At 72.3% G+C, this 55576-nt stretch carries 52 protein-coding genes and 2 tRNA genes (2 of these 54 cut by a window edge); 29 read left to right on the plus strand and 25 right to left on the minus strand.

What is annotated here, in order from left to right; genetic code table 11:
* A protein-coding gene (locus MQE23_RS06680) for a S8/S53 family peptidase (protein WP_243378548.1) crosses the window boundary here: on the minus strand, nt 1–156 show its 5' end (the start). 1275 nt of this gene lie to the left of the window's left edge; the window shows 156 of its 1431 coding nt (coding positions 1–156); it begins with the start codon at nt 154–156; its stop codon lies off the left edge, out of view.
* Between the two features lie 178 nt (nt 157–334).
* On the opposite strand from MQE23_RS06680, the gene MQE23_RS06685 reads away from it, so the two are divergent.
* The gene (locus tag MQE23_RS06685; protein ID WP_243382526.1) at nt 335–2902 is read left to right on the plus strand and encodes a CHAT domain-containing protein; all 2568 of its coding nucleotides are present in this window, start codon (nt 335–337) and stop codon (nt 2900–2902) included.
* Nucleotides 2903–2945: 43 nt separating this feature from the next.
* Here MQE23_RS06685 and MQE23_RS06690 read toward each other — a convergent pair whose 3' ends face one another.
* A complete protein-coding gene (locus MQE23_RS06690) occupies nt 2946–4670 on the minus strand; it encodes a LuxR family transcriptional regulator (RefSeq protein ID WP_243378549.1) in 1725 nt (574 codons plus the stop codon).
* Nucleotides 4671–4765: 95 nt separating this feature from the next.
* Between MQE23_RS06690 and MQE23_RS06695 the strand changes: the two genes are divergently transcribed.
* Nucleotides 4766–5851: a M12 family metallopeptidase gene (locus tag MQE23_RS06695; protein ID WP_243378550.1), complete on the plus strand. Its 1086-nt coding sequence runs from the start codon at nt 4766–4768 to the stop codon at nt 5849–5851.
* Between the two features lie 407 nt (nt 5852–6258).
* On the opposite strand, the gene MQE23_RS06700 is transcribed toward MQE23_RS06695, so the two are convergent.
* Together MQE23_RS06700 and MQE23_RS06705 are read right to left on the minus strand one after the other, a co-directional pair.
* Nucleotides 6259–6332 (minus strand) — tRNA-Pro (locus tag MQE23_RS06700).
* A gap of 505 nt (nt 6333–6837) precedes the next feature.
* Nucleotides 6838–7836 carry a LacI family DNA-binding transcriptional regulator gene (locus MQE23_RS06705; RefSeq protein WP_243378551.1) on the minus strand — a complete coding sequence of 333 codons (999 nt, stop codon included), beginning with the start codon at nt 7834–7836 and terminating at the stop codon, nt 6838–6840.
* A gap of 111 nt (nt 7837–7947) precedes the next feature.
* Between MQE23_RS06705 and MQE23_RS06710 the strand changes: the two genes are divergently transcribed.
* The gene (locus tag MQE23_RS06710; protein WP_243378552.1) at nt 7948–9111 is read left to right on the plus strand and encodes a Gfo/Idh/MocA family oxidoreductase; all 1164 of its coding nucleotides are present in this window, start codon (nt 7948–7950) and stop codon (nt 9109–9111) included.
* Between the two features lie 40 nt (nt 9112–9151).
* On the opposite strand, the gene MQE23_RS06715 is transcribed toward MQE23_RS06710, so the two are convergent.
* Together MQE23_RS06715 and MQE23_RS06720 are read right to left on the minus strand one after the other, a co-directional pair.
* Entirely contained in the window at nt 9152–9763 is a 612-nt protein-coding gene (locus MQE23_RS06715; RefSeq protein WP_020271616.1) for a TMEM175 family protein, read from the minus strand.
* A gap of 75 nt (nt 9764–9838) precedes the next feature.
* Nucleotides 9839–10873 (minus strand): LacI family DNA-binding transcriptional regulator, encoded by a 1035-nt coding sequence (locus tag MQE23_RS06720; protein ID WP_020271617.1) that lies wholly within the window; start codon nt 10871–10873, stop codon nt 9839–9841.
* 108 nt (nt 10874–10981) lie between these two features.
* Between MQE23_RS06720 and MQE23_RS06725 the strand changes: the two genes are divergently transcribed.
* From MQE23_RS06725 to MQE23_RS06740, 4 genes are all read left to right on the plus strand, one after another.
* Nucleotides 10982–12139, plus strand: coding sequence for a phytanoyl-CoA dioxygenase family protein (locus MQE23_RS06725; protein ID WP_020271618.1), 1158 nt, complete (start codon nt 10982–10984; stop codon nt 12137–12139).
* A gap of 8 nt (nt 12140–12147) precedes the next feature.
* On the plus strand, nt 12148–12924 hold the full coding sequence (locus tag MQE23_RS06730) for an SDR family oxidoreductase (RefSeq protein WP_020271619.1): 777 nt from the start codon (nt 12148–12150) through the stop codon (nt 12922–12924).
* Nucleotides 12925–13043: 119 nt separating this feature from the next.
* Nucleotides 13044–14048: a Gfo/Idh/MocA family oxidoreductase gene (locus tag MQE23_RS06735; RefSeq protein WP_020271620.1), complete on the plus strand. Its 1005-nt coding sequence runs from the start codon at nt 13044–13046 to the stop codon at nt 14046–14048.
* Nucleotides 14045–15061: a Gfo/Idh/MocA family oxidoreductase gene (locus tag MQE23_RS06740; RefSeq protein ID WP_243378553.1), complete on the plus strand. Its 1017-nt coding sequence runs from the start codon at nt 14045–14047 to the stop codon at nt 15059–15061. The genes MQE23_RS06735 and MQE23_RS06740 overlap by 4 nt, the downstream gene beginning before the upstream one ends.
* Before the next feature lie 49 nt (nt 15062–15110).
* Here MQE23_RS06740 and MQE23_RS06745 read toward each other — a convergent pair whose 3' ends face one another.
* From MQE23_RS06745 to MQE23_RS06765, 5 genes are read right to left on the minus strand one after another with little or no spacing between them, the layout of a single operon-like run.
* A complete protein-coding gene (locus MQE23_RS06745) occupies nt 15111–16130 on the minus strand; it encodes a Gfo/Idh/MocA family oxidoreductase (protein WP_243378554.1) in 1020 nt (339 codons plus the stop codon).
* 23 nt (nt 16131–16153) lie between these two features.
* Nucleotides 16154–17056 (minus strand): sugar phosphate isomerase/epimerase, encoded by a 903-nt coding sequence (locus MQE23_RS06750; RefSeq protein ID WP_020271622.1) that lies wholly within the window; start codon nt 17054–17056, stop codon nt 16154–16156.
* A 1-nt stretch (nt 17057) separates the two neighbouring features.
* Nucleotides 17058–17969, minus strand: coding sequence for an ATP-binding cassette domain-containing protein (locus MQE23_RS06755; protein WP_020271623.1), 912 nt, complete (start codon nt 17967–17969; stop codon nt 17058–17060).
* A 5-nt stretch (nt 17970–17974) separates the two neighbouring features.
* Nucleotides 17975–19051, minus strand: a complete 1077-nt coding sequence (locus MQE23_RS06760; RefSeq protein ID WP_037668199.1) for an ABC transporter permease — start codon at nt 19049–19051, stop codon at nt 17975–17977.
* On the minus strand, nt 19051–20070 hold the full coding sequence (locus MQE23_RS06765; protein WP_020271625.1) for a sugar ABC transporter substrate-binding protein: 1020 nt from the start codon (nt 20068–20070) through the stop codon (nt 19051–19053). Before MQE23_RS06765 ends, MQE23_RS06760 begins: the two co-directional genes overlap by 1 nt.
* A 321-nt stretch (nt 20071–20391) precedes the next feature.
* Between MQE23_RS06765 and iolC the strand changes: the two genes are divergently transcribed.
* The 7 genes from iolC to galE all read left to right on the plus strand — a co-directional run bounded on the left by iolC (nt 20392) and on the right by galE (nt 28620).
* Entirely contained in the window at nt 20392–21369 is a 978-nt protein-coding gene (gene iolC, locus MQE23_RS06770; RefSeq protein ID WP_020270718.1) for a 5-dehydro-2-deoxygluconokinase, read from the plus strand.
* A gap of 12 nt (nt 21370–21381) precedes the next feature.
* Nucleotides 21382–22260, plus strand: coding sequence for a hypothetical protein (locus MQE23_RS06775; RefSeq protein ID WP_020270717.1), 879 nt, complete (start codon nt 21382–21384; stop codon nt 22258–22260).
* Between the two features lie 38 nt (nt 22261–22298).
* The gene (gene iolB / locus MQE23_RS06780) at nt 22299–23192 is read left to right on the plus strand and encodes a 5-deoxy-glucuronate isomerase (RefSeq protein ID WP_243378555.1); all 894 of its coding nucleotides are present in this window, start codon (nt 22299–22301) and stop codon (nt 23190–23192) included.
* Nucleotides 23189–25063 (plus strand): 3D-(3,5/4)-trihydroxycyclohexane-1,2-dione acylhydrolase (decyclizing), encoded by a 1875-nt coding sequence (iolD, locus tag MQE23_RS06785; RefSeq protein WP_243378556.1) that lies wholly within the window; start codon nt 23189–23191, stop codon nt 25061–25063. Before iolB ends, iolD begins: the two co-directional genes overlap by 4 nt.
* A gap of 63 nt (nt 25064–25126) precedes the next feature.
* The gene (locus tag MQE23_RS06790; protein WP_243378557.1) at nt 25127–26623 is read left to right on the plus strand and encodes a CoA-acylating methylmalonate-semialdehyde dehydrogenase; all 1497 of its coding nucleotides are present in this window, start codon (nt 25127–25129) and stop codon (nt 26621–26623) included.
* Between the two features lie 21 nt (nt 26624–26644).
* Entirely contained in the window at nt 26645–27430 is a 786-nt protein-coding gene (locus MQE23_RS06795) for a GntR family transcriptional regulator (protein ID WP_020270713.1), read from the plus strand.
* Nucleotides 27431–27519: 89 nt separating this feature from the next.
* The gene (gene galE, locus MQE23_RS06800; protein WP_243378558.1) at nt 27520–28620 is read left to right on the plus strand and encodes a UDP-glucose 4-epimerase GalE; all 1101 of its coding nucleotides are present in this window, start codon (nt 27520–27522) and stop codon (nt 28618–28620) included.
* On the opposite strand, the gene MQE23_RS06805 is transcribed toward galE, so the two are convergent.
* Complete coding sequence (locus MQE23_RS06805) at nt 28568–30433, minus strand: glycoside hydrolase family 15 protein (RefSeq protein ID WP_243378559.1); 1866 nt, start codon at nt 30431–30433, stop codon at nt 28568–28570. The two genes, galE and MQE23_RS06805, sit on opposite strands and share 53 nt — an antisense overlap.
* A gap of 230 nt (nt 30434–30663) precedes the next feature.
* On the opposite strand from MQE23_RS06805, the gene MQE23_RS06810 reads away from it, so the two are divergent.
* Nucleotides 30664–31392: a TetR/AcrR family transcriptional regulator C-terminal domain-containing protein gene (locus MQE23_RS06810; protein WP_020270710.1), complete on the plus strand. Its 729-nt coding sequence runs from the start codon at nt 30664–30666 to the stop codon at nt 31390–31392.
* Here MQE23_RS06810 and MQE23_RS06815 read toward each other — a convergent pair.
* The 3 genes from MQE23_RS06815 to MQE23_RS06825 all read right to left on the minus strand — a co-directional run bounded on the left by MQE23_RS06815 (nt 31358) and on the right by MQE23_RS06825 (nt 33452).
* Nucleotides 31358–32182, minus strand: a complete 825-nt coding sequence (locus MQE23_RS06815; RefSeq protein ID WP_020270709.1) for a DUF427 domain-containing protein — start codon at nt 32180–32182, stop codon at nt 31358–31360. The two genes, MQE23_RS06810 and MQE23_RS06815, sit on opposite strands and share 35 nt — an antisense overlap.
* 56 nt (nt 32183–32238) lie before the next feature.
* Nucleotides 32239–33222, minus strand: coding sequence for an aldo/keto reductase (locus MQE23_RS06820; RefSeq protein ID WP_020270708.1), 984 nt, complete (start codon nt 33220–33222; stop codon nt 32239–32241).
* A gap of 156 nt (nt 33223–33378) precedes the next feature.
* Nucleotides 33379–33452 (minus strand) — tRNA-Pro (locus MQE23_RS06825).
* A 100-nt stretch (nt 33453–33552) separates the two neighbouring features.
* On the opposite strand from MQE23_RS06825, the gene MQE23_RS06830 reads away from it, so the two are divergent.
* From MQE23_RS06830 to MQE23_RS06845, 4 genes are all read left to right on the plus strand, one after another.
* Complete coding sequence (locus MQE23_RS06830; protein WP_243378560.1) at nt 33553–34164, plus strand: DUF309 domain-containing protein; 612 nt, start codon at nt 33553–33555, stop codon at nt 34162–34164.
* A 116-nt stretch (nt 34165–34280) separates the two neighbouring features.
* Complete coding sequence (gene cobF / locus MQE23_RS06835; protein WP_243378561.1) at nt 34281–35054, plus strand: precorrin-6A synthase (deacetylating); 774 nt, start codon at nt 34281–34283, stop codon at nt 35052–35054.
* 81 nt (nt 35055–35135) lie between these two features.
* Nucleotides 35136–37211: an MDR family MFS transporter gene (locus MQE23_RS06840; protein ID WP_020269812.1), complete on the plus strand. Its 2076-nt coding sequence runs from the start codon at nt 35136–35138 to the stop codon at nt 37209–37211.
* Nucleotides 37212–37297: 86 nt separating this feature from the next.
* Nucleotides 37298–38110, plus strand: coding sequence for an HAD-IIA family hydrolase (locus MQE23_RS06845; RefSeq protein WP_243378562.1), 813 nt, complete (start codon nt 37298–37300; stop codon nt 38108–38110).
* A gap of 7 nt (nt 38111–38117) precedes the next feature.
* Here the strand turns inward: MQE23_RS06845 and MQE23_RS06850 are convergent, their stop codons facing one another.
* Nucleotides 38118–38897: a sulfite exporter TauE/SafE family protein gene (locus tag MQE23_RS06850; protein WP_243378563.1), complete on the minus strand. Its 780-nt coding sequence runs from the start codon at nt 38895–38897 to the stop codon at nt 38118–38120.
* Nucleotides 38898–39133: 236 nt separating this feature from the next.
* On the opposite strand from MQE23_RS06850, the gene MQE23_RS06855 reads away from it, so the two are divergent.
* Complete coding sequence (locus tag MQE23_RS06855; RefSeq protein WP_243378564.1) at nt 39134–39727, plus strand: DUF6193 family natural product biosynthesis protein; 594 nt, start codon at nt 39134–39136, stop codon at nt 39725–39727.
* Between the two features lie 14 nt (nt 39728–39741).
* Here MQE23_RS06855 and MQE23_RS06860 read toward each other — a convergent pair whose 3' ends face one another.
* Nucleotides 39742–40929: a thiolase family protein gene (locus tag MQE23_RS06860; RefSeq protein WP_020269816.1), complete on the minus strand. Its 1188-nt coding sequence runs from the start codon at nt 40927–40929 to the stop codon at nt 39742–39744.
* Between the two features lie 183 nt (nt 40930–41112).
* Here MQE23_RS06860 and MQE23_RS06865 point away from each other — a divergent pair, with 183 nt between their 5' ends.
* Genes MQE23_RS06865 through MQE23_RS06880 form a run of 4 tightly spaced genes read left to right on the plus strand, consistent with a single transcriptional unit; the run spans nt 41113 to nt 42878 of the window.
* Nucleotides 41113–41370, plus strand: a complete 258-nt coding sequence (locus tag MQE23_RS06865; protein ID WP_020269817.1) for a WhiB family transcriptional regulator — start codon at nt 41113–41115, stop codon at nt 41368–41370.
* Nucleotides 41367–41849: a DNA starvation/stationary phase protection protein gene (locus tag MQE23_RS06870; protein WP_037666874.1), complete on the plus strand. Its 483-nt coding sequence runs from the start codon at nt 41367–41369 to the stop codon at nt 41847–41849. The genes MQE23_RS06865 and MQE23_RS06870 overlap by 4 nt, the downstream gene beginning before the upstream one ends.
* Before the next feature lie 34 nt (nt 41850–41883).
* Nucleotides 41884–42228: a DUF3140 domain-containing protein gene (locus MQE23_RS06875; RefSeq protein WP_037666875.1), complete on the plus strand. Its 345-nt coding sequence runs from the start codon at nt 41884–41886 to the stop codon at nt 42226–42228.
* Nucleotides 42229–42230: 2 nt separating this feature from the next.
* The gene (locus tag MQE23_RS06880; protein WP_243378565.1) at nt 42231–42878 is read left to right on the plus strand and encodes an endonuclease; all 648 of its coding nucleotides are present in this window, start codon (nt 42231–42233) and stop codon (nt 42876–42878) included.
* A gap of 19 nt (nt 42879–42897) precedes the next feature.
* Here the strand turns inward: MQE23_RS06880 and MQE23_RS06885 are convergent, their stop codons facing one another.
* The 8 genes from MQE23_RS06885 to MQE23_RS06920 all read right to left on the minus strand — a co-directional run bounded on the left by MQE23_RS06885 (nt 42898) and on the right by MQE23_RS06920 (nt 51124).
* Entirely contained in the window at nt 42898–43587 is a 690-nt protein-coding gene (locus MQE23_RS06885; RefSeq protein WP_020269821.1) for an SDR family oxidoreductase, read from the minus strand.
* Entirely contained in the window at nt 43584–44465 is an 882-nt protein-coding gene (locus MQE23_RS06890) for a cupin domain-containing protein (protein ID WP_243378566.1), read from the minus strand. Before MQE23_RS06890 ends, MQE23_RS06885 begins: the two co-directional genes overlap by 4 nt.
* Complete coding sequence (locus tag MQE23_RS06895; protein WP_020269823.1) at nt 44462–45841, minus strand: amidohydrolase family protein; 1380 nt, start codon at nt 45839–45841, stop codon at nt 44462–44464. The genes MQE23_RS06890 and MQE23_RS06895 overlap by 4 nt, the downstream gene beginning before the upstream one ends.
* 53 nt (nt 45842–45894) lie before the next feature.
* A complete protein-coding gene (locus MQE23_RS06900; RefSeq protein WP_020269824.1) occupies nt 45895–46875 on the minus strand; it encodes an alpha-ketoacid dehydrogenase subunit beta in 981 nt (326 codons plus the stop codon).
* Nucleotides 46863–47840 carry a thiamine pyrophosphate-dependent dehydrogenase E1 component subunit alpha gene (locus tag MQE23_RS06905; RefSeq protein ID WP_243378567.1) on the minus strand — a complete coding sequence of 326 codons (978 nt, stop codon included), beginning with the start codon at nt 47838–47840 and terminating at the stop codon, nt 46863–46865. Before MQE23_RS06905 ends, MQE23_RS06900 begins: the two co-directional genes overlap by 13 nt.
* On the minus strand, nt 47840–49189 hold the full coding sequence (locus tag MQE23_RS06910) for a Xaa-Pro peptidase family protein (protein ID WP_243378568.1): 1350 nt from the start codon (nt 49187–49189) through the stop codon (nt 47840–47842). The genes MQE23_RS06905 and MQE23_RS06910 overlap by 1 nt, the downstream gene beginning before the upstream one ends.
* A 52-nt stretch (nt 49190–49241) precedes the next feature.
* On the minus strand, nt 49242–49880 hold the full coding sequence (locus MQE23_RS06915; protein WP_051185508.1) for an XRE family transcriptional regulator: 639 nt from the start codon (nt 49878–49880) through the stop codon (nt 49242–49244).
* A 71-nt stretch (nt 49881–49951) separates the two neighbouring features.
* On the minus strand, nt 49952–51124 hold the full coding sequence (locus MQE23_RS06920) for a sensor histidine kinase (protein ID WP_051185509.1): 1173 nt from the start codon (nt 51122–51124) through the stop codon (nt 49952–49954).
* Between the two features lie 176 nt (nt 51125–51300).
* Here MQE23_RS06920 and MQE23_RS06925 point away from each other — a divergent pair, with 176 nt between their 5' ends.
* The 5 genes from MQE23_RS06925 to MQE23_RS06945 form a co-directional block, all read left to right on the plus strand.
* Complete coding sequence (locus MQE23_RS06925) at nt 51301–52050, plus strand: response regulator transcription factor (protein WP_279345132.1); 750 nt, start codon at nt 51301–51303, stop codon at nt 52048–52050.
* A gap of 107 nt (nt 52051–52157) precedes the next feature.
* Complete coding sequence (locus tag MQE23_RS06930; RefSeq protein ID WP_243378569.1) at nt 52158–52985, plus strand: hypothetical protein; 828 nt, start codon at nt 52158–52160, stop codon at nt 52983–52985.
* A 140-nt stretch (nt 52986–53125) separates the two neighbouring features.
* On the plus strand, nt 53126–53938 hold the full coding sequence (locus tag MQE23_RS06935; RefSeq protein ID WP_020271087.1) for an SAM-dependent methyltransferase: 813 nt from the start codon (nt 53126–53128) through the stop codon (nt 53936–53938).
* Between the two features lie 45 nt (nt 53939–53983).
* The gene (locus MQE23_RS06940; protein ID WP_243378570.1) at nt 53984–55387 is read left to right on the plus strand and encodes a glutamine synthetase family protein; all 1404 of its coding nucleotides are present in this window, start codon (nt 53984–53986) and stop codon (nt 55385–55387) included.
* 1 nt (nt 55388) lies between these two features.
* Nucleotides 55389–55576, plus strand: the 5' end (the start) of a protein-coding gene (locus tag MQE23_RS06945) for an amidohydrolase family protein (RefSeq protein WP_243378571.1). Its footprint extends 952 nt past the window's final position; 188 of the gene's 1140 nt are visible here — the first part of the coding sequence; its start codon is at nt 55389–55391; the stop codon falls past the right edge of the window.

The following is a 55576-nucleotide window of genomic DNA, read 5'->3' on the forward strand; positions in this document are numbered from 1 at the left end:
GTCCTCGACGATCCGGGCCTCCTCGCCGTCGCGGACGAGGACGACGCCCTTCTCGTACATGAACTCGGCCGAGTCGTCCGGTCCCGTCGCCAGGGGGACGTCCGGCATCGAGCGCTGGATCTGGTCGAACTGCTCGTGGAATCGCTGAGGTGCCATGCGGGTCCTCCCACTGGGCGACGGCGTCGGTCGGTGCGGCGAACGGTCGTCGGTGCTCGTCGACAAGAGCCGGCGGGCGGCTTTTTGATACAGCGCCAAACCTGTGTGGTGCGGTTGGGGGGCCACTACCATCCGAGGAGTGACAGCGGGAAGCGACTCGGTGCTGGAACTGCTGCCGATGGTGTTCGCCGACCCGGGCGAGGCTCTCACGAGGGCCCGGGCGCTGCTCGACGCCGATCCCTCCCCGCTGCACGCGTCCGTCGCCCACCAGGTGATCGGCATCTGGCAGCGGGACTTCGGTGATCTGCGGCTCGCGCTGAGCCATCTGCGGCGGGCCCGGGAGTTCGCGGCGCGGGCGGAATCGGCCGACCGGGAGGCGGACGTGCTGGCCACCCTGGGGGTGGCGCTGGTGCACGCGGGCCGTACCCGGGACGGCCTGGCGGCGTTCGAGCGGGGGGTCGCGCGGGGCGGCGGGCACACGCGGGCGCGGGTGCTGTACCGGCGGGCGTACGTGTGGTGGGTGCTCGGTCACCATCGCGAGGCGCTGGAGGACGTACGCCGGGCGGTACCCGTGCTGCGGCAGGCGGAGGACGTGATCTGGACGGCGCGGGCGCTGACCCTGCGGGCGACCGTGCATCTGGCGCTGGGCGCGGTGGAGCGGGCCGAGGCGGACTTCACCGCGGCCGAGGCGCTGTGGGACACCACGGGCCAGGAGCACGACAAGGCCGACGCGGTGGAGAGCCGGGGGCTCGCCGCGTTCCGGTCCGGTGACGTACCGGCGGCGCTGCGGCTGCTCGACGAGGCGGAGGAGCGGTACGCCCGGCTGGGCACGCCGACGTTCATGCTGAACATCCGGCGCTGCGAGGTGCTGATGGCGGCCGGGCTGGCGCCCGAGGCGCTGGCCGAGGCGGACGCGGCGATCGGGAAACTGGACGGGATCGGCGGGCAGTCCACCCGCAAGGCGGAGCTGCTGCTGGCCGCCGCGCGGGCCGCCCGGCTGGCCGGGGACCCGCACACCGCGATCGCCCGTGCCGCCCTCGCGGTACGGCTGTTCGCCGGGCAGCGGCGCACCTGGTGGGAGACCCACGCCCGGTTGGTGCTGATCGAGGCACGGCACGCCGCAGGACGCAGTTCGGGGCGGCTGGTCGCCGACGCGGCCGCGGTTGCGGAGAAGCTGGCCGCCTTCGGCGCGCCGGCCGCGCCGGAGGCGTCGCTGCTGGCGGGCCGGATCGCGCTGGGCCTGGGCTGGACGGCGGACGCGGAGCGGCACTTGGCCGTCGCCGCCCGCAGCAGACAGGGTGGCCCGCCGCTGGCGCGGATGACGGGCTGGGCGGCGCAGGCGCTGCGGGCCCGGGCCGCCGGGTCCACCCGGGGCGTCCTGGAGGCGTGCCGGCGCGGCCTGGACGTGCTCGACGACCACCGGATGACGCTGGGCGCCTCGGAGCTGCGGGCCCGCGCCACCGAACAGGGCGCGGAACTGGCCGCGTTGGCTGGGCGGGCCAGTCTGGTCTCCGGCGGGCCGCGGCGGCTGCTGGTGTGGAGCGAGCGCTGGCGGGCCACCGTGCTGTCCACCCCGCCGACCCGGCCGCCCGCCGACCCGGAACTGCTCAGCGGCATGACCGCTTTCCGCGAGATCGCCTCCCGCGCGGACGCCGCCCGGATGGAGGGCCGGCCGGTTCCGGCACTGGAGCGTGAACAGCGGCGCCTGGAGCGGCAGATCCGCTCCCGGACCCTGCACATGCGCGGCGAGGCGCCCGGGGGCGGCGACCGTTTCGACGTCGGCCGGCTGCTGGAGCGGCTGGGCGACGAGGTACGGCTGGTGGAACTCGCCGTGCTGGACGGGCGGGTGCAGGTGCTGCTGTGCGGGCAGGGGCGGGTGCGCAGGTTCGAGGCCGGGCTGCTGGCCGACGCGGAGACCGAGGCCGAGCACGTGCAGGCGGGGCTGCGGCGGCTGGCGCACCCCGGGGCCGAGGGGCGGCTTGCGGTGGTGGAGGCCGCGGGGCGGCGGCTGGAGGAGCTGTTGCTCGGACCGGCCGCGGCGCATCTGGGCGGCGGTCCCGTGGTGATCGTGCCGCCGGGGCGGCTGCACCGGGTGCCGTGGGCGCTGTTGCCGTCGCTGCGGGAACGGGTGCTCAGTGTGTCGCCGTCGGCGGGCAGTTGGCTGCGCGCCCGGGAGACGGCGCCGCCGCCGGACGGCCGCCATGTACTGGTACGCGGCCCGGGCCTGGCCACGGGCGGCGCCGAGGTGCCCGAACTGGCCGGCCGGTACGCCTGCGCGACGGTCCTGGAGGAGGACGAGGCGCGGGTGCCGCGCGTGCTGGAGGAGCTGGACGGGGCCGCGCTGGCGCACATCGCCGCGCACGGCACGTTCCGCGCGGACAGCCCGCTGTTCTCCTCACTGCGGATGGCCGACGGCCCGATCGTCGTGCACGACTTCGAGCGTCTGGCCCGCAGCCCCTACCGGATCATCCTGTCCTGCTGCGACACCGCTCTCCTCGCCTCCGTCGGCGCCGACGAACTGCTCGGCCTGGTCACCGCGCTGCTGCCGCTCGGCACGGCCGGGGTGGTGGCGTGCAGCGCGCCCGTCAACGACGCCGCGGTGGTGCCGCTGATGCTCGCGCTGCACAAGGGTCTCGGGGCCGGCCTGTCCCTGGCGGAGGCGCTGCGCGACGCCCGGGCCGCCCTGCCGGGCGACGCGCTGCACCAGGCCACGGGGTGGGCGTTCTCGGCGTTCGGGGCGGCCTGACCCGTCCCCTGTTCGGGTCAGACCGCCGGTCTGGGGGTGGCGCTCAGGCCGGCTGCGCGTGAGGGACTTCCGTCAGCCAGGGCAACGCGCCGCGGTCGCTCGCGCCGAGCCGGGCGTAGGCGCTGTACAGGTGGTTGCCGACGGTCCGGATGGACAGGGTGAGGCGTTCGGCGATCTGCCGGTTGCTCAGGCCGGCCGCCGCGAGCGTGACGATCTGCCGTTGCCGGGCGGTGAGTTCGCCGAGGACCAGCCCGGACAGGGCCGGTGTGCGGGCGCCCTGGCAGCGCCGGGCCAGGGCGACGGCCCGGGTGCGGGAGTGCCGGGCGGCGCTCGGATCGCGGTGGGCGCGCGCGGCCTGGGCGTGCGCCTCCGCGGCGAACAGCGCGAAGCCGCGCCGCTCCAGCTCCTCGGCCACCTCGTCCAGCGCCGGGCCGTCGGCCCGGGTGAGCGCGTCGGCGTGCCGGGCGAACACACCGGTCAGCCGGTCGATGACCTTCTCGGGGGCGCCGAGCCGGACGGCGTCGTAGGGGTGGGCGAGGGCGTCGAGGTCCAGGTCCCCGCCGCTGTCCACCGGTGCGCAGGCGCAGGCGAGTTCCGCCCGGCACGAAGCATCCCCGGGATCGCCCCGCAGGCCCTCCCTCGCCCAGGCAGCCGCCTCCCTCAGCTCCCCCCGCAGCCGGGCGAACCGGGCACGTACGGCGGCGTACCGGCCGGGCAGCGGGCCGCCCTCGGCGACCAGCCACTCCCCCACCGGCGTGGGCATCGCCCGTACGTCGTCCTGGTCGATCCGGCGGGCCAGTGCGGCCGACTCGGCGTCGAGGGCGGCGGCGTACGCGTCCGGCGTCCGGGACAGCCGGCGCGCCCGCAGCCGGCCCGCCGCAGCTCTGAGCACCGGGCCGTGGAGGGGGTGGGCCAGACGGACACGGCCCAGGTCGTCGATCTCGATCAGGCCGTCGGACTCCAGGACTTCGAGAGCTTGGAGGTCGAGGTCGTCCAGTGTCGGCGACAGGGGTTCGGCGAAGGCGAGGCGGTCGAGGGTCTCCCGTTCGAGCGGGCAGGTGCGGCCGAGGACAGGGGCGATGCGTTCGCGGACGGCCGTGGTCAGCGGCACCGGGCCCCGCCACGCCCGTTCGCCGGTGTCCGGGACGACGGTGAGCCGTCCCCGCACCGCTCCCAGCAGGGCGCGCAGCAGCCGCAGGTCGCCCCGGCACAGGCGCCGCAACCGGTTGACGGTGAGCGGTTCGAGAGGGCCGGCCCCGGCGGTGAGCAGCTGCGCGATCTCCGCGCCGGGCAAGGGCTCCAGGGTGAGCCGCGGCAGGAGTTCCCCCGTCCACAGCCGGGAGATCGCGCCCGGCACCGGGGTGCCGTCCGTGGCGACCACCAGCAGGCGGGTCCGGCCGTGCACGGCGAGCTGGTGGACGAGGGCGGCCGAGGCGTCGTCGAGCAGCTGGGCGTCGTCCACGACCAACGTCCGTACGCCCGACAGGAGCTGGACCGCGCGGTGCAGGGTGACCGACTCGGGCAGCAGATGGGCGAACGGGGCGAAGGGGATGGCCCGGCTCTCGGGCGTACCGGCCGCCCGGGCGCAGTCGGTGCCGCGCAGCGCCTCCGTGACGAGGCGGGTCTTGCCGCAGCCCGCCGGGCCCGTCACCACGATGCCGCGGCGCGCGCCGGTCAGGGACCGGCGGACCAGCTCCAGTTCGTCCTCCCGCCCGGCGAACGGCCAGGGCAGCTCCAGCGTCGTCGCGTCCCTCTCGTAAGTCGTCACACAGACATGAGCGCGGCTACTCACTTCTGATACAGGGCGACTTGAGTAGCCCCCGACTCAGGCGCCCGGGGCCGGCCGCGGGGCAGGCTGTGGCCATGACCGCACGCTACTGCTCGCTGGCACAGGCGCCGGCGCCCGCCTTCGCACCGGGGCTGGCGGCCGAGCGGCTGAGCGCGCTCGCGAGCGGGCGGCGGATGTGGGTCAACGGCACGGTCCTGCACTACTGCTTCTTCGACCGTGACACCGACGCGTCCGTCATCCCCGTGCCGGGGACGGGGATGACGCGACGCGTGCCGTGGGCCGGCGGCAAGGAGCAGCGGGACGTGGTGCGCGAGTGCTTCGCGGAGTGGCAGGACCTCGGCATCGGGATCACCTTCGCCGAGGTCGACGACCGCTCGGAGGCAGAACTGCGCATCGGGTTCCAGCTCGGCGCCGGCTCCTGGTCGGCGGTGGGCCGGGACGCGCTGCAGGCCGGCCGGCACGAGCGCACCATGAACTTCGGCTGGGACCTGACCGCGCCCGGGGAGCGCGGGACGGCCCTGCACGAGATCGGGCACGCGCTCGGCATGCTGCACGAGCACCAGAGCCCGTTCGCCGGCATCCACTGGGACGACGAGGCCGTGTACGCCGAACTGGCGGGCCCGCCCAACCACTGGAGCCGGGAGACGACGCACCACAACATCCTGCGCAAGCTCGACCCCGACGAGGTCAACGGCTGCGTCTGGGACCCGCAGTCGATCATGGAGTATCCGTTCTCGTCGGGGCTGGTCCTGGAGCCGGAGCAGTACCGCGCGGGTCTCAACCCGCCCGGCGCCCTGTCCGCCGCCGACAAGGAGTTCGTGCTCCGCTGGTATCCGCCGGCGGATCGGCCGGGTCCGCCCGCGCTGGTGCCGTTCCGCTCGGCACCGCTCGGTCTCGGGCCGGGCGAGCAGGCCGACTTCGTCGTCGATCCGCCGGACACCCGCACGTACACGCTGGGCACCTTCGGCGACAGCGACGCCGTCGTCGTGGTCTTCGAGGAGCGGGACGGGGAACCCCGCTACCTCGCCGGGCAGGACGACGGGGGAACTCCGCACAACGCCACGATCAGCGCCCGGCTCGTCAAGGGCCGCCGCTACTTCGTCCGCGTACGCCTGTACTCCGCCTGGGGTTCCGGCGAGACGGCGGTGATGTGCTGGTGACGGCACGGAACCGCCGCGCGGACATCTGAGCCACAGTCCGGCGCCGGGGGAGCGGTCGAGGACGTCGCCTCATCGGGGGGTGGGTGACGTCCTCGACCACGCCATGCGTTCCGAACCGCCGCGTTCCGCCCTCCGGCGCGTGCGCCGCCGTCCGCTCGTTCACGCCGACGTCCGGCCGGGGCGGGGCGCACGGGCGACGGACGTGATGCCGTCGGGAGCCTCGCCGGGAGCGGCGGGACGGACACGGGGCGCAACCCGCCGTGGCGCCGAGGAACTCGCCCGGGCGCGCGCCCAGTTCGCCCGCTCGCGCGCGGGCGCCCGTGCCCGGGTGGAGTGGGTGCGCAGGAACGGCCGAGAGGCCGTACCGGAAAGCTCCCGGTACGGCCTCTCGTCTGCTGCCTCACACGTCGGGACGACAGGATTTGAACCTGCGACCCCTTGACCCCCAGTCAAGTGCGCTACCAAGCTGCGCCACGTCCCGATGCGGCTCGCGCGGTTGAACCGCGTGATCGCGCAGGTCAACCCTACCGCATCCACACCCCGGGCCCGCGTGGGCGTCGGACGGGGTGTGGCCGGTGGACTGCGGCGGGAGGGTCGCGTACGCATCGAGGAGTTTCTCGCCGGACTCCAGGGCGGCCTCGTCGCGTCCCCCGTGCCGGCGGCCGAGATGTGCCCCGGTCAAGCCCGCGAGCCCCGCTGTCGACACGGCGACGGCGAGGACGGCCCACCAGGGCAGTTCCGCCTTGGTCGCGTGCCCGGCACAGGATGCGACGGCGAGGAGCCCCGTGACGGCACCTCCGGTCGTTTCGGCTCGCCGGACACGCCGGACCTGCGCCTCATCCACCCGTTGCTCCCCCTTCGCCCTAGGATGCCCACGAGCCTCAACTCATGTGCATATGCCGCAAACAATACGCTAAGTCGACGGGTGCACCTGACCAGGGCATAGAGGTCGAGACGGACACTACGGTCGGACCCGGTGGGGGCCTCTAGGACGGCCGGCCCGTCGTCCCCCGGATCTCCAGCGTCGGCGCCGCCAGGTGGATCCGCCCCTCTCCCCCGGGCCGCTCGAAGCGGTCGAGGAGGAAGCGGGCGGCACGGCGGCCGACCTCGTGACCGGCGTTGTCGACGGTCGTGAGCCACAGGTGGCGCAGCCGGGAGATGCTCGTGTTGTCGTAGCCGACGACGGACACGTCGTGCGGGACGCGCAGGCCCAGTTCCTCCGCCGCCGAGAGGGCGCCGACACAGGTGATGTCGTTGACGGCGAAGACGGCGGTGGGGCGGTCGGGCCGGCTGAGGAGGCGGACGGTGGCGCGGTAGCCGCCCTCCTCGGTCATGTCGCCGGTCTCGACGACGGCCCGGTCGGCCAGGCCGTGCGCCCGCATCGTCGCCTCGAAGCTGCGGCGGCGCAGTTCGCCGACGGCTCCGTAGCCCGCGAGGTGCGCGATGCGGCGGTGGCCGAGACCGATGAGGTGTTCGGTGACCAGCCGGGCGCCCTGCTCGTCGTCGCCGGCGACCTGGTCCACCCCGGCCGGCACGGGTTCGCGGGCGCCCGCCAGGACGACCGGCATCCGCTCGGCGACCGCGCCGAGAGCCGCCGGGTCGGGCAGGGTGCCGACCACCACCAGGCCGTCGACGCGCAGGTCCAGGAGCGGGTCGGCCGGGTCCTGGCCGATGCGGCGGTTGAGGCGGGCGTCGGCGAGCAGCATCTGCAGGCCGCCTGCGTGCAGGAGGGAGTTCAGGCCGTCGAGGAGGTCGACGAACCAGGGGTTGCGCAGGTCGTTCAGGAGGACGCCGACCGTACGGGTGCGCTGCTCGCTGAGGCTGCGCGCGGCGGCGTTGGGCCGGTAGCCGAGCTCCTGGGCGGCGCGGAGCACGGCCTCCCGATTCTCGGGGCGCACCTGGTCGGAACCGCGCAGCACCAGGGAGACCAGCGACTTGGAGACGCCGGCCCGTTCGGCAACGTCGCGGATCGTCGGCGGTCTCATGAGATGGACCGTTCCATGCGGGTCATCGCCTTGTCAAAGGGTTGACAGCGAGGCAAAACCGCGCCCAGGGTGGGCTGGCAAGGTTCTGGAACGGTCCAAAGAGGGGCTCTCATGGTGGACACGCTCGGCGTCGCCGTCGTCGGTTTCGGCTGGATGGGGCGGGTGCACACCCAGGCGTACGCGCGCGTGCGGCACCACTATCCGCAGCTGCCCCTCGTTCCGGAGCTGGTCACGGTCGCCGAGGAGGTGCCGGGCCGGGCGGCGGAGGCCGCCGCGCAGTTCGGGTTCGCCTCGACCACGCGTGACTGGCGCGAGGTGGTCGCCGACCCCCGGGTGAAGGCGGTCAGCATCACCGCGCCGAACTTCCTGCACCGCGAGATCGGCGTCGCCATGGCGGAGGCGGGCAAGCACATCTGGATCGAGAAGCCGGTCGGTCTCACCGCCGAGGACGCCCGTGCGGTGGCGGACGCGGTGGCCGAGGCGGGCGTGCAGGGCGCCGTCGGATTCAACTACCGCAACGCGCCCGCCGTCGAGGCGGCCCGCGAGCTGATCGCCTCGGGGGAGATCGGCACGGTGACGCATGTCCGTATCCGGCTGTTCAGCGACTACGCGGCCCACCCCGAGGGCGCGCTGACGTGGCGGTACGAGCGGGAGCGGGGCGGCAGCGGCGTGCTGGGCGACCTCGCCTCGCACGGCGCGGACCTGGCCCGTCACCTGCTGGGCGACATCACGTCCCTGACGGCCGACACGGCGATCTTCCTGCCGGAGCGGGCCCGTCCCACCGGGGCGACGGCGGGCCACAGCCGCGCCTCGGGCGGCGAACTCGGCCCGGTCGAGAACGAGGACTACGTCAACTGCCTGCTGCGCTTCGCCTCCGGGGCGCGCGGTGTGCTGGAGGCCTGCCGGGTCTCGGTCGGCGAGCAGAACAACTACGGCTTCGAGGTGCACGGCACCAAGGGCGCGGTGTTCTGGGACTTCCGCCGCATGAACGAGCTGGGGATCAGCCGCGGGACGACGTACCAGGACCAGGCCGTGACGACGGTGTACGTCGGCCCGGGCCACGGCGAGTTCGCCGCGTTCCAGCCCGGCGCGGCGAACGCCATGGGGTACGACGATCTGAAGGTCATCGAGGCGTACCGCTTCCTCCGGTCGGTCGCCGAGGGCACCCCGCACGGGGCGACCCTCGCGGACGCCGTGCACAGTGCGGCTGCGCTGGACGCGATGGCGCGGTCGGCGTCGAGCGGTGCCTGGGCGGACGTGGCCGCGGGGACGTGAGGTTCAGCCGGCCTTCTGGGCGGGCTCGGGGGCCTGACGTTCAGCCGGCCTTCTGGAGGCGGCGGCCCAGAACGAACCTCACCGGGGCGAGGACCAGCCACAGCCACATGGCGTGGGCCCCGGCCACCAGGGCCAGCGGGACGGTCGACGCGAACACCACCACCAGCGTGGCGCTCTCCAGGAGGTAAGGCGTGCTGCCGGTGTCGGAGGGGGTGCCGTCGCGCAGCCACGGGCGCTTGGCCAGGACGGCGGCCAATGCCAGATGGCAGGCGCCGAGCGCGGCGACCGCCGCCGCGTAGACGGCGACCGACACGGGCACGTCGCCGTACTCCGCCAGCAGCCGGGTCGGGAAGGGCACCAGGGCCGCGACGCCCAGGCCGGTGAGGGACAGGATGATCACGTGCCCGTCGACCTCCCGTACGTCACGGAAGATCCTGCGGTGGTCGCGCCAGAAACTGCCGAGCACCGCGACGCTGAGCGCGTAGGCCCCGAGGTCCGGCAGCAACTGGTGCAGGGCTTCCCGATACCTGTCCGCGTCCAGGTCTCGCGGGACGTAGAGGTCAAGGACCAGCAGCGTGATGGCGATGGCGAACACGCCGTCGGCGAGCGTCAGCAACCGGTCCGGCCCGCCGTCCGGGCGCGATGTCCACATGAGGTCGACGGTAGGGGCCGTGGCGCACCCCGCTCCGGATACACGCCGGGTCACGCCCGCGACACCGCCCCGGGCTCACACGGCCGTCGCCTGTGGGGGCATGTTGTACGGCGTCACCACCTGGATCGCCGACGGCAGCGACGGCCCGGCCGGCGGCAGCGCGCCGTGGGCCCGCATGACCGTGTGGCAGGCCTCGCGCACGTCCTGGCGCAGGTCGTGGTGGAGCACGGCGGACAGGCGGTGCGCGCGCAGCAGCCGGGTGTTGTCGTGGTCCAGGTCGTGCGCGATGAACACGGCGCACTCGCGGCCGAGGTCGTCGAAGGCCTGCAGCGTGGCGATGTTGCCGCCGCCGATCGAGTACACCGCGCGGATGTCCGGGTCCCGTTCCAGCGCGGCCCGGACGAGGTCGTACTGGGTGGCGTCAAGACCCTGCCCCTCGGCGATCTCGACCAGCGCGCGCTCGGGGTGCCGGGCCCGCATGACGCTGCGGAAGCCCATCTCGCGCTCCTCCTCGTTGCGGAAGAAACCGCTGCTGAGGCTGGTCAGGATGTTGCCCGGGCGCTCTCCCAGCCACTGGCCCGTCAGATAGGCGGCCGTCGCGCCCGCCGCCCGGTCGTCGATGCCGACGTAGGCGCGGCGGGCACTGGCGGGCAGGTCGGTCACCAGGGTCACGACGGGGATGCCGGCGGTTTCGAGGCGTCCGACGGCGGCGGTGACCTCGGGGACGTCCGGGGCCTTGAGGATCACGCCCTGCGAGCCGCGCCGGGCTATCCGGTCCAGGATCCGCACCAGTTCCCCGACCGGGCCGGTCTCGCGGAAGTGGAAGCGGGAGCGCAGCACCGCCGGGTGCAGGGAGGGCAGCTCGGCCTCCAGGGCGGCGCGGATCGCGGTGGTGAAGCGCTCGGGCGCCTGCATCACGATGTCGACCATGAACGTCCGGCCCACCAGCCGGACCTGGGTGCGCTGGCGGTCCAGGTCGGCGATGGCCTGGCGCACCTCCCGGGCCGTGCTCTCCCGCACGCCTCCCCTGCCGTTCAGGACCCGGTCGACGGTCGCCTCGCTCAGGCCGGCCTGACGTGCGATCTCCCGGATCGGGAAGGGGTGGCCCATGCGCCGGCTCCTTGAGGGGTTTTTGATGGCTCGCTGCTGGTTGTTCGAGGGGTTTGTACTGACAAGAATGACAGGGCTGCGTCGCTCCGTGACCCCGAAGGGACGACGATGTCCTTCACTTCCGTACACCGCCGCGCCTGGCTGTCCGAGCAGGACTGCGACCTCGACGCGTTCCGCGCGCTGGTCGAGCAGGCGACCGACCCCGTCGACTATCCGCACGCCTCGGCCGTGGAGCGGAACGTGCCGGTCTACGACACCGGCCTGCTCGAAGGCGACCGCGTCGTCCAGGCCGAGCTGGTGCGCGCGCTCGCCGACGGGCCCGGCATCGTCGTCTTCCGGGGCGCCTTTCCCGACCCGGAGGTCGTGGACCGGGCCACCGCCGTGTTCGAGGCCCTGATCGCCGAGCAGCGCGCCTCGGGCGCCACGGCCGGTGACCACTTCGCGAAGCCGGGCGCCAACGACCGGGTGTGGAACGCGCTGGAGAAGGCCGCCCTGTACGACGCGGAGGCGTTCGCCGACTACTACGCCAACGACGTCCTCGCCCTCGTGGCGACGGCCTGGCTGGGTCCCGGCTACCAGGTCACCTCGCAGCTCAACGTGGTCAATCCGGGCGGCGCCGCCCAGACCGCGCACCGCGACTACCATCTGGGCTTCCTGTCCGACGAGGTCGCCGCCGCCTACCCCGGGCACGTGCACCGCCTCTCCCCCGTGCTGACCCTCCAGGGCGCGGTCGCGCACTGCGACATGCCGGTGGAGTCCGGGCCGACGATGTACCTGCCGCACTCGCAGAAGTACGAGCCGGGCTATCTCGCCTGGCGGCGCCCGGAGTTCCGGGCGTACTTCGAGGCGCACCAGGTGCAGCTGCCCCTCGCGAAGGGCGACGCGGTCTTCTTCAACCCGGCCCTCTTCCACGCCGCCGGCACCAACCGCTCGGCGGACATCCGGCGCATGGCCAACCTGCTGCAGGTGTCGTCCGCGTTCGGGCGGGCGATGGAGACGGTGGACCGGGAGGCCGTGGCGAACGCCGTGTACCCCGTGCTGCTGAAGCGGAAGGCCGAGGGCGCGAGCGACGCGTGGCTGGGCAACGTCATCGCGGCGAGCGCCGAGGGCTACCCCTTCCCGACCAACCTCGACAGCGACCCGCCGGTCGACGGCCTCGCCCCGGCCTCGCAGGCGGACCTCGTACGGCGGGCCCTGTACGAGGGGTGGCCGCCGGAGGCGCTCCGGGCGGAGCTGCGGGCCGGTACCGCCCGGCGAGAGAGCTGAGGAACCTCGTGGGACTTCTCGACGACAAGATCGTCCTGGTCAACGGCGGCACTCAGGGTGTCGGCGCCGCCATCGCGCGGGCCGCGGTCCGCGCGGGGGCGGTCGTGGCCGTCACCGGGCGGCGTCCCGAGCCCGGTGAGGCCCTGGTGGCGGAGCTGACCGCCGCGGGCGGCAAGGCCCTGTACGTGCGGGCCGACCTCTCGGACGCGGAGCAGGCGAAGGCTTCCGTGGCCCGGGTCGTGGAGGCGTACGGCCGTGTCGACTGCCTCGTGAACTCGGCCGGGCTGACCTCACGGGGGACGCTGCTGGACACCACGCCCGAGTTGTTCGACCAGCACATCGCGATCAACCTCAAGGGGCCGTTCTTCGCGATGCAGGCGGCGGTCGCGGACATGGTGGCGCGCGAGGCGCCCGGCACGGTGGTCAACATCATCACGTCCTCGGCGCACGGAGGTCAGCCCTTTCTCGCGCCGTACGTCGCCGCGAAGGCCGGCCTGATCGGGCTGACCCGGAACGCCGCGCACGCGCACCGGTGGGACCGGGTGCGGATCAACGGGCTGAACATCGGCTGGACGGCGACGGAAGGGGAGGACGCGACGCAGCGCGTGTTCCACGGGGCCGGGGACGACTGGCGTGAGGTCGCCGCTGCCCGGTTGCCGATGGGCAAGTTGGGCCAGCCGGATGAGATCGCCGAGTTTGTTGTGTTCCTGCTGTCGGAGCGGTCCGGGGTGGTCACCGGGTCGGTGATCGACTGGGATCAGAACGTGCTCGGAGGACTCGACTGAGGATGTGCCGCGCTTTGTCGTTGGTCGTGTGCGGCGCCGTTGTGGCTGGTCGCGCAGTTCCCCGCGCCCCCGAAAGAGGGCGTAGCACCACCCCCTGTTGACAAATAGGAGCAATACCCATGCGTATCGGAATTCTCGGGCTCGGCCGTATCGGGGCCTTTCACGCTGAGACCCTCTCCGGGCTCGACGTCGTCGAGTCCCTCGTCGTCACCGATCCGTTCGCGGACGCCGCCAAGGCCGCCGCCGAGCGGTTCGGTGCCGAGGTCGTGGACTCGCCGGAGGCCCTGCTGGCCGCCGGCGTGGACGGCATCGTCGTCGCCGCCGCGACCGACGCCCACCCCGCGCTGATCCTGGCCGGGGTCGAGGCCGGCATCCCGGTCTTCTGCGAGAAGCCCGTCGCCAAGACCATGAGCGAGGGCGTCGAGGTGCTGAAGGCCGTCCAGGGCAAGGACGTGCCGATCCAGATCGGCTACAACCGCCGCTTCGACACCGGTTTCGTCAACGCCCGCGCCGCCGTGCAGAGCGGCGAGCTCGGCACGCTGCACACGGTCCGCTCGACCACGCTCGACCCGGCGCCGCCGCCCGCCGCGTACATCGCCGCCTCCGGCGGCATCTTCCGCGACTGTTCGGTGCACGACTTCGACATCATCCGCTGGGTGACGGGCCGCGAGGTGACCGAGGTGTACGCCGTGGGCGGCAACCGCGGGGCCGACTTCATCAAGGAGGCCGGTGACGCCGACACCACCGGCGCGATCCTCACCCTGGACGACGGCACCATCGCGGTGGTCTCCAACTCCCGCCACAACGCCCGTGGTTACGACGTCCGCATGGAGATCCACGGCTTCACGGACTCCATCGCCGTCGGCCTGGAGGACAAGCTGCCGCTGCGCTCGGTCGAGCCGGGCGTGACCTTCCCGGCGGGCACCCCGCACGACTTCTTCATGGACCGCTTCACCGAGGCCTACCGCGCCGAACTGACCGCGTTCACCGAGGTCGTCGCCGGCACCCGCCCCTCCCCCTGCACGATCGAGGACGCCCTGGAGGCGGGCTGGATCGCCGACGCGTGCACACTGTCGCTGCACGAGCACCGTCCCGTCACGATCGAGGAGGTACGGCAGGCATGAGCGACCAGGGCCGGGAACCCCTGCGCATAGGCGTACTGGGAGCCGCACGGATCACCGAACGCTCCCTGATCGACCCGGCCCGGGCGACCGGCCACCGGCTCGTCGCGGTGGCCGCACGCGACCGCTCCCGCGCCGAGGCGTTCGCCGAGGAGCACGGCGTGGAGCGGGTGGCGGGTTCGTACGCCGAGCTGGTGGCCGATCCCGAGGTCGACGTCGTCTACAACCCGCTCGCCAACGGCCTGCACGGCCCGTGGAACCTGGCCGCCCTCGCGGCGGGCAAGCACGTGCTGTCGGAGAAGCCGTCGGCGAGCAACGAGCGCGAGGCGGCGGAGGTGCGGGATGCCGCCGCCAAGGCCGGGACGGTCTTCATGGAGGCCTTCCACTATCTCTTCCACCCGGTAACCCGCCGCCTGCACGAGCTGCTGGACTCCGGTGAGCTCGGGGAACTGCGGCACGTGGAGGCGATGGTCGCCATCGCCGCCCCGCCGGACACCGACCCTCGCTGGTCGCTGCCGCTGGCCGGCGGTGCCCTGATGGACCTGGGCTGCTACAGCCTGCACGCGCTGCGCGTGCTCGCCCCCTGGGCGGGCGGGGCGCCGCGCCTGGCCGGGGCCCGGGGCGGGGAGCGGGCCGGTGCCCCGGGGGTCGACGAGTGGCTGGACGCCGACCTGGAGTTCCCCGGCGGCGCCACCGGCTCGGCCCGCTGCCACATGGCGTACGACGGGCTGGACATGAGCGTCCGGATCGTCGGCTCCCGGGGCGAGGCGACGGCCCCGAACTTCGTGCTGCCCCACCTGGACGACCGGATCGTGGTGCGCACCCCGGAGGGCGAACGCACGGAGCGCCTCGGGACGCGCTCGTCGTACACGTATCAGCTGGAAGCGTTCGCCGCCCGGGTGCGAGACGGTGCGGCGCTGCCCCTGGACGCGGACGACGCGGTGACGACGATGGCGCTCATCGACGACTGTTACCGGGCGGCCGGGTTCGAGCCCCGGCCCCGTACCGGGATCTGAGAACACGCCGAGCGGGCCGGGGGGTGCGCCCCCGGCCCGCTCGGCCTGTTCACGCGTACAGCGCGGGCTTCTCGACCAGTTCGACCTCGACCCGGCCGCCGTCCTCCAGCGCCCGTACCCCCGCCTCGCACACCGCGGCGGCGGCGTAACCGTCCCAGACGCTCGGGCCGGTGACCTCGCCGCGGCGGGTGGCGTCGACCCAGGCCTGGAGCTCCCGGTCGTAGGCCGTCTCGAAGCGTTCCGTCCAGTCCTGGGCGATGGTGCCGCCCCAGCGGCCGGCCATGTTGGTGATCAGGGCATGGCCATCGCCGATGCGGGCGGTGCCGCGTTCGCAGACCACCTCGGCCTGGACCTGGTAGCCGAAGCCGCAGTTGACGAAGATCTCCACGTCGGAGAGGGCGCCGCCGTCGGTCTCGAAGACGACGAACTGCGGATCGCGCAGCCCGTCGGGGGCGTTGGCCGACGGCGCCGGGCGCAGCACCGTGACCGCCGTGATCTCGTGGTTCAGCAGCCAGCGGGTGGCGTCCGCCTCGTGGGCGACCGAGTCGCTGATGAGCATGGAGCTGGTGAAGAAGGGCGGGCTGGCGACGTTGCGGTGCCGGTTGTGCAGCATCAGCGGACGACCGAGCTGACCCGTCGTCAGCAAAGCCTTCAGCTTTGCGTACTCGGGGTCGTAGCGGCGCATGAAGCCGACCTGGACACGGCGGTGGCCGAGGCGCAGTTCGGCTTCGAGGACGCGCAGGGCGGAGGCCGCGTCGGGGGTGAGCGGCTTCTCGCACAGGACGGGCAGATCGCGCTCGAAGGCAGCGAGCAGCGTGGCCTCGTGGGCCGGGCTCGGGGAGGCGATCAGGACGGCGTCGACGTCGTCCGCCGCCATGGCGGCGGCCGGGTCGGTGTGGGCGCCGCAGCCGCCGACGCGGGCGGCGACGGCCTTCGCGCGCTCCGCGTCTACGTCGGCGACGGCGACCACCCGTGCTCCGCTGATGACTTCGTGGATGCGGCGCACATGGTCCGCGCCCATCCTTCCGGTACCGATGACCGCGACTCCCAGGGTGGCGCGCTCAGTCATGGGCCGTCCGTCCTTTCGGGTCGTCAGGCGCCGCAGGACCTCAGGAACTTGCGGGTGCGCACCGCGATCGGCAGCGGCTTGTCCGGCTCGCAGGGGTACATGTCCTGCTCGACGATGGCGAACAGGTCCACGCCCAGCTTCTGGGCGGCCGTGAGCACCGGACCGAGCTCGGGCACACCGGCGGGCGGTTCGCACATGACTCCGCGCGCCACGGCGGGGCCGAACGGCATCTCGTTCTCGACCACGTCGGCGAGGATGTCCGGGTCGACCTGCTTGAGGTGCAGATAGCCGATGCGCTCGCCGTACGTCTCGATCAGTTTGACGCTGTCGCCGCCGCAGTAGGCGTAGTGCCCGGTGTCCAGGCAGAGGTTGACCGCGTCGGAGTCGGTGGAGTCGAGGAACTGCTCGACGTGCTCCTCGGTGTCGATGTGGGTGTCGGCGTGCGGGTGGACGACGATGTCCAGGCCGTACCTGTCCTTCACCTCACGGCCGAGGCGCTCCATGCCCGTGGTGAGGTTGCGCCACTGCTCGGTGGTGAGCTCCGGGGGCTCCAGGATCTCGGCGGTCTTGTCGTCACGCCAGAAGGACGGGATGACGACCAGGTGCTTCGCGTCCATGGCCTGGGTGAGGGCGGCGACCCGGCTGACCTGTTCCCAGGTGGAGTCCCACTCGGACGGGCCGCGGTGCAGGCCGCAGAAGATCGTGCCGGCGGAGACCTGCAGGTTCCGCTTGGTCACCTCGTCGGTGAGCCGGGCCGGGTCGGTCGGCAGGTAGCCGTACGGGCCGAGTTCGATCCACGAGTAGCCGGCCTCGGCGACCTCGTCGAGGAAGCGTTCCCAGGGCACCTGCTGGGGGTCGTCGGGGAACCAGACGCCCCAGGAGTCGGGGGCGGAGCCGACCCGGATGCGGTCGAGCGCGAGGGCCATGTCAGGACTTTCCTTCCGAAGACGTGGCTACGGGGGCGGTGAGGTCTCCCGCCTCGGGGAGCTCCTCGACGTCGACGCCGCGGACCTGCGCCAACTCGTGCTTGAGGGAGGCCAGTTCGGTGCCGCCGGCCATGTGGTTGGTCAGCTCCTCGAGGCTGACCTCGCTGCGGGAGGCGGACAGTTCCATGGTGCCCAGGCGCAGCACGCTGAAGTGGTCGCCGACCATGTAGGCGTGGTGCGGGTTGTGAGTGATGAAGATGACGCCGAGGCCCTTCTCGCGGGCGGCGGCGATGTACTTCAGCACCACACCGGACTGCTTGACGCCGAGGGCTGCGGTCGGCTCGTCCAGGATGAGGACGCGGGCGCCGAAGTAGACGGCGCGGGCGATGGCGACGCACTGGCGCTGGCCGCCGGAGAGCGTGCCGATGGGCTGTTCCATGTCGTCGAGGACGATGCCCATGTTGCGCAGTTCCTCGTCGGCGGTCTTCTTCATCTTCTCGATGTCGAGACGGCGGACGGGCCAGGGGCCCTTGGTCATCTCGGAGCCGAGGAAGAAGTTGCGCCACACCGGCATCAGCGGGACGACGGCGAGGTCCTGGTAGACCGTGGCGATGCCCTTGTCGAGGGCCTCGCGCGGGGTGGAGAAGCGCACCGGTTCGCCGTCGACGAGGAACTCGCCCTCGGTGTGCTGGTGCAGACCCGAGATGATCTTGATGAGGGTGGACTTGCCGGCGCCGTTGTCGCCGAGCACGCAGGTGACCCGGTTGGGGAAGACCTTCAGGTCGACGCCGTGCAGGGCGCGGATGTTGCCGTAGGACTTGCCCGCGCCGCGGAGTTCGACGAGGGCTCGGTCCTCCGCGGGCGGCGTGTCCTTCAGGACGGCCCCGTGGGTGCCGGTTTCGTTGCTGGTCATTGCGGTCACCTCCGGGTCGCCGTGCGCTGGACCCACAGATTGATGAGGACGGCGCCGAGGAGCATCACGCCGAGGAAGGCCTTGAACCAGTCGGGGTTCCAGCCGGCGTAGACGATGCCCTGCTGCACCATGCCGAACATGAAGGCGCCGAAGACCGGGCCGATCGCGGAGCCGTAGCCACCGGTCAGCAGACAGCCGCCGATGACGGCCGCGGCGATGTAGATGAGCTCCTGGCCCACGCCCTCGCCGGACTGCACGGTGTTGAAGGAGAACAGCTGGTGCATGCCGACGAACCAGGCGCCGAAGCCGACCAGCATGAACAGGGAGATCTTGGTGAAGGTCACCGGGACACCGACGGCCCGGGCGGAGTGCTTGTTGCCGCCGACCGCGAAGATCCAGTTGCCGTACTTGGTGCGCAGCAGCACCCACGTGGCCAGGGCCGCGAAGACCAGCCACCAGACGACGGTGATCTTGACGTTGACCCCGCCGACCTCGAACGTCGACGCGAAGATCTTCTGCGCCTGGCTGAAGCCGTCCATGTCGCTGATGTCGTCGGTGGCGACGTTGCCGGTGACCAGCTTGGTCACGGCGAGGTTCACGCCCTGGAGGATCAGGAAGGTGCCCAGGGTGACCAGGAAGCTCGGGAGGCCGGTCTTGACCAGCAGCCAGCCGTTGAACGCCCCGATGGCGAGCGACACGAGCAGGGCGACGATCACGCCGACCCAGACGTTCATCGTCAGCTGGTAGCTGAGCATCGACGCGGTCAGCGCCGAGGTGACCACGGCGACACCGGCCGACAGGTCGAACTCGCCGCCGATCATCAGCAGGGCCACGGGCAGCGCCATGATCCCGATGGTCGACGACTGGTAGAGGATGTTGGCCATCGAGCTGCCGTCGCGTACCGGCGGTGCCGCGAACAGGAAGAACACGAGCACGGCGACGGCGCCGAGGAAGACGCCGACTTCGGGCCGGGCCAGCAGCCGCAGTGCCAGGGGGCGCTGCCGCGTCCGGCCGTCGGACTGCTTGGGGCCGGGGGCCGGCGGTGTGTCCACCGCCGGCGTGGCCTGCTGGGTCATGCTCATCACCGGGTGCCCTTCGCGGCGAACTCCCCGATCCTGTCGACGTTGGACTTGTCGACGAAGGCCGGGCCGGTCAGCACGGGCTGCTCGCCGCCGCCGCTGTAGTTGCCGTTGTTCTTGTAGAGCCACAGGCCGTCGACGGCCAGGTAGCCCTGGAGGTAGGGCTGCTGGTCGACGGCGAACTGGATGGAGTCGTCCTTGATGCCCTTGATGAGGTCCTTGTTGAGGTCGAAGGTGGCGACCTTCGCCTTGCTGCCGGCGTCGCCGACCGACTGCACCGCGGTCAGCGCGAAGGGGGCGCCGAGCGTGACGACGTAGTCGATGGACGGGTCCTGCTTCAGCTTGGCGGTGATCGTCGACTTCACGGAGGGCATGTCGGTGCCGTTGACGTTCTGGGTGTCGAGCTTGCCCTCGAAGGTCTTCTCGACGCCGTCGCAGCGCTGGGTCAGGCCGACGTTGCCCTGCTCCTGGACCACGCAGAGGGCGTGCTTGGCGCCGACCTCGTTGAGCTTCTTGCCGAAGGCCTCGCCGGCCACGGACTCGTCCTGGCCGAAGAACTCCAGCAGGTTGAGCTTCTTCCAGTCGCTCAGGCCGGAGTTGAGTCCGACCACGGGTATGCCGGACTTCTCGGCCTTGCCTATGACGCCCTTGAGGGCGTCCGGCTTGGCGAGGGTGACGGCGATGCCGTCGACCTTCTGGTCGATCGCGTTCTGGACCAGGTTGGCCTGGTTGCCCGCGTTCGGGTCGGCGGAGTAGACGAGCTTGATGTTGTCCTTGGCGGCTGCGGCCTCGGCGCCCTTGCGCACGGTGTCCCAGAAGGTGTCACCGGGCGCCTGGTGCGTGACCAGGGCGACGGTCATGCGCGGCGTGGTCGCCTTGCCGGCGGAGGCGTTCGCAGCGCCTTCCTCGGACTTCTTGCCCCCGGAACTGCTGGAGCAGCCGGCGAGGGTCAGGGCCGCTGCCGCGGCAACGGCGACAACCGGCGCGATTCTGCGGGAGCGGGGGTGAGAAGAGCGGTCCATCTTTCCTGGCACCTCACTGTGCTACTGCGGGGGAAAGGAGGGGATCACGAGGGATCCGTGGTCCCGGAGCCTTACGGAGTCCGGATCATGATGCCGCAAACAGACTGTTGCGATGCCACGGGATACAAGTCCCTGCCGCGCCCGCTGTCAATACTTTGTTAAGACATCATTTCACAAGCAGGTCCGAATGTAAGTACAAACTATTGACAGGGCCGTCCCCCGCCGCCTACACCTGTAGGGCGGCAGGTCCCAGGTCACCCACGCCCCACGGTGTCAGGAGGCCCCCGGACCCGCATCCCCAGCTTCCCGAGGAGGTCGCGCATGGCCGAGCCAGCCCAGTATTTCGACTTGATCACGATGGGCCGCATCGGGGTCGACCTCTATCCCCTCCAGACCGGCGTCCCGCTGCCCCAGGTGGAGACGTTCGGGAAATTTCTGGGAGGTTCGGCGGCCAATGTGGCGGTCGCCGCGGCGCGCCTCGGACGCCGTACGGCCGTGATCACCCGGACCGGCAACGACCCCTTCGGCACCTATCTGCACGAGGAGCTGACGTCCTTCGGCGTCGACGACCGCTGGGTCACCCCGGTCGACGCCTACCCGACGCCGGTCACCTTCTGCGAGATCTTCCCGCCGGACGACTTCCCGCTGTACTTCTACCGCCGCCCCAAGGCTCCCGACCTGGAGATCCACACCGACGAGCTGGACTTCTTCGCGATCCGCGGGGCCCGGATCTTCTGGATCACCGGGACCGGCCTGAGCGAGGAGCCGAGCCGCTCCGCCACGCTCGCCGCCCTCAAGGCCCGCGACAAGGCGGGCATCACCGTCTTCGACCTCGACTGGCGGCCGATGTTCTGGGCCGACCCCGAGGAGGCCCGCCCGTACTACCGCGAGGCCCTGCGCCACGCCACGGTCGCGGTCGGCAACCTCGACGAGTGCGAGATCGCCACCGGCGTGCGCGAGCCGCAGGCCTGCGCGGACGCGCTGCTGGAGGCGGGCGTGGAGCTGGCCGTCGTCAAGCAGGGTCCCAAGGGCGTGCTGGCCGTGCACCGGGACGGCACCCGGGCCGAGGTGCCGCCGGTGCCGGTCGAGGTCGTCAACGGCCTGGGCGCGGGAGACGCCTTCGGCGGCTCGCTCTGCCACGGCCTGCTCGCCGGCTGGGACCTGGAGCGGACCATGCGCCACGCCAACGCCGCCGGCGCCCTCGTCGCCTCACGCCTCGCCTGCTCCTCCGCGATGCCCGCCGAGTCCGAGGTCGAGAACCTCCTCGCCACGGTGTCGTCGCCGAGCACGAGTCACTGAACGGAGCCTGAATTGAACATCGGCATCCCCGACCTCACCACGGTCCGGGCCCGCAATCCCGAGGCCGTCGCCGAGGCGGCGGCCCGCCGGGTGCGCCGCCCGCTGATCGGCGACAGCGGCCGGCTGATGATCGTGGCCGCCGACCACCCGGCGCGCGGCGCCCTCGGGGTCGGCGACCGGCGCCTGGCCATGGCCAACCGCGCCGATCTGCTGGAACGGCTCTGCGTCGCGCTGTCGAGGCCCGGGGTCGACGGGGTGCTCGCCACCGCCGACATCCTGGAGGACCTGCTCCTGCTCGGGGTGCTGGAGAACAAGGTCGTCATGGGCTCGATGAACCGCGGCGGCCTCGCCGGCGCGACGTTCGAGATGGACGACCGTTTCACCGGCCACCGCGCCGAGGACATCGCCCGGCTCCGCTTCGACGCGGGCAAGCTCCTGGTGCGCATCGACTACGACGACCCTGGTTCGCTCACCACCCTGGAGACCACCGCGCGGGCGATCGACGCCATGGCGGCCCGGCAGCTCCCCCTGTTCGTCGAGCCGTTCATCTCCCGGCGGGTCGACGGCAAGGTGCGCAACGACCTGTCCGCCGAGGCCGTCACCCGGTCCATCGCGATCTCCTCGGGGCTGGGCGGCACCTCCGCCTACACCTGGCTGAAGCTGCCCGTCACCGACGACCCGGACGACATGGCCGAGGTCCTGGAGACCTCCACGCTCCCGGTCGTGCTGCTCGGCGGCGAGGTCGGCGGCGACCAGGAGGGCGCGTACGAACGCTGGCGCAAGGCCCTGCGCCTGCCCACCGTGCAGGGCATGGTCGTCGGGCGCTCGCTGCTCTACCCGGCCGGGGGCAGCGTGGAAGAGGCAGTGGACACGGCCGTCGGTCTGTTGTGAGTCGCTCTGTCGGCCTGTTGTGACCCGAAAGGCACACGATGACGTATCACCTCCCCGCGGGTAAGGCCCTCGGTGGCCCCTACATCGTCGACGTCACGCCCGAGAAGGCCGGCTGGGGACACTCCAGCCTGCGGATCCTGGAGCTGCCGCCGGGCGGCACGCACTCCTTCGAGGCCGGCGACAGCGAGTGGATCGTCGTCCCGCTGAGCGGCGGCTGCACGGTCGCCGCGGCGGACGACTTCGGCCAGGACACCTTCGAGCTCCAGGGCCGCAAGGACGTCTTCAGCGGCGTCAGCGACTTCGCGTACGTACCGCGCGACGCCCGGGCGACCGTGACGTCCGCCGCCGGTGGCCGCTTCGCGCTGACCGGCGCGCGCTGCACCCGCCGGCTGCCCGCCCGCTACGGCCCCGCCTCCGAGGTGCCCGTGGAACTGCGGGGCACCGGCAACTGCTCCCGGCAGGTCAACAACTTCGGCGCGGCCGGGGTCTTCGAGTGCGACAAGCTCATCGCGGTCGAGGTGATCACCCCTGGCGGCAACTGGTCGTCGTTCCCGCCGCACAAGCACGACGAGCACCGGCCGGGCGAGGAGTCCGTGCTGGAGGAGATCTACTACTTCGAGTTCGCGGGCCACGACGGCGTCCCCGGCCTCGGCTACCAGCGCGTCTCCCCGTCCGGCCCGGGCCGGGACACCGACGTGCTGGCGGAGGTCCGCGACGGTGACGTCGTCCTGATCCCGGACGGCTGGCACGGGCCGTCGATGGCCACGCCCGGCCACCACATGTACTACCTCAACGTCATGGCGGGCCCGGAGGCCGAGCGCGCCTGGCTGATCTGCGACCACCCCGACCACGCCTGGGTCCGCGACACCTGGCCGGACCAGCCGGTCGATCCCCGACTCCCTCTCTACACCGCCCCGGAGACCTCCGCATGAGCGCCACCACCCGCCGACTGACGACCGCCCAGGCGCTGGTGCGGTTCCTGTCCGTCCAGTACACCGAGCGGGACGGCGTGCGGCGCCGGCTGATCGCCGGGACCTGGGGCATCTTCGGCCACGGCAACGTGGCCGGTGTCGGCCAGGCCCTCCTGGAGGCGGGCGAGCACGTCATGCCGTTCCACCAGGGCCGCAACGAGCAGTCGATGGTGCACGCGGCGGTCGGCTACGCCCGGCAGCTCAACCGCCTGTCCGCGCAGGCGGTGACGACCTCGATCGGCCCGGGCGCCACCAACCTGGTCACCGGTGCCGCCCTGGCGACGATCAACCGGCTGCCGGTGCTGCTCCTGCCCGGCGACTACTTCGCCACGCACTCCGCCGACCCGCTGCTCCAGCAGCTGGAGCACCCGGTCGAGGCCGACGTGTCGGTCAACGACACCCTGCGCCCGGTGTCGAGGTACTTCGACCGGATCACCCGCCCCGAGGCGCTGATCCCGTCGGCGCTCCAGGCGATGCGCGTGCTGGCCGACCCGGCCGAGACCGGCGCCGTCACCCTGGCCCTGCCGCAGGACGTGCAGGCGGAGGCGTACGACTGGCCGGAGGAGTTCTTCGCCGAGCGCGTCTGGTACGTACGGCGTCCCGCGCCGGACCCGGTGGAGCTGACGGCGGCCGTCGAGGCGATCCGGTCGGCCGAGCGGCCCCTGATCGTGGCGGGCGGCGGCGTCCACCACAGCGAGGCCGAGGCGGCGCTGAAGGCGTTCGTGGAGGCCACCGGCATCCCGGTCGCCTCCACCCAGGCCGGCAAGGGTGCCCTGCGGTACGACCACCCCGCCGACCTCGGCGGCATCGGCCACACCGGCACGGCGGTCAGCGACGACCTCGCCCGCACCGCCGACCTCGTCATCGGCGTCGGCACCCGCTACACGGACTTCACCACGGCCTCCGGCACGCTCTTCCAGAACCCGGACGTGCGGTTCCTCAACCTCAACATCACCGGCTTCGACGCGCACAAGCTGGCCGCGCACACGCTGGTGTGCGATGCGAGGTCCGGTCTCGAAAGGCTGCTGGAGGAGCTCTCCGGCCACCGGGTGAGCGAGGCGTACGAGGCCGAGTACCGCGCCGGCAAGGAGCGCTGGGACGAGGTCGTCGAGGCCGCCTACCGCGCCGACGACGAAAGCGCGGTCCCCACCCAGACGCAGGTGCTCGGCGCGCTGGACGCGGCCGTGGGCGACGACGACGTGGTGATCAACGCGGCCGGCTCGCTCCCCGGCGACCTGCACAAGCTGTGGCGCTCCCGCAGCCCGCGCCAGTATCACCTGGAGTACGGCTACTCCTGCATGGGCTACGAGATCCCGGCCGGCATCGGCGTCCAGCAGGCCGCCCCGGGTACGCCGGTGTGGGCACTGGTCGGCGACGGCACCTACCTGATGATGCCGACGGAGATCGTCACGGCCGTCCAGGAGGGCCTGCCGCTCAACATCGTCCTCCTCCAGAACCACGGCTACGCCTCCATCGGCGGCCTGTCGGAGGAGACCGGCGGCGAGCGGTTCGGCACCGCCTACCGGTTCCGGGCCGCCGACGGCACCTTCACCGGCGCCCCGCTGCCCGTCGACCTGGCCGCCAACGCGGCCAGCCTCGGCATGGAGGTCCTGCGCGCCAAGACGGTGCGCGAGCTGCGCGAGGCGCTGGCCGCGGCCCGTGCCTCCGACCGGCCGACGTGCGTGTACGTCGAGACCGACCCGGCCCCGACCGCTCCCCCGGCCGAGGCCTGGTGGGACGTGCCGGTCGCCGAGACAGCCTCCCGCGAGGCCGCCGTCGAGGCCCGCGAGCGCTACGACCGCCAGGTCGCCGGACGCCGTCGCCACCTCTGAACACCCGCGAAGTCCCCGCGAACTCCCCGTGAAATCAGGCTCCACGAAAGGCCCTTGCACCCCATGAAGACCATCAGCCACTGGATCGACGGCAAGCCCGTCGAAGGCACCTCAGGCCGCTTCGGCCCCGTCTACAACCCGGCCACCGGCGCCCAGGAGAAGCAGGTCGCGTTCGCGGCCGTCGACGAGGTGGACGCCGCCGTCGCCTCCGCCAAGGCCGCCTTCGAGTCCTGGGGGGAGTCCTCGCTCGCCAAGCGCACGGCGGTGCTGTTCAAGTACCGGGAGCTGCTGGACGCCCACCGCGACGAGATCGCCGAACTGATCACCGCCGAGCACGGCAAGGTGCACTCCGACGCGCTCGGCGAGGTCGCGCGCGGCATGGAGATCGTCGAACTCGCGTGCGGAATCAGCGTCCAGCTCAAGGGCGAGCTGTCCACGCAGGTCTCCACCCGCGTCGACGTCGCCTCGATCCGCCAGCCGCTGGGCGTGGTCGCGGGCATCACGCCGTTCAACTTCCCGGCGATGGTGCCGATGTGGATGTTCCCGCTGGCCATCGCGTGCGGCAACACGTTCGTGCTGAAGCCGTCGGAGAAGGACCCCTCGGCCTCCTTCCGCCTGGCCGAGCTGGCCTCCGAAGCAGGGCTGCCGGACGGCGTCCTGAACGTCGTGCAGGGCGACAAGACGGCCGTGGACCGCATCCTGGAGCACCCGGACATCGAGGCGGTCTCCTTCGTCGGCTCGACCCCGATCGCCAAGTACATCCAGCTCAAGGCCGTCGAGCACGGCAAGCGGGTGCAGGCCCTGGGCGGCGCCAAGAACCACATGCTGGTCCTGCCCGACGCCGACCTGGACCACGCCGCCGACCAGGCGATCAACGCGGCCTACGGCTCGGCGGGCGAGCGCTGCATGGCCGTGTCGGTCGTGGTCGCGGTGGGCGACAGCGGTGACGATCTGGTCGGCAAGATCGCGGAGCGGGCGAAGAACCTGAAGATCGGTCCCGGCAACGACCCGGCGTCCGAGATGGGCCCGCTGATCACCCGCGAGCACCGCGACAAGGTGGCGTCGTACGTGGCGAGCGCGGCCGAGCAGGGCGCCGAGGTCGTCGTCGACGGCACGGGCTTCTCGGTCGACGGCCACGAGGACGGCTTCTTCCTCGGCGTCTCCCTGCTGGACCGGGTGCCGCTGACGGCGGACGCGTACCGCGACGAGATCTTCGGCCCGGTGCTGTGCGTGGTCCGCGCGGAGACGTACGAAGAGGCCATCAAGCTGATCAACGACTCCCGCTGGGGCAACGGCACCGCGATCTTCACCCGGGACGGCGGCGCGGCCCGCCGCTTCCAGCTGGAGGTCAAGGCGGGCATGGTCGGCGTCAACGTGCCGATCCCGGTCCCGGTCGGCTACCACTCCTTCGGCGGCTGGAAGGACTCGCTCTTCGGCGACCTGCACATCTACGGCAACGACGGCATCGCCTTCTACACCCAGGGCAAGGTCATCACGACGCGCTGGCCGGACCCGGCGGACGCCGGCGGCATCAACCTCGGTTTCCCGAGCAACTCCTGACCCACGGAAGGGGGTTCGTCCATGGCGAAGACCGGTGACCGGGCACGTACCGCGGCCGCGCCTGCGCTCAGCTCGCTGGATTTCGCCCTGGACCGGGCCAGTCCCGTGCCGCTGTACTACCAGCTCGCGCAGCAGCTGGAGGCGGCGATCGAGCACGGGGTCCTCGCCCCGGGGAACCTCCTGGGCAACGAGGTCGACCTCTCGGTGCGCCTCGGCCTGTCCCGTCCCACCGTCCGCCAGGCCATCCAGTCCCTCGTCGACAAGGGGCTGCTGGTCCGGCGGCGCGGGGTGGGCACGCAGGTGGTGCACAGCCAGGTCAAGCGCCCGCTGGAGCTGAGCAGCCTCTACGACGACCTGGAGGAGGCCGGGCAGGGGCCCACCACGCAGGTCGTCCGCCACGAGGTCGTCCCGGCCTCCTGCGACGTGGCCGCCGCCCTCGGCGTCGCGGAGGGCAGCGAGGTCACCGTCCTGGACCGGCTGCGCTGCACCCACGGCCAGCCGGTCGCCCTGCTGTGCAACTACCTGCCGGCGTCTCTCCTGGACCTCGACGACGCCCGCCTGGAGTCGACGGGCCTGTACCGGATGATGCGCTCGGCCGGCATCACCCTGCACAGCGCCCGGCAGCGCGTCAGCGCCCGCGCGGCCACCGCGGAGGAGGGCGCCCGTCTGGACGAGGAGGAGGGCGCGGCGCTGCTCACCATGCAGCGCACGGCGTACGACGACACCGGGCGCCCGGTCGAGTACGGGACGCACATCTACCGGGCGTCGCGCTACACCTTCGACTTCCAGTTGCTGGTCAGGCCTTGACCGGACCCCGAATTCGGGTGCAAAGTCGTACATATACACCGTAAACATACGGTTGCCGACCCGACCGACCCGACGCGGGAGTCACTGGCATGGCCCGCAGGAACCAGTCGCCGACCGCTCGAGGGCCCGGATCCTTCTGGGCACCCTCGACCGTCCTCGTCACGGGCGGCGCCGGTTTCATCGGCAGCCACACCTGCGTGGAACTGCTCGACCACGGCTACGAGGTGATCGTGGTCGACAACTACTCCAACAGCACTCCGCAGGTCTTCGCCCGGGTGGAACGGATCGCCGGCCGCTTCGTCGGCGCCGTCTACGAACTGGACATCCGTGATCGGCACGCCCTCTCGGCCGTCTTCGACCGACACTCCGTGGACGCCGTCGTGCACTTTGCCGCGCACAAGGCGGGGGGTGCGTCGACACGGATGCCCGTCGCGTACTACGACACCAACGTCGGCGGCACCACCGCCCTGCTGCGGACCATGCAGGAGCACGGCGTGCGCCGGCTGGTCTACCCGTCCTCCTGCTGGGTCTACGGCGACGCCGGGCGCGGCCCGCTCGACGAGACCACGCCCGCCCGGCCCGGCACGCCGTACGCGGCCTCGAAGTGGATCTGCGAACAGATCCTCGCCGACATCTGCCGCCGCGATCCGGGCTACACCGTGCTGTGCCTGCGCTATCCCGTGCCGGCCGGGGCCCATCCCAGCGGTCTGCTCGGCGAGGACCCGCGCCACACGCCCGAGAACCTGCTGCCGTACCTCGCGCAGGTGGCCGTCGGCCGGCGCGAGCGGCTCCCCGTGTTCGGCGACGACTACCCGACCCCCGACGGGACCGGGGTCCGGGACTACCTGCACGTCATGGACGCCGTCGAGGCGCACCGCGTGGCACTCGACCACCTGGGCGGCGCACCGGGCATGCACGTGTACAACCTGGGAGGGGGCTCGGGCAGTTCGGTCCTCGACGTGGTCGACGCGTTCTCCAGGGCGTGCGGCAGACCCTTGCCGTACGACATCGCGCCCCGCCGCCCCGGGGACGTCGCCGAGCTGGTCGCCGACACCACGGCGGTGACACGGGCCTGGGGCTGGCACCCCACGAGGGACCTGTCCGACGTGTGCCGGGACGCCTGGCGCTTCCAGCGGCTCAACCCGGACGGATACGTGGAGTCCGCGCGGCGCCCGGAGACGAAGGGCTAGGCGCAGTGTTCCGGGTTGGCGACGGTGGCTGTAGCCGTGACAGGCCGAACGCCGTCTCCACCAGCGCGATGTGGCTGAACGCCTTGGGCGCGTTGCCCAGTTGACGGCCGGTGTCCGGGTCCCACTGCTCGGCCAGCAGACCGACGTCGTTGCGGATGGCGAGGACCCGTTCGAAGGCCTCGCGGGCCTCCTGTCGACGCCCTGTCGCGGCGAGGGCGTCGGCGTACCAGAGGGAGCAGGAGACGAACGTGCCCTCGGCGCCGTCGATGCCGTCCGCCTGCCCGGACCCGGCGCCGCCCGGAGCGTACCGGCGTACGAAGCCTCCATGCCCGAGCCGGCCCAGGGCCCGCACGGTGCCGCGCACCCGCTCGTCGCGGGCGGGCAGGAAACCGACCCGGGGTATGAGCAGGGCCGAGGCGTCCAGCCGGGGCTCGCCGTAGGACTGCACGAAGGACCGCTGGGCGGCGTCCCAGCCCTCCCTGCAGACCTGCCGGTGCACCTCCTCGCGCATGGCCCGCCACTCGCCGGCGGAACCGTTGCGCCCGAGCAGTTCACCCATGCGCACGGCGCGGTCGGCGGCCACCCATGTCATGACCTTGGAGTGCGTGAACTGCCGCCGCGGTCCGCCCGTCTGCCACAGCCCCTGGTCCGGTTCGCGCCAGTGCCGGAGCAGGAATCCCATGAGCGCCTCGACCAGGTCCCACACATGGGCCGGCATGGGAATGCCGGCACGCAGCGACAGCCACAGCGTGTCCATGACCTCGCCGTACACGTCCAGTTGGAAGGTGTCCACCGCCGAGGTGCCGAACCGCACGGGCCGGGAGCCCTCGTAACCGGGCAGCCAGGGCGCCTCGGTCTCGGGCAGCAGTCGCTGGCCCTTGACGCCGTAGACGGACTGGAGGTCGGCGGGGTCGCCGGCGAGGGCACGCACCAGCCAGTCCAGCCAGGCGGTGGCCTCGTCCCGGTATCCGCTGCGCAGCAGGCAGGACAGGGCGCTGGTGGAGTCCCGCAGCCAGCAGTACCGATAGTCCCAGTTGCGCTCGCCCCCGAGGCGTCCGGGCAGCGAGGTGGTGGGGGCGGCGACGATGCCGCCCGTGGGGGCGTAGGTGAGCGCTTTGAGGGTGATGAGGGAGCGCAACACGGCCTCGCGCCACGGCCCCTGGTAGCGGCATTGCGCTGCCCAGCGGCGCCAGAAGTCGACGGTCTCCTTCAGGGCGGTCTCCGCCGGGACGGACAGGGGCACGGGCGGCGCGGGCCGGCTGGACGGGGTCCATGCCAGGGTCAGGGCCAGGCGGCGCCCCGCCATGATGGTGAAGTCCCAGACAGTGGCGTCCGGGTCGCCCAGGTCCCGCACGTGGCCGTCGCCGCCGAGCCAGACGGCGTCCGGCCCGGCGACCGCGACGGAGCAGCGGCCGACCTCCCGCACCCACGGCACGACGCGGCCCTGGTGGAACCGGAGCCGCAGTTCGCTGCGCATGTCGACCGTGCCGGACAGTCCCTCGACGAGGCGGACGATGCACGGCACTCCGGTACGGGGACGCATCAGATCCGTGACCCGCACCGTGCCGGTCGGGGTCTCCCACACGGAGTCCAGGACCAGCGTGTCGGTCCGGTAGGAGCGGCGCGTGCAGGGACCGCCGGACACCGGGGCGACGCGCCAGCGTCCGTTCTCCTCGGTGCCCAGCAGGGCCGCCAGACAGGCCGGGGAGTCGAAGCGGGGCAGGCAGAGCCAGTCGACCGACCCGTCGCGGCCGACCATGGCGGCCGTCTCCAGATCGCTGATGAGGGCGTAATCCTCAATGGGTGCGTTCATGATCCGGATTACGCCGTCGTGCACTTCGCCGCTTTCCACCCTACGCCGGACACAGTGCTGCGCCCAGGACTCCTGACCACGAGAAACGCCCCTCTCTTGACCTCGGTGGCCAAAGGGCGCCGACGGTGTCCTCAAGGCGTAAATTTGTCCTGTTCACGAGCATTTGTTGCTCTCAACAGGGCTGCGGCCGGTCGACGGCCCGAGCCGACCGCTTCGTGAGAGGCCAGTCGATGAAGAAGGAGCAAGGGCCCGCCCCGTCCCGGCGCGCCAGCGACCGCGGCCGGTACGGCCGGCTGAGCCGGGAGCGGGTACTGGTCAGTGCTCTGGCACTGGTCGACCGCGAGGGCCTCTCTGCCCTGAGCATGCGCCGCCTGGGTGCCGAGCTCGGTGTGGAGGCCATGGCGCTCTACCGGTACGCGGCGAGCAAGGACGCCCTCCTCGACGGGCTGGTCGAGGCCCTGTACCTGGAGCTGGAGGAGAAGCTGGCCACTGTGGCGGACGAGGTCGCCGACTGGCGGGCCGGACTCCACCGCGTCGCGCGGGCGACCTACGACGTGTGTCTCGCGCACCCGCAGGCGGTGCCCCTGCTGGCCACGCGGCTGCTGGCGGTCCCGCTGGCCCGGCGGCCCGCCGCGGTGCTGCGGGATCACGAGCGGGTGCTCGCGCTGCTGCGGCAGGCCGGGTTCGACGAGGCCACCACCTGCGCCGTGTTCCGGGCCTTCACCGCGTGGCTGCTCGGCTATGTGTCCGTGGAGCTGCGCCCCGTGGTGGACAACCCGGACGAGACCGATCCCGCCTTCCGGCTCGGCCTGCACCGCCTGTCCGCCAGGGAGCTGCCGACGCTGCGGGAGACGGCGGCGGCGCTCGCGGAGCGGGGCGGCCCCGAGGGGCTCGCGGCCGGGCTCGACGCCCTGCTCGACGGCTTCACGAGCGGCTCCCCTTCCGCAGCATCCGGCTGAACGGCGTGTCCGGGCGATCCAGGCGCTCGCCGTCCAGGGTGATGTCCACGGCCTCGTTGAAGAAGGCGACGCGCCCCTGGATCGCCGCCACGGCGGGCAGCGGGTCGGGGTAGCTCCAGAGGATGTTGGGCGGCACATCGCCCCCGCCGCGCCAGGACCAGTACTCGGCGGTGCCCTTGTAAGGGCATCCGGTGCTGTGGTCCGTGGCGTCGAACAGGTCCAGGCTGACGTCCTCGCGGGGGAAGTAGTAGCGGGTCGGCAGGGAGGTCTCGAAGAGCAGGACGGGGGCATGGGTGTCCGCGACCACCTGCCCGTCGATCTCGACCCGGACATGGCGGCTGCTCGGCAGCGCGTCGACGCGTTTGTGCGGGTCACGGGGGTGGATGAAGATCTCTTCCTCTTCCTCGTACCAGTGGTCGAGGCCCGTGTCGGTGCGCCGGAACCACTCGAAGGCGATGTGGCCGGCCAGGTCGTCGGCGGGGAACGTCCAGGCCGCGTTCGCGCGCACCTCGCCGTCGGCGTCGAGGTCGTAGAAGATCCGGGTACCGGTGTGCTTGCCGGCGGGCGGGGTCTGCGCCGGGCGGAGGAGGTCGGTGCGGACGTCGTCGTGCGGGAAGGCGTACTGCGGCACGGGCAGGTGGGGTTCCCAGACGAGGACCGGGTGCCGGCTGTCGACGACGGTGATGTCGCCCTTGCGGCCGCGCACCCAGCGCTCGCTGGGCTCCCACATGAGTCCTTCGGGGGTGGTCCTGATCGACCGGGCGGCGGGGTGGGCCGGGTGGGTGGTCATGGCCGGTGCTCCTTCCGGAGGTCCGGATGTCCGGTTCCCTCCACGGTCCCACGAGTTCAGTGCGCCGCGTCCAGCCTGGCCCGCTGCTCGGCGGTCAGTTCCAGGTCCACCGCGGCGAGGTTCTCCTCCAGCTGGGCCACCGAGGAGACCCCGGCCAGCGGCACGATCGGCAGCTCTCCGCCGATCTGCCAGGCCAGCACCACCTGGTTGACGGTCGCCCCGGTTTCCTGGGCCACGTCCCGCAGCACCGCCAGCCGGGCCGGGGTGCCCGGGTGGTCGAAGTCCGCGGGCAGCCGGTCCGGGCGGGTGTAGGCGCCCTTCAGCAGGGGCGAGTAGGCGACCAGGGTCAGGCCGGGCTCGGCCCTCAGGTAGCCGAGCAGGTCGGGTCCGGCGTGGCCGAGGCTGCCGTCCGGGAAGAGGGCCTCGGGTACGTCGGTGCGGGGGCGCAGGTGACTGTGTGCGTACTGGAGCACCTCGTAGCCGGGCAGTCCGGCCGCGGCGGCGAGGGCGCGGGCCCGCTCGACCCGCCAGGTCGCGTGGTTGCTGACGCCGAGCAGTCCTGCGGTGCCCTCGGCGACCAGTCCGGCGAACCCCTCGACGGTCTCCTGGAGGGGGACCCTGTGGTCCTCGATGTGGGCGTACAGCAGGTCCAGCTTCGCCACGCCGAGCCGCTCGCGGCTGCGCTCGGCGGACTCCCGGATCACCTTCGCCGACAGGCCTTCGGGGTTGTCGACGTAGCTGGTGCCGGGAGCCAGGGGGCGGGCGCCGAGCTTGGTCGCGATGACGATCTCGTCTCCGATGCCGCGGCTGCGCCGCCAGCGGCCGAGGAGCTCCTCGCTCTGGCCGCCCTGGCCGCCGTCGGCCCAGAAGGCGTAGTTGTCGGACGTGTCGATGAAGTTCCCGCCGGCTTCGACGTAGCGGTCGAGGACGGCGAAGGACGTCTTCTCGTCCGTCACCGAGCCGAACAGCATCGCACCGAGCGCGAGCACGCTCACCTCGCGGCGGGTGCGCGGGTCCGTGCCGATCGTGCGGTAGCGCATGGCTGTTGCTCCCTCCCTTGCCGCCCCGGCTCTCGGGGCACGAAGGGGAGTCTTCAGCTTGGAGCGCACTTGAGGTCAAGGGCGTGCGGCGGGGCAAGAAGGCCAGACAACGAAAAAAGGTCCCGCAGGCATCGGCCTGCGGGACCTTTCGCACCGTCGGGACGACAGGATTTGAACCTGCGACCCCTTGACCCCCAGTCAAGTGCGCTACCAAGCTGCGCCACGTCCCGGTGCGCGCATCACGGTGAACCGCGTGATCGCGCGAACAGCACTTTACCCCACACCCCGGGCCGCGCCGAAAGTCGGCCCCCGGCGCGGGACAATCGCCGTATGGGCAGCACAGACAGCAGGGGAAGCTCGGAGAACACAGGAAGCACGGGAACCGCGGGAACCCCGGGGCATCCGGGAAACACGAGGAGCACGTCCGCGGGCGGGCCGGGCGACGCCCGGGACCGCGACAGCGAGGGGCGGGCGCGCAACGCCCGGCCGCGGGACGGCCTCGGCCGGCCCCTGCCGTACGACGCGCCGGGCGTGCCACGGCAGCCCGAGGGCGTCGTCCGCACCCCGGGGGAGACCGTCGCCGAGGCGCAGCGACTGCTGGACGAGGGGAAACCGTTCCACGCGCACGAGGTCTTCGAGGACGCCTGGAAGTCGGGCCCCGACAGGGAACGGGAGCTGTGGCGCGGCCTCGCCCAGCTCGCGGTCGGCCTGACACACACCGCCCGCGGCAACCTCACGGGCGGGGCGCGCCTGCTGCGGCGCGGCGCGGGCGCGGCCGAGGAGTGGGCATCCGCCTCCGGGGTGGCGACGCCGCACGGGATCGACATCCGCAGCGTCGCCGCCTGGGCACGGGAGCTGGCCGAGGAGGTGGAACGGGAGGGCCGCCCGGTCGACGCGGGGGCTCGGGCGCCCCGGTTGCGGGGTGCGGAGGCGGGGCGCTGACGGGGCAGGCGGAGTAGGAGCAGCTCCCGTAGGGCGGCAGAGGCAGACCGGTGCGAGGCGTGGGCTTGAGTGGGGCGTGCCGGGCGTTGTCAGTGCGGTGCGGGAGACTCGTCGGTGTGCGGAAGATTCATGTCATCGGTATCGGCGCGGGCGACCCCGAGCAGCTCACCCTCCAGGCGGTCAGGGCGCTGCGGAGCACGGACGTGTTCTTCGTCCTGGACAAGGGTGAGGTGAAGGCCGACCTCACCCGGCTGCGGCGGGACATGCTCGACGCGCACATACCGGACGGGACGTCGTACCGGGTCGTCGAGGCCCGTGACCCGGAGCGGGACCGGGCCGCCGGTGGCGCGGGCTACTCCACCGCCGTCGGGGACTGGCGCAGCGCCCGCGCCGGGATCTACGAGCGGCTGATCGGCGAGGAGCTCGGCGCGGAGGAGACCGGCGCGTTCCTGGTGTGGGGCGACCCCGCGCTGTACGACAGCACGCTGGGGATCCTGGAGGAGGTGCTGGAGCGGGGCGCGGTGGAGTTCGAGTACGACGTCGTGCCGGGCATATCCAGCGTCTCGGCGCTCGCCGCGCGGCATCGGACGGGGCTCAACCGGGTCGCCCGGCCCGTGCAGATCACCACCGGCCGGCGGCTCGCGGAGGGCTTCCCGGAGGGCGTGGACGACGTGGTCGTGATGCTCGACGCGCACCAGGCCTTCCGGCGGTACGCGGACGACGACATCGAGATCTACTGGGGCGCCTACATCGGCACGCCGGACGAGATCCTCGTCTCCGGCCCGATCGCCGAGGCCGCGCCCCGGATCGAGCGGCTGCGCGCCGAGGCTCGTGAGCGCAAGGGCTGGATCATGGACACGTATCTGCTGCGTCGGCACCCCCGCGCCTGACACGACTGGGGCGCGCATCACCGGGCACCCGTGCGGACGTTCTGGCATGCGCACGTAGCCCACAGGTGTGAAGGTGACGTCGTGACCGTCGTGGAGGAAACCGCACTGCCCGCCTCCCAGCCCCCGGTGCTGGACACCCGTCGACGCAACGTCGTCTTCGTGACGATCATGCTGGGGATGCTGCTCGCGGCCCTCGACCAGACCATCGTCGGCACCGCTCTGCCGACGATCGTCTCGGACCTGGGCGGGGCGGACCACATGTCGTGGGTGGTCACCTCGTACCTGCTCGCGGAGACCGTCGCGACCGTGCTGGTCGGCAAGTTCGGCGATCTGTTCGGCCGCAAGGTGGTCTTCCAGGTCTCGGCGATCGTGTTCGTCACGGGATCGTTCCTGTGCGGTCTGGCCACCAACATGTCGCTGCTGATCGCCTGGCGGGCGATGCAGGGCATCGGCGCGGGTGGGCTGATGGTCACGTCGATGGCGCTGATCGCGGATGTGATCCCGCTGCGCGAGCGCGGCAAGTACCAGGGCGCGATCGGTGCGGTGTTCGGTGTGTCCACCGTCATCGGGCCGCTGCTCGGCGGGCTGTTCACCGACCATCTGACGTGGCGGTGGGCGTTCTACGTCAACGTGCCCATCGCGGTCGTCGTCGTCCTGGCGGCGGCCCGGACCATTCCGGTGGTGAAGTCGGTCTCCCGGCCGGTCATCGACTACCTCGGCATCGCGCTCGTCGCGGTCGGCGCCAGCGCCCTGATCCTGGCGACGAGTTGGGGCGGCAACGAGTACGCGTGGGGCTCGGGCGTGATCATCGCCCTGTTCGTCGGCGGGGTGATCGCACTCGGCCTGTTCTGCTGGGTGGAGACCCGGGCGCGGGAACCGATGCTGCCGATGCGGCTGTTCGCCAATCCGGTGTTCACCGTCTGCTCGGTACTGAGCTTCATCGTCGGCTTCGCGATGCTCGGCGCGCTGACGTATCTGCCGACGTATCTCCAGTACGTCGACGGTGACTCGGCCACGGTCTCCGGCGTGCGGACGCTGCCGATGGTGGCGGGGCTGCTCATCGCGTCGGTCTTCAGCGGCAGCGTCGTCAGCCGGACCGGGCGGTACAGGATCTTCCCGATCGTCGGCGCGCTGGTGATGGGCGCCGGTCTGTTCCTGATGTCCCTCATGGGGCCGGACACCGGCGCAGGGCTGGAGTCGCTGTACATGTTCGTCATGGGCACCGGCATCGGTCTGTGCATGCAGGTGCTGACGATCGCGGTGCAGAACACCGTCGACTACGCCGACCTGGGCACGGCGACCTCCGGGGTGACCTTCTTCCGTACGCTGGGCAGTTCGTTCGGCACGGCCGTCTTCGGGACGATCTACACCAACGCGCTGGCGCCCAACCTCCGCGAGGGCGTGGCGCAGGCGGCGCGGACCGGTGGCGTGGAGCCGGACATGGTCGCCAGGGCGGCGACCAGCCCTGACGGCGTGCACGAGCTGCCGCCGGCCACGGCCGGCCCGATCATCGACGCCTACGCCGACACCCTCCAGACCGTGTTCCTGTGGACGGTGCCGGTCGCCGCACTGGGCTTTCTCGTCGCCCTGTTCCTCAAGCAGGTCCGGCTGCGCGACACCGCGCGGACGGGGTCGACCGACATGGGCGAGGGTTTCGCCTCCCCGCACGGCGCGGACTCGCAGCGGGTGCTGGAGGCCGCCGTAGGCAAGATCATCGGCAGCACGGACCTGGACACCACACGGCGGATCGTCCGGGAGTCCGACACCCGGCTCGACGTGGCGGGTGCCTGGGCGGTGATGCAGGTCGAGCTGTTCACGCGCTTGGTCGGTCATGCCAGTCTCGGGCTGATCGCCGCGCGGCGCCGGATGCCGCCCGAGGTGCTGCTGCCGGTCTTCGAGCGGATGGTCGACGAGGGGTTCCTGACCCGCGACGGCTCCCTCCTCTCCCACACGGAGGCCGGCGCCCGCGAGGCCGCGGTCATCAGCAGGGCCTGGGCCTCCTGGCTGGAGGACCGGCTGGGGCAGGACATCGACCGCCCCTCGGACGGCGACCTGCGGATCGCGGTCGACGCGATCGCGAAACGGCTGCTGGTGGAGGACCTGAGCCACGGACTGCCGGGCGGGCCGGCGAAGGTCTTGGCGACCAGTACGGCGTGACCATCACGGCGGGACGGGCGGCTGCCGCCCCGCCCCGCCCCGGCTACCGACCGGCGGACACGGCTCACCGTGGTTATCGTCCAGGCATGGAGTCCGTGCGTGCCGTGCTCGTCGACATCGACGGGGTGCTGACCGTCTCGTGGCGTCCCCTGCCGGGGGCCGTGGAGGCGTTGAGAGAGATCCGGGACGCCGGGTTCGCCGTGCTGCTGGTCACCAACACGACGTCCCGGACGCGGGCCTCGATCGCCGGGACGCTCGCGGAGGCGGGGTTCCCGGTGTCCGCCGAGGACATCCTGACCGCGCCCGCCGCCACCGCCGCCCACCTCGCCGAGCACTGGCCGGGCGCCCGGTGCGCCCTGCTGAACAGCGGTGACATCACGGAGGACCTCGACGGTGTGACCGTCGTCGACGCGGCGGACTCCTCCACCGTGCCGGATGCCGCGCCGGATGTCGTGCTGATCGGCGGGGCCGGTCCGGAGTTCGGCTACGCGGCGCTGGACCGGGCCTTCGGGCATCTCCAGCGCGGGGCCCGGCTGGTGGCGATGCACCGCAACCTGTACTGGCGTACGGCCGAAGGGCTGCGGCTGGACTCGGGGGCGTTCCTGGCCGGGCTGGAGCAGGCCGCCCGGGTGGAGGCCGAGATCACCGGCAAACCGGCCCGGGCGTTCTTCGAGGCGGCGCTCGCCCGGCTGGGCGCCGGTGCGGGCGAGGCCCTGATGGTCGGGGACGACGTCGAGTCCGACGTGCTCGCGGCGCAGCGGGCCGGGATCACCGGGGTCCTCGTCCGGACCGGCAAGTTCCAGCCGGAGGACCTCCGGGCCGCCGACGGCACGCCCGACCACGTGATCGACTCCTTCGCGGACCTTCCCGGGCTCCTGCGGGGTTCAGCACGGCGGTAGGTGCGCGTCAGCGCAGCAATAGCTGCAGTCCGCCCGCGATGGTCGCCGCGATGACCAGCTGCTCGAACAGCCGCTGGTTGATCTTGTTGACCGCCCACTTGCCGAAGACCGCGCCGGGTACGACGAACACCACGAGCGCCAGGTCGAGGAGCAGGGAACGGCCGTCGATCAGACCGAGACCGGCGCTGAAGGGCAGTTTGGAGACGTTGACGATCAGGAAGAAGAAGGCCGACGTGCCGAGGAAGCCGAGCTTGCGGAAGCCCGCGGACAGCAGGTACATCGACATCACCGGGCCGCCCGCGTTGGCGACCATGGTGGTGAAGCCGCCGAGGACGCCGTAGGAGCGGGCCTTCACCCGGCCCGCCCGGCTGGTGACCGACTCCGGCTCCGGCTCCTGTTCCGCGTCGGTTGTACGCCTGCGCCAGACCGTCACTCCGGCCATCAGCAGCAGGATCGCGCCGATCGAGGTGCGTACGATCCCGTCGCCCGCCCACATCAGGAACACCGTGCCGACGACGACGCCCGCGGCGACCGCCGGGAACAGCCGCCACAGTGTGGGCCAGTGGGCGTGCCGCCGGTAGGTCGCGACGGCGAGCAGGTCACCGGCGATCAGAACCGGCAGCAGCACGCCGGTGGAGGCACGGGCGGGCAGCACCGCGGCGAAGATGGCGAGGCTGACCGTGTTGGCCCCGCTCACGGCGGTCTTCGAGAAACCGACGAGCAGGGCCGCGAAGGCGAGCGCGGCGAACTCCCAGCCGGTGATGTGCCAGAGCGTCATCGTGTTCATGCGAGCACTGATGCTATGTGCAACGAACCGGGACTCGCAGGGCCGTCTCGCAGGTCGGGCACCATCCGGTCGGGCATAATCAGGCGCCGTGGCCGCCCCTCCTGATCCCGCCGTGCTGTACCCCGATGTCGCCGCCCGCGGCAGCCTCGCCACAGCGCTCCGGGCCGAAGCGGGGGGGCTGCCTGGGCGCCGTCCCCGTCACCTCTCCGGATTCCGCTCCGCTGCTCCACGCGACGGTGGCCGGCACCCTCCCCTACCGCGAGCCGCTGCAGGTCAGCGCGTGGACGCACGAACGGCGGTGGTCGGTCCGGGGCGCGGACCGGTTCCAGGGCCTGCCGCTCGTCGACGGCAGGACGGACGACCTGGCGGAGGTGGCCAGGGCGGCCCGGGCGTGGCACGACGGCGCGGCCCTGGAAGACATCCGTCGGGCGGCGCCTTTCGTGCACCTGAGCGGCCGGTTCGAGGTGCCGGACAACGATCCCGCGCGCCTGACGGAATCCGAGTGGCGGGGCATGCTCCAGGAGGCGAGCGAACTGGAGTACGCCTGGCAGGAGGCGTACCAGGCCCTGATCGAGGCGGCGTACGCCGAGCCGGCGCTGCGCGCGCTGTACCCGTTCACGAGTCACTGGGCGCTGCGCTTCTCGACCACCACCCGGCCGGGCCTGACCTTCATGGGGCCGTGCCTGACCGCGGGCAGCGACGGCACGTACGGAGTGGGCCGGGGCTTCGTCACTCCGGACCTCGGCCTGTTCACCACGGCGCGGGAGGCCGTGGCGCTGGCCGTGCGCCGGCTGCCGGCCGGCCTCGGCCCGGTCGCGCTCGGCGGCTGACCCCGCCCGGGCTGCTACGCCCGCTCGACCAGCACCGCACTCCCCTGCCCCACCCCGACACACATCGTCGCCAGGCCCCGCCCCGACCCGGTGCGGCGCATCCGGTGGAGCAGCGTGGTCAGGATGCGGGCGCCCGAGCAGCCCAGCGGGTGACCGAGGGCGATGGCCCCGCCGCTCGGGTTGACCAGGTCGGGGTCGATACCGAGCTGGTCGACGCAGGCCAGGGCCTGGGCGGCGAAGGCCTCGTTGAACTCGGCCTCCTCCAGGTCGCCGATGCTCCAGCCGGCTCGGGTCAGTACCTTGCGGGTGGCGGGGACCGGGCCGATGCCCATGACGTCGGGGTGGACGCCCGCGGAGGCTCCGGCGACGTAGCGCCCCAGGGACTCCAGGCCCAGCTCGTGCAGGGCGTCCTCGCTGACCAGGAGGAGGCCTGCGGCGCCGTCGTTCATCGGGGAGGCGTTGCCCGCGGTGACCGTACCGCCGTCCCGGAAGACCGGCTTCAGCCGGGACAGCTTCTCGTACGAGGTGTCCTCGCGGACGCACTCGTCGGTGTCGACGACGACCCCGTCGGGGCGCTCCACGGGCAGGAGTTCGTCGTCGAAGTGGCCGTTCTTGCGGGCGAGGGCGGCGCGCTGGTGGCTGCGCAGGGCGAAGTCGTCCTGGCGTTCGCGCGGGATGCCGTAGCGCGCGGCGACCTCCTCCGCCGTCTCGCCCATGGAGAGCAGGCCGTGCAGATCCCGCATCGCGGGGTTGACCAGGCGCCAGCCGAGGCGGGTGTCGGCGGTCTCGATGCGGTGCGGCAGGGCCTCGTCGGGGCGGGGCAGGACGAAGGGGGCGCGGCTCATCGACTCGGAGCCGCCCGCGATCACGATGTCGGCCTCGCCGGCGGCGATGGTGCGGGCCGCCGTGGTCACGGCCTCCAGGCCGGACGCGCAGAGGCGGTTGACGGTGGCGCCGGGCACGGACTCGGGGAGACCGGCGAGCAGCGCGGCCATGCGGGCGACGTTGCGGTTGTCCTCGCCGGCCTGGTTGGCGGCGCCCCAGTAGACGTCGTCGATCCGGGCCGGGTCGAGTGCCGGCGCGTCGGCGACCAGGGCGCGGACGACGGTCGCGGCGAGGTCGTCGGGCCGTACCGAGGAGAGGGAACCCCGCAGCTTGCCGATGGGGGTGCGGCGGGCGGCCGCGAAGTGGACGGGACGCACGAGAGGACTCCTCACACCGCTTAATTAGCACTGCTAGTTTCGGACTATAGACCCTTGGCCCGCCGCCTGTGAAGATTCCGGGGCAGAAGTGCCCCCCGAGGGCGTTATCGCAGGCCGGAACAACCGGCCTGTGTGCTTCCGCATCGGGGTTTGCCCCAGGGGGGCCGGGGCACCCGCGCGTTCATGGAGTGGTTGCGGAGCGCCGCCTGTGTGGACGAGGACCCCGAGTTGTTCTTCCCCGTGGGCACGACAGGCCCGGCCCTGCGGGACGTCGACGCCGCGAAGCGGATCTGTGCGCGCTGCCCGGTGACCGACCAGTGCCTGAGCTTCGCGCTGAGCAGCGGCCAGGCCGCGGGCGTGTGGGGCGGGACCTGCGAGGAGGAGCGCGACGCACTGCTCCGGACCACGAGGAACGACGCGAGGAGGAGAAGCGCCCTATGACGGCTGTGCGGAGCACACTGCCCGACGAGGCCCGCCGGGTCTCGTGCGAGGCACTCCAGGACACTCTGGTGGATCTGCTCGGACTCTCGCTGATCGGGAAGCAGGCGCACTGGAACATCGTCGGACCGCGGTTCCGGTCGATCCACCTCCAGCTCGATGAAGTGGTCTCGGCCGCGCGGAGCTTCGCCGACACGGTGGCGGAGCGGTCCGCTGCGCTCGGCGTCCCGCCGGACGGCCGGCCCGAGACCATCGCCAAGGCCTTCACGCTGCCCGCCCCCAAGGAGGGCTGGGTGCGCGACTCGGACGCCGTGCAGGTCATGGTGGAGTCCCTCCAGGACGCCATCGGCCGGCTGCGCGAGCGCATCGACGCGACCGAGAAGGCCGACCTGGTCACTCAGGACCTGCTAATCAGCATCACCGCCGAGCTGGAGAAGCAGCGGTGGATGTTCGACGCCGAGAACGTCCCCCGCGAGGGCTGACCGGCACGCACGTACTTACGGAAAGGGGCATGTGATGACCGACGCCCTTGAACTCGACGCGCTGTGGGAGGACTTCCACCGCGTGGTGAACATGACCTCCCAGGAGCTCGCAGCCTGGTTGCGGATGCGGGACGCCGACGAGGACGCGGAGCCGCTGCCCGAGCAGGCCGGGACCGAGACCGGACAGCACGTCCTGGCGATCCTGCAGAAGCGGCGCACCGACCTGACCGAGGACGATCTGCGCGTGATGCGGAACGTCGTGGACAGGGTCACCTCGCAGGTGGACCTGGAGAACGAGCCGATGCCCGAGGTGACGGCCGAGGACACGCGCCGCCGGCGCCGGCTGATGACGGTCGGCCACGATCCCCTCAAGGGGTAGGCGTGGACCGGCAGGAGCGCGTCGTGCGCGAACTGCTCGGCGCGCACGGCCGGACGTACGCGGACGAGGCGGGTATCCGGCTGAAGGACACCCCTCAGCCGCTGTACCGGCTGCTGGTGCTGGCCCATCTGCTCAGCGCCCGCATCCGCGGCTCGATCGCGCTGGCCACCGCCCGTGCCCTGCACGAGGCGGGGCTGCGCGACCCGCGCCGCATGGCGGAGGCCGACTGGCAGGAGCGGGTGGACGCGCTCGGCCGGGGCGGCTACCGGCGCTACGACGAGCGTACGGCCACCCAACTCGGCGACGGGGCCGAGCTGTTGAACGAGCGGTGGGGCGGGGATCTGCGGCGCCTGCGCCGGGAGGCGGACGGCAAGGTGTCCGAACTGCGCCACCTGCTCCAGGAATTCCCCGGGATGGGGCCGGCCGGTGCCGACATCTTCCTGCGCGAGGTACAGGGTGTGTGGCCGGAGGCCGCCCCGTACCTCGACGCCAAGGCCCTCCAGGGCGCAGAGCGGCTGAAGCTGCCGAAGGACCCGGGCCGTCTCGTCGAACTGGCCGGGCGGACCGACCCGGCCGTCCTCGCCGCGGCGCTGGTCCGGGCGGCGGTGGACAAGGACGTCGCCGAGGACACGCTGCGGCGGGCCGCCTGACCCCGTCCGGCCCGGCCGCTCACCCCAGCAACCAGCCCCCGTCCACGGGCAGTTCCACCGCGTTGACCGACCGGTTGCGCAGCAGGAAGTCGACCGCGTCCACCACGTCCGCCATGGAGGCCAGCCGCCCGGTGGGCGTCTCGGTGCGCAGCACGTCGAGCACCTTCTCCGGCTTGGCCTGCCAGTAGGGGCTGTCGCCGACGACGCCGGGGTGCACCGCGTTGACCCGGACGGGAGCGAGCTCGACGGCCAGGGAGTTCATCAGGCCCCGGACGCCCGCGTTGACCGTCGCCACCGTCGTCGCCCCCGGGTAGGGGCGTTCCTTGGCCTGTCCGCCGAAGAGCACGATGGCGCTGTCGTCGTGCAGCCGGGCCCGCAGCGTGTGCACGACCTCGGTGTAGCCGACGAGCTTGAGGGTGACCAGCCGCAGCGCGGCGTCGATGTCGTACTCGTTCACCTTGTTGTCGTCCCGGGAGACACCCGCGACCACCAGATGGTCGACGCGTCCCACGTCGGCCAGCGCCGCCGCGATCTCCAGCGGCCGCGCCAGGTCGAGGGCGATGCCCCGGGCGCCGAACTCCTTGGCGATCAGGTCGGCGCGGTGGGCGTCACGACCGGTCAGGACGACTTCGTCGCCGCGCTCGGCGCGGGCCCGGGCGAACGCGAGGCCGATGCCCGACGTGCCGCCGACGACAAGGACACTGCTCATGACCCCTCCTCAAGCACGTGGCGCAGATAGTCCCAGTCCCTGGTGAACCGGTACGAGTGCCGCGCCGGTGGCTGCGGCGCCTGGGTCTCCAGCCACCGCAGGGGCCCCTGCCCGGCATTGACGAACCCATGCACACAGCCGGCGCCCGCCCACGCGAGATCCCCGGGCTCCAGCCGGTACCGCTCGCCGTCGAGGGTGGTCTCGGCGACGCCCTCCAGGATCAGATACGTCTCCTCGAAGGGGTGGTCGTGGGTGCCGATGACGCCCTCGGACGCGTACTGCACCATGAACATCGTCGAGCCGACCGCGCCCAGGTCGCCGTCGACCATCATCTTCACGGTGATGCCGCTGTAGACCAGCAGCGCGGTGCGCATGCTCGCCGTGACGGCCAGCAGATCCTGGGACTGCTTGCCGGGATCCATCTGGGCGGGCTCGAAATGACCGAAGGAGCGGGTGCGCGGGTCGCGGACGTCGACCCGGACGGGGTCGCGAACGGGCAGGTCGGGCACCGTCTGGGTGTCGTACCCGTAGCGGGCCCGCGGCACGGGGGCGAGCATGTCCGCCCAGCGGCCGCCGGTGTCCCCGGCGCCGCGCCAGGCGTGCGGGACGCCGATCGGCAGCAGGCCGTAGTCACCCTCCTCCAGGAGGTACGAGCCCTCGGGCAGGTCGAGGACCACGGCTCCGTCGAGGAGGTGGAAGCTCTCCTCGTAGGAGTGCACATGGGCGGGCACACGGCCGTCGGGGCGCAGTTCGCACAGGCCGAAGCCGGTGTGCACACTGCCGTCGTCCTCGCCGACCAGCGTCCGCCGCCGGTGGCCCAGGGCGTCGTACGGCGGCTCGGGCAGTCCGGCCGCGCGGCGCACCAGATGGTTCGTCATGCCGGGGCCCTCTCCCCCGTCTCACCCTTCGCCTCCTTCGTCTCCTTCGCCGCGAGGAGCCGGTCGCGGGCCGCCGCGACGAGCCGCAGCGCGCGCCCGGTGTCGGCGACCAGCCTGCCGTCGCGCTTGTGGATCACGCCGTCGACGAGGACGGTGTCCACGTTGGAGACGTCCGCGCACAGGGTCACCGCGGCCGCCGCGTCGTGCACGGGCGCGACGTTCAGCGCGGTGGCGTCGATCGCGACGATGTCGGCGCGCTTGCCAGGGGTCAGGGAGCCGGTGCGGTCCTCCAGTCCTGCGACATGGGCGCCGTTGAGGGTGGCGATCTCCAGCATCTGACGCGCTGTCAGCATGTTGCTGGGGACGGGCATGTTGGCCTGCCAGCAGTCGGCGTTGACGCGGGCGCGCTCGGCGCCGAAGGCCGCGCGGATCTGGGTGAACATGTCGCCGGGCACGGTGGTGACGACGTCGATGCTGAGCGACGGCCGCAGCCCGTGCTCGATCGCCTGCATCACCGGCGGCCAGCCGTGCCCCATCTGGAGCTCCACCTGCGGTGCGACGGACACCGTGCCCCCGCTGTCGGCGACCATCCGCCACTCCTCCTCGCTGAAGTAGCAGCAGTGGACGTAGGTGGTGTCCGGGCCGAGGAGCCCCATGCCGTGGAGCTGCTTGACCATGCCGAAACGGCCGGCCAGCCGCCCCATGGCCACGTGCACGGTGATCGGGATGCCGAGTTCGCGGGCGAGGGCCCACTCGGCGGCGACGACCTCGTTGACGCAGAAGCCGGGTCCGCGGGTGGCGAGGCCCATGGTCAGCAGACCGTCGTCGGACGCGAAGTGCGTCGACCGGATCCGCCGGACGTCGTCGGCCGGCATCGCGATCTTGCTCTCGAACCAGTAGTCGGCGAGGGAGGTGTTGGCGCTGCCGTACGCGTACTGCGCCCGGATGCCTGACTCCGCCAGGCCCTGGATCGCGGCGTCCGGGTGGTCCGGGGTGTTGTTGATGTGCGACCAGTCGACGAGCGTGGTGATCCCGGCGTTGAGGCATTCCAGCGCGCCCGCGAGGTTGGCCGCGTAGACGTCCTCCGGGGTGTACAGGGGTGCGAAGGTGTCGAGGATGTCGACGAAGTAGTCGTCGAGGGTGGCGTCGGGTGCGACGCCCCGGATCGGCGCCTCCCAGGTGTGGCGGTGGGTGTCGACGAAGCCGGGGATCACGATGTGGCCGCTCATGTCCAGGACTTCGGCGTCGGCGCTGATCTCGGGCTCGACGGCCGCGATCCTGCCGTCCTCGACGAGGACGTCCCCCTGGGGCAGATCACCGACGGCGGGGTCCATCGAGATCACATGACCGGAGCGCAGCAGTGTTCTTGTGGTCATCGCGCTTCCTCCAGGTGTCGGTGCGGGGTCGGTGGGCAGCGTCGATGGGCGGCTCAGTAGGCGGCTAGTTCGCGGACCGCCGTGACGACCTTGTCGGCGGTGGGGATGACCTGTTCCTCCAGCGCGTCGGCGAACGGCAGCGGGACGCACTCCCCCGCCACCCGCCGCACGGGCGCGTCCAGCAGGCCGAAACCCTCGTCGGCGACGATCGAGACGACGGTGCCGCCCCAGCCGCCCTGGTACGGGTTCTCCTCGACGGTGACGAGCCGCGAGGTCCTGCTCAGCGAGGCCAGGACGGTCGCGGCGTCCAGCGGGACCAGGCAGCGCAGGTCGATCACCTCCGCCTCGATCCCCTCCCCCGACAGCACGTCGGCGGCCTTCAGCGCCAGGGGCACCGTCGAGGCGAGCGCGACGAGCGTGACGTCGTTGCCCTCGCGTACGACGGCGGCCCGGCCCAGCTCGACGACATGATCAGGCGGTGGCGGCGGTCCCTTGGTGGCCAGCAGGGCCTTGTGCTCGAAGAAGACCACGGGGTCGTCGCTGCGGATCGCCGCCGCCATCATGCCGATGACGTCGGCGGGTGTGGCCGGTGCCGCGATCTTCAGGCCGGGGACGGTCAGGGCCCAGTTCTCGGTGGCCTGGGAGTGCTGGGCGCCGAAGCCGAGCCCGCCGCCGTTGGCGGTGCGCACGACCAGCGGCACCGTCACCTGGCCGCCGGTCATGTAGCGGACCTTGGGGATCTCGTTGGCGAGGTAGTCCCAGCAGCAGGCCAGGAAGTCGGAGAACATGATCTCCGCGACGGGCCGCATCCCGGTCATCGCGGCGCCCATCGCCGCGCCGACGATGGCCTGTTCGGATATGGGTGTGTCCCACACCCGCTCGGGCCCGAACTCCTTCAGTAGACCCACGGTCGTTTTGAACACACCCCCGGCCGCGGCGATGTCCTCCCCGAGGCACACGACCGACGTGTCCCGGCGCATCTCGCGCGCGATGCCCTCGGCGACGGCCTCCCGGTAGGTGATCACGTCCGCCATGCGGCACCTCCGTCCGCCCACACGTCGGTCAGCGCCTCCCGCGGATCGGGCGGGGGCCCGGCCTTCGCCGCCTCGACGGCCCGCTCGACGAGGGCCCGGGCCCGCTCGTCGGCCTCCGCGACCGTCTCCGCCCCGGTCCCCAGCTCGGCGAGCCGTCCCCGGGCGAGGTCCAACGGGTCGTGCTTGAGCCACCGTTCGACCTCCTCGGCCGGACGGTAGGCAGCCGGGTCGGAGCGGCTGTGCCCGAAGTGCCGGTAGGTCTCGGCCTCCAGTACGGCGGGCCCGTCCCCTGCCCGGGCCCGCCGCGCGAGCCGCGCCACCGCCTCCTCGACGGCCTCGACGTCGTTGCCGTCGACGACCTCGCCCGGGATGCCGTGGGCGGGCGCCCGGTCGGCGGCGGGCCGGGCCACCGCCGTGACGTCGGCGATCGGCGTGTACTCCATGTACTGGTTGTTCTCGCACACGAACAGCACCGGCAGCTTCCACACGGCGGCCAGGTTGAGCGACTCGTGGAAGGCACCGATGTTCGTCGCGCCGTCCCCGAAGAAGGCGACCGCGAGCTGGTCCGAGCCGCGCAGCCGCGCCGACCAGGCCGCGCCGACCGCCATCGGGAGATGGGAACCGACGATGGCATACGAGCCGAGCATGCCGGTGGCCGCCTTGGTCAGGTGCATGGAGCCGCCCTTGGCCTTGCACAGCCCGGTCGCCCGGCTCATCAACTCGGCGAGGCACTCCTCGGGCGTGGCGCCCCGGGCGAGGGCATGGTGGTGGCCCCTATAGGTGGCGAACACATAGTCGTCCGGGCGCAGTGCGGCGCTCGCACCCACGGCGATCGCCTCCTGCCCGGCGGCGAGATGCGTGGTGCCCTTCACCAGGCCCTGGAGGAACAGGTCGTGGGCGGCCTTCTCCGTACGGCGGATGACGGCCATCCGCTCGTAGCAGGCGAGGAGTCCGGCGGCGTCCATCAGTCCCCTCCGTCGTCACGAGACGCGTCGCGAGAGGTGTTGAGATGGGACTGCGCCTCCCGGCGGGTGTTCAGCTCACCGCCCACGGTCCAGTACTTGCGCCCGGCCACCAGCAGTTCCTCGGCGGGGAACTTGGTGATGACCTCGCAGCCGTCGGCGGTGACGACGAGCTCCTCCTCGATCCGGGCGGCGGACCAGCCGTCGGCGGCCGGCCAGTACGTCTCCAGGGCGAACACCATGCCCTCTTCGAGGACTTCGGGGTGGTCGAGGGAGACCAGGCGGCTGAAGATCGGCTTCTCCCAGATCGACAGGCCGACGCCATGGCCGTACTGGAGGGCGAACGCGGCGGTCTCGTCGGCGAAGCCGAACTCCTCCGCACGCGGCCACACCCGCACGATGTCGGCGGTGGTCGCGCCCGGCCGGACGAGCGCGATCGCCTGGTCCATGTACTCACGGCAGCGCACATAGGCGTCCCGTTGCGCCCGGGAGGCGCTGCCCACGGCGAAGGTGCGGTAGTAGCAGGTGCGGTAGCCGAGGTGACTGTGCAGGATGTCGAAGAAGGCCGGGTCACCGGGGCGGATCAGGCGGTCGCTGTAGACGTGCGGATGCGGTGAACACCGCTCGCCCGAGATGGCGTTGACGCCCTCGACGTACTCGCTGCCGAGGTCGTACAGGACCTTGGCCACGACACCGACGCACTCGTTCTCGCGCACGCCCGGGCGCAGATACCCGTAGAGCTCCTCGTAGGCCGCGTCGACCATGGCGCAGGCCTGGGTGAGCAGGGCGATCTCGTCACCGGTCTTGACCCGGCGGGCCTCCAGGAAGACCTGCTGTCCGTCGACGACGTCGATGCCCTCGGCGCGCAGGGCGGCGAGGACGGGCATCTCGGCGACGTCGACGCCGAGCGGTTCGTTCGCCAGCCCGTGGTCGCGCAGCTCGGCGGCGATCTTGGCGGCCACGTCCTCGGCGATACCCGCGTCCGGGTGGAAGGCGCCGCGCAGGGTGGAGATGCCGGCCCGGGCTCCGGTGGGCGGACCGCCCTTGCCGTCGCTGTAGTCGAGCCACGGGTTGTACAGCTGGTGGTGCCGGGCGGCGGAGCCGAAGTCCCAGACGACGGGTTCACCGTCACGCACCAGCAGGGCGAAGCGGATCAGCTTGTCCATCGCCCAGGTGCCGATGTGCGTGGCGGTCATGTAGCGGATGTTGGCGAAGTCGAAGCTGAGCACCGCGCCGAGCTCGGAGCGGTTCAGAAACTCGTGCAGCCGGGCCAGCCGCTGTCCGCGCAGCCGGTCCAGGTCGATGCGCTCTTCCCAGTCGACGGCGTTGGGGCCGTATGTGCGGATCGCCATGGCGACCACCCCCACTTCGGAGTGAACGCCCGGGTCCTGCGGGTGTCAAGTGTCACTGAACATCGCCGGAGACGAACCAGACACCGACAGCCGGTACCTCTCCATCGTTGCGGTAGCGGTGGGGGGTCGTCGACTCGAAGGAGACGGCGTCGCCCGGGCGCACGGTGTACTCGTCGAAACCGAGGGTGAGGATCAGTTCGCCGGAGGTCAGATAGCCGTACTCGGTGCCGGAGTGCCGCATCAGGGCGCCGGAGCCGGAGGAGGAGCCGCCGGGCCGGTAGGTCACCAGCAGGAAGTCGACATCCGCGCCCGGCACCCGGCCCAGGCGCTCCCACACGACGCCCGAGTCCAGCTCCAGCGTCTCGCGCTCGCCCGCGCCGACCAGCGGGCCGATCCGCCGCCCCGGGTCGGCGGCAAAGGCGGCCAGGGCGTGCACGACAGCGCCGGGCGGGTTCACGCCGGCCATCGGCGAGGAGGCCCGGGCGTCGAAGAGGGACTCGACGGATATTCCCAGGACGGTCGTGATCGCATAGAGGGTGCTGACGGACGGCTGGCTCTTCCCGGTCTCGATCTGCGACACGAGACTCGCCGACACACCGACTTCTCGTGCGAGCGCACGCAGGCTCATCCCACGCTCCAGACGCGCCTGCCGGATACGCGCCCCGACGGGCGGCACGACGGCGGCTGACACGGGCGGCTCCTTTCGGGTCCCCAGGCGGTGTGTGCAGTCTCATTGAACAGCGCGCGGAAGCCCTGACGCCACTACTTCCCTGCCGGGAACACCGCCGTCACCTGCCAGCCCGCTTCCCCTTCCACACCCCCGCGAGGTCCCGCGCGCAGCTCGCCGCCCAGTGCCGTCACACGTTCGGTCAGGCCGACCAGGCCGAAGCCGCCGCCGTGGGCGGCCTCCGGGAGCTGGGTGCCGCCGCGGCCGTCGTCCGTCACCGTGACCTCCAGCCGGTCGCCGGGGCAGGCCAGCCGGACGGCGACCTCCGTGGCGTCGCCCGCGTGGCGCCGTACGTTGGTCAGCGCCTCCTGCACGACCCGGAAGGCGGCCGCCTGCACCTCGTGCGGCAGGTCGTCGGACACGGCAGGGTCACGGTGCAGGACGGTTCTCTGCGCCGGGCTCGCGAAGCCGTCGACCAGGTCCGTGACCGCGGCCAGGTCGCCGACGGGACGGCGGTCGGCGGACTCCGGGCCGGTGTCGCGCAGCACGCCCACCGTGCGCCGCATGGACGCCAGCGCCTCGGTCGCGGCGCGCTCGATGCCGGCCAGGACGGGGTCCAGGTCCTGCGGCTGCCGGTCCGCCATCATGCGTGCCATCTGCGTCTGCACGAGGATCCCGGTGACGTGGTGCGCGACGAAGTCGTGCAGGTCGGCGGCGATGGCGACGCGTTCGGCGCGGCGCGTCTCGCTGACGGCGACGGTGCGCCGGTAGTCAAGGGAGCGCAGGTACGCCGCGAGCCCGGCGGTGAGCCCGACCAGCACCAGACCGATCAGGGCGAACGCCAGCACCTCGCCCTGCAACGACCGGTAGTGCCGCACCGGCAGCAGGAGCAGAGCGACCGCGTCGAGCACCCCGCACACCAGGGCCCACGGCCACGGGCAGTGACGTACGGCGACGAACAGCAGGCTCAGCAGGACCGCCACCTCGCCCGGCCCGAAGGGTGCCTCCGCGCGGTCCGCCGGCAGCACGGCCGCCGTGTACAGCGCGGAGACCACGGCGGGCGCGGCGGTGCGCAGCGTCGGGGTGAGCCACAGGGGCCTGTGGCCGGCCGGCCACAGTACGGCGGCGAGCCCGACGAGCAGCACCGTCACCGTCGGCCAGACGGTGGTGTGGAGGCCGTGCGCGACGAGCAGGTCGTAGACCGACGCCGCCAGCAGGAAGCCGACGCCGAAGCCCCGCACGCAGCCCCGGGGAGAGGTGGATCTCATGCGGCTCACGGTATGCGAGGCCCTGGCCGGCGGGATCGGCCGAACGACCGAGGGTCCGGCGCCCGGACCTGGCCGTTCGGCGGAGGCGCGCGCCCGGGTCCGCGGGCGAGCATGAAGCCCCCTCCGCCGCAGCCCTGCCCCGAACCCTGTCCCAAGCCCTGAGGCATGATCGACCCATGACGACCCCCGGCCAGCCCGTCCCCTCCGGCCCGCCCGGCGACCCCGGCCGCCGCGGCGCTCCCATCCGGGTGCTCATCGCGGACGACCAGGACATGGTCCGTACCGGATTCCGGTTCTTCCTCGACGCCCAGCCGGACATCACGGTGGTCGCCGAGGCCCGCGACGGCGAGGAGGCCGTGGCGCTGGCCCGGCGCGAGCGGCCGGACGTGTGCCTGCTGGACATCCGGATGCCGAGACTGGACGGGCTGGAGGCGACGCGCCTGCTGGCCGGGCCGGACGTCGCCGACCCGGTGCGGGTGGTCGTGGTCACCACCTTCGACCTCGACGAGTACGTGTACGGCGCGCTGCGCGGCGGCGCCTGCGGATTCCTGCTCAAGGACTCCGGGCCGACCCTTCTCGCGGAGGCCGTCCGGGCCGCCGCCGCGGGCGACTCGCTGGTCTCCCCCTCGGTCACGGTCCGGCTGCTCAAGCACGTCACCGCGCCGCCGGCCGCCGACACCGCGCCACGGCCGGCGCTTCCGGCCCCCTCCGCTCCGCTCCGGGAGCCGCTGACCGAGCGCGAGCTGGACGTGGTCCGCCTGGTCGCCCTCGGCCGGACCAACGCCGAGATCGCAGCCGAACTGTACGTCTCCCTCTCCACGGTCAAGACGCACCTGTCCAGCGTCCAACTCAAGCTGGCCGCCCGGAACCGCGTCGAGATCGCGGCCTGGGCCTGGCAGAACGGGTATGCCCGGGCCGGAGCGTGAGGCGTCCGTGCCGCGGGCGGCGCTCACCCGAACAGTCCGGTGCCGGTGGTGGGCCCTCGGTACCGGTGATGCGCTGAGGACATCCACGTTCTCAGGAGGCACTCCCGATGACCCGTCGTCCGTACCGGCTCGTCCGCGCTCTCTCCTGCGCCCTGGCGGCAGGCACGCTGCTGGGCACCGCCGCCTGCTCGGACGACGACGGCGGCGACGACGGTTCACGCGTCCCGGGCGTCACCGCGTCGCAGGTCGCCGGTGAGCGGCAGACCCCCTATCCCACCGCCACCCTCACCACGGACGGCGCACGGGCCGCGCTGATCACCGAGGCGGACATCGAGGACGACTGGACCCAGGTCAAGGACACGGAGGCCGACAACTGGCACGACAGCCTGCTCATCGGCACGGTCGACGTCTCCGACTTCCTCACCGCCAAGGCCCAGGCCGCCGACTGCCAGCGACTCCTCGACTCCCTCTTCGACGACGATCTGCTCGGCAGACCGTCCGGGGCGTCCGAGCTGCGCGGCTTCGAGCAGGGCGACTCGCGCCTGCTGTACCAGGTCGCCTCCTACGAACGGACCGACCCTCAGGACTCGTTGAACTGGATGGCGAGCCTGCCGGAGAAGTGCGACCAGTTCACCGTCACCGACGACGGCGAACAACGCACCGTCCAGGTCGTCGAGGCCTCGCTGCCCGGCGCGGGCGACGCCCGTGAGGGCCTGCGCGTGACCGTGCGGGGCCGGACCGGGGGCGCGCAGGCCACGCTGACCCTGGACGTCGCCGCCGTACGCGTCGGTGACCACGCGATCACCGTCACGGCGGGCGGGCTCGACGGGGGCGAGAGCGACTCCGTCCAGCAGGCGGTGCGGCTCGGTACCCAGCGCTTGCAGGACGTACTGGCCGGCAGGACGCCCTCCCCGAACCCCGGCGAGGTCGACTGACACGGTCCGCGGCCCTCCCCCGCAGCGCGCACCGGCGACGGCCCGGCCGGCTCTGCCGATTCCCGGGACAGGTGATCATCGGAGCGGCACAATGGCGGCGATGACCGGTACCGGTCGCTCGTGCGAGGAGAGGAAGAGACGTGAGTGAGAGCCACACCCCGCCGAGCGGCTCGGCGAGGCTGAACACCGGTGTGGCGCACAACGCGCGCGTGTGGAACTACTGGATCGGCGGCAAGGACAACTACGAGGTCGACCAGAAGGTCGGCGAGCAGGTGGCCGGCATGTTCCCGATCATCCGGGACATCGCCCGGGCGGACCGGGACTTCCTGGGCCGGGCCGTGTCGTTCCTGGCCGGCGAGCGCGGAGTGCGGCAGTTCCTCGACATCGGCACGGGGCTGCCGACGGCGGACAACACCCACGAGATCGCCCAGCGGCTCGCGCCCGACTCCCGGATCGTCTACGTCGACAACGACCCGATCGTGCTGGTGCACGCCCGCACCCTGCTGACCGGCACCCCCGACGGCGTCACCGCCTACATCGACGCCGACGTGCACGACCCGGACGCCATCCTCGAACGGGCCGGGCACACCCTCGACCTCACCCGGCCCGTCGCCGTCATGATGCTGGGCATCCTCAACTTCGTCCTGGACACGGAGAAGGCCCTGGACATCGTGCGCCGCGTGATGGCCGCGGTCCCCTCCGGCAGCTACCTGGTCCTCACCCACCCCACGTTCGACGACGAGCTCGGCGGCGCGGGGCAGATCCCGGCCATGAAGTTCTGGAACGAGAACGCCACTCCCCCGATCACCGCCCGCAGCGGCGCGGACATCGCCGCGTTCTTCGAAGGTCTGGAGCTGCTCGAGCCGGGCATGGTGTCGTGCGGGCAGTGGCGTGCCGATGCCGGCTCGGCCGTGCTGGTACCGCAGTACGGCGCGGTGGCCGTGAAGGCCTGACGCCCGGCGACCGTCCCGTCGAGGAGGACGTATCCAGGAGGACGTATGACGACCCTGGCCGATCCGGTGCCCGGCGGCCGTCCCGGCGACGTCGAGCGGGCCACCGCGCTGAGCGGCGAGCTGTCGGGGCGGGGTGTGCACGGCGTCGTGCTGTCCTACGTCGACACCGCGGGCATCGGCAGGGTGAAGACGATCCCGACGGCCCGGCTCGCCTCCGCCGCGGCCTGGGGCGTCGGCATGTCCCCGGTGTTCGACACGTTCCTGGCGAACGACTCCATCGTCACCACCGACGTCCTCGGCTCCCCCGACGGCGATCTGCGCCTCTACCCGGACCTCGACCAGCTCGTGGTCCTGGCCGGGCAGCCCGGCTGGGCGTGGGCGCCGGTCGACCGCGTCACACAGGACGGGGAGCGGCATCCCGGCTGCGGGCGCACGTTCCTGCGCCGGATCGTCGCCGAGGCGGCCGAGCGGCACGGCCTGACGTTCAAGGCGGCCGTGGAGGTCGAGTGGACCCTGGCCCGCGGGGACGCGCACGGTGACGCGTTCGTGCCCGCGACGACCGGTCCGGCGTACGGGGCGGCGCGGCAGGTCGAGCTCAGCGACTACGCCGCCGACCTGCTGGCGGCGTGCGCGGCCCAGGGGCTCGATGTGGAACAGGTCCATCCCGAGTACGCGGCCGGGCAGTTCGAGATCTCGGTGGGTGCCGTCGACCCGGTGGCGGCGGCCGACCGCAGCGTGCTGGTGCGGCAGACGGTCCGCGCGGTGGCCAGGCGGCACGGGCTGCGCGTCTCGTTCGCCCCGGCCGTCGTGGGGCAGGGCGTCGGCAACGGCGGGCACGTCCATCTCTCGGCCTGGCGCGACGGGGTCAATCTGCACTCCGGCGGCGAGGGCCGCTACGGCATGACGGCCGAGGCGGAGTCGGTCACGGCCGGCCTCCTCGCCCACCTGCCCGGTCTCACGGCCGTGACCGCGCCGAGCCCGGCCAGCTATCTGCGGCTCCGGCCCTCCCAGTGGGCCGGGGTGTTCACCGCGTGGGGCCGCGAGACCCGGGAGACCGCCCTGCGTGTCGTCACGGGCACCGCGGGCCTGCGCGACCAGGCGGCGAACGTCGAGATCAAGCCCGTGGACCTGGCGGCCAATCCCTACCTCGCGATCGGCTCCCTGATCGCCGCCGGGCTGGACGGCCTGACCTCGTCCGCCGCCCTGCCCGGGGAGACGACCGGGGACCCGGCACGGCTGGGCGAGGCCGAGGCGGCGGCCCGGGGCGTACGGCGGCTGCCGGTCTCGCTGGGGCAGGCCGTCGAAGAGTTCCGCGGGGACGACGTGCTGCGGGCGGCCCTCGGCCCGGTCCTGGCCGACGCGGTGATCGCCGTTCGGCGGGGAGAGCTGGCGTCGGTCGCCGGTCTCGACGACGACCAGGTGGCGGCGGCGTACCGGTGGAAGTACTGACGTGGGCGCGGTCCGCGAAGCGCTCGACGCCCTGAGCCTGGTCGACCACCACTGCCACGGCACGGTGGCCGCCGATCTCGGCCGGGAGGCCTTCGAGCCGCTCCTCACCGAGGGCGACGCGTGGCCGGGCGTCTCGCCCTTCGACAGTCCCGCGGGCGTGGCCGTGCGCCGCCATTGCGCTCCCCTGCT

Source organism: Streptomyces sp. HP-A2021 (assembly GCF_022807935.1).
GTDB lineage: Bacteria > Actinomycetota > Actinomycetes > Streptomycetales > Streptomycetaceae > Streptomyces > Streptomyces afghaniensis.

What these genes read in the sequence shown, in the direction of transcription:
- MQE23_RS06685 (WP_243382526.1), top strand. Translation starts at nt 335, where the DNA reads ATGGTGTTCGCCGACCCGGGCGAGGCTCTCACGAGGGCCCGGGCGCTG.
- MQE23_RS06695 (WP_243378550.1), top strand. Translation starts at nt 4,766, where the DNA reads ATGACCGCACGCTACTGCTCGCTGGCACAGGCGCCGGCGCCCGCCTTC.
- MQE23_RS06705 (WP_243378551.1), bottom strand. Translation starts at nt 7,836, where the DNA reads ATGAGACCGCCGACGATCCGCGACGTTGCCGAACGGGCCGGCGTCTCC.
- MQE23_RS06710 (WP_243378552.1), top strand. Translation starts at nt 7,948, where the DNA reads ATGGTGGACACGCTCGGCGTCGCCGTCGTCGGTTTCGGCTGGATGGGG.
- MQE23_RS06715 (WP_020271616.1), bottom strand. Translation starts at nt 9,763, where the DNA reads ATGTGGACATCGCGCCCGGACGGCGGGCCGGACCGGTTGCTGACGCTC.
- MQE23_RS06720 (WP_020271617.1), bottom strand. Translation starts at nt 10,873, where the DNA reads ATGGGCCACCCCTTCCCGATCCGGGAGATCGCACGTCAGGCCGGCCTG.
- MQE23_RS06725 (WP_020271618.1), top strand. Translation starts at nt 10,982, where the DNA reads ATGTCCTTCACTTCCGTACACCGCCGCGCCTGGCTGTCCGAGCAGGAC.
- MQE23_RS06735 (WP_020271620.1), top strand. Translation starts at nt 13,044, where the DNA reads ATGCGTATCGGAATTCTCGGGCTCGGCCGTATCGGGGCCTTTCACGCT.
- MQE23_RS06740 (WP_243378553.1), top strand. Translation starts at nt 14,045, where the DNA reads ATGAGCGACCAGGGCCGGGAACCCCTGCGCATAGGCGTACTGGGAGCC.
- MQE23_RS06745 (WP_243378554.1), bottom strand. Translation starts at nt 16,130, where the DNA reads ATGACTGAGCGCGCCACCCTGGGAGTCGCGGTCATCGGTACCGGAAGG.
- MQE23_RS06750 (WP_020271622.1), bottom strand. Translation starts at nt 17,056, where the DNA reads ATGGCCCTCGCGCTCGACCGCATCCGGGTCGGCTCCGCCCCCGACTCC.
- MQE23_RS06755 (WP_020271623.1), bottom strand. Translation starts at nt 17,969, where the DNA reads ATGACCAGCAACGAAACCGGCACCCACGGGGCCGTCCTGAAGGACACG.
- MQE23_RS06760 (WP_037668199.1), bottom strand. Translation starts at nt 19,051, where the DNA reads ATGAGCATGACCCAGCAGGCCACGCCGGCGGTGGACACACCGCCGGCC.
- MQE23_RS06765 (WP_020271625.1), bottom strand. Translation starts at nt 20,070, where the DNA reads ATGGACCGCTCTTCTCACCCCCGCTCCCGCAGAATCGCGCCGGTTGTC.
- iolC (WP_020270718.1), top strand. Translation starts at nt 20,392, where the DNA reads ATGGCCGAGCCAGCCCAGTATTTCGACTTGATCACGATGGGCCGCATC.
- iolB (WP_243378555.1), top strand. Translation starts at nt 22,299, where the DNA reads ATGACGTATCACCTCCCCGCGGGTAAGGCCCTCGGTGGCCCCTACATC.
- iolD (WP_243378556.1), top strand. Translation starts at nt 23,189, where the DNA reads ATGAGCGCCACCACCCGCCGACTGACGACCGCCCAGGCGCTGGTGCGG.
- MQE23_RS06790 (WP_243378557.1), top strand. Translation starts at nt 25,127, where the DNA reads ATGAAGACCATCAGCCACTGGATCGACGGCAAGCCCGTCGAAGGCACC.
- MQE23_RS06795 (WP_020270713.1), top strand. Translation starts at nt 26,645, where the DNA reads ATGGCGAAGACCGGTGACCGGGCACGTACCGCGGCCGCGCCTGCGCTC.
- galE (WP_243378558.1), top strand. Translation starts at nt 27,520, where the DNA reads ATGGCCCGCAGGAACCAGTCGCCGACCGCTCGAGGGCCCGGATCCTTC.
- MQE23_RS06805 (WP_243378559.1), bottom strand. Translation starts at nt 30,433, where the DNA reads ATGAACGCACCCATTGAGGATTACGCCCTCATCAGCGATCTGGAGACG.
- MQE23_RS06810 (WP_020270710.1), top strand. Translation starts at nt 30,664, where the DNA reads ATGAAGAAGGAGCAAGGGCCCGCCCCGTCCCGGCGCGCCAGCGACCGC.
- MQE23_RS06815 (WP_020270709.1), bottom strand. Translation starts at nt 32,182, where the DNA reads ATGACCACCCACCCGGCCCACCCCGCCGCCCGGTCGATCAGGACCACC.
- MQE23_RS06820 (WP_020270708.1), bottom strand. Translation starts at nt 33,222, where the DNA reads ATGCGCTACCGCACGATCGGCACGGACCCGCGCACCCGCCGCGAGGTG.
- MQE23_RS06830 (WP_243378560.1), top strand. Translation starts at nt 33,553, where the DNA reads ATGGGCAGCACAGACAGCAGGGGAAGCTCGGAGAACACAGGAAGCACG.
- MQE23_RS06845 (WP_243378562.1), top strand. Translation starts at nt 37,298, where the DNA reads ATGGAGTCCGTGCGTGCCGTGCTCGTCGACATCGACGGGGTGCTGACC.
- MQE23_RS06850 (WP_243378563.1), bottom strand. Translation starts at nt 38,897, where the DNA reads ATGAACACGATGACGCTCTGGCACATCACCGGCTGGGAGTTCGCCGCG.
- MQE23_RS06865 (WP_020269817.1), top strand. Translation starts at nt 41,113, where the DNA reads ATGGAGTGGTTGCGGAGCGCCGCCTGTGTGGACGAGGACCCCGAGTTG.
- MQE23_RS06870 (WP_037666874.1), top strand. Translation starts at nt 41,367, where the DNA reads ATGACGGCTGTGCGGAGCACACTGCCCGACGAGGCCCGCCGGGTCTCG.
- MQE23_RS06875 (WP_037666875.1), top strand. Translation starts at nt 41,884, where the DNA reads ATGACCGACGCCCTTGAACTCGACGCGCTGTGGGAGGACTTCCACCGC.
- MQE23_RS06885 (WP_020269821.1), bottom strand. Translation starts at nt 43,587, where the DNA reads ATGAGCAGTGTCCTTGTCGTCGGCGGCACGTCGGGCATCGGCCTCGCG.
- MQE23_RS06890 (WP_243378566.1), bottom strand. Translation starts at nt 44,465, where the DNA reads ATGACGAACCATCTGGTGCGCCGCGCGGCCGGACTGCCCGAGCCGCCG.
- MQE23_RS06895 (WP_020269823.1), bottom strand. Translation starts at nt 45,841, where the DNA reads ATGACCACAAGAACACTGCTGCGCTCCGGTCATGTGATCTCGATGGAC.
- MQE23_RS06900 (WP_020269824.1), bottom strand. Translation starts at nt 46,875, where the DNA reads ATGGCGGACGTGATCACCTACCGGGAGGCCGTCGCCGAGGGCATCGCG.
- MQE23_RS06905 (WP_243378567.1), bottom strand. Translation starts at nt 47,840, where the DNA reads ATGGACGCCGCCGGACTCCTCGCCTGCTACGAGCGGATGGCCGTCATC.
- MQE23_RS06910 (WP_243378568.1), bottom strand. Translation starts at nt 49,189, where the DNA reads ATGGCGATCCGCACATACGGCCCCAACGCCGTCGACTGGGAAGAGCGC.
- MQE23_RS06920 (WP_051185509.1), bottom strand. Translation starts at nt 51,124, where the DNA reads ATGAGATCCACCTCTCCCCGGGGCTGCGTGCGGGGCTTCGGCGTCGGC.
- MQE23_RS06925 (WP_279345132.1), top strand. Translation starts at nt 51,301, where the DNA reads ATGACGACCCCCGGCCAGCCCGTCCCCTCCGGCCCGCCCGGCGACCCC.
- MQE23_RS06930 (WP_243378569.1), top strand. Translation starts at nt 52,158, where the DNA reads ATGACCCGTCGTCCGTACCGGCTCGTCCGCGCTCTCTCCTGCGCCCTG.
- MQE23_RS06940 (WP_243378570.1), top strand. Translation starts at nt 53,984, where the DNA reads ATGACGACCCTGGCCGATCCGGTGCCCGGCGGCCGTCCCGGCGACGTC.